At 61.7% G+C, this 56,030-nt stretch carries 56 protein-coding genes and 1 pseudogene (1 of these 57 running past the window's edge); 24 read left to right on the plus strand and 33 right to left on the minus strand.

Going from position 1 to position 56,030, the window contains the following annotated elements; all coding sequences use genetic code 11:
- Positions 1-171 precede the first annotated feature (171 nt).
- From J2045_RS13010 to J2045_RS13025, 4 genes and pseudogenes are all read right to left on the minus strand, one after another.
- Positions 172-411 carry a hypothetical protein gene (locus tag J2045_RS13010; RefSeq protein WP_054158996.1) on the minus strand — a complete coding sequence of 80 codons (240 nt, stop codon included), beginning with the start codon at positions 409-411 and terminating at the stop codon, positions 172-174.
- Positions 412-1,072: 661 nt separating this feature from the next.
- Positions 1,073-1,450: pseudogene (locus J2045_RS13015) on the minus strand (DUF2155 domain-containing protein); the annotation flags it as partial.
- Between the two features lie 164 nt (positions 1,451-1,614).
- A complete protein-coding gene (locus J2045_RS13020) occupies positions 1,615-2,013 on the minus strand; it encodes an NADH:ubiquinone oxidoreductase subunit NDUFA12 (protein ID WP_307373353.1) in 399 nt (132 codons plus the stop codon).
- Positions 2,014-2,121: 108 nt separating this feature from the next.
- Entirely contained in the window at positions 2,122-2,589 is a 468-nt protein-coding gene (locus J2045_RS13025; protein WP_307373356.1) for a GNAT family N-acetyltransferase, read from the minus strand.
- Positions 2,590-2,646: 57 nt separating this feature from the next.
- Here J2045_RS13025 and J2045_RS13030 point away from each other — a divergent pair, with 57 nt between their 5' ends.
- A complete protein-coding gene (locus tag J2045_RS13030; RefSeq protein WP_307373358.1) occupies positions 2,647-3,081 on the plus strand; it encodes a hypothetical protein in 435 nt (144 codons plus the stop codon).
- 27 nt (positions 3,082-3,108) lie between these two features.
- Here J2045_RS13030 and J2045_RS13035 read toward each other — a convergent pair whose 3' ends face one another.
- Complete coding sequence (locus J2045_RS13035; RefSeq protein ID WP_307373362.1) at positions 3,109-3,606, minus strand: GNAT family N-acetyltransferase; 498 nt, start codon at positions 3,604-3,606, stop codon at positions 3,109-3,111.
- A gap of 4 nt (positions 3,607-3,610) precedes the next feature.
- Positions 3,611-5,116 (minus strand): Asp-tRNA(Asn)/Glu-tRNA(Gln) amidotransferase subunit GatB, encoded by a 1,506-nt coding sequence (gene gatB, locus J2045_RS13040; RefSeq protein WP_307373365.1) that lies wholly within the window; start codon positions 5,114-5,116, stop codon positions 3,611-3,613.
- Between the two features lie 220 nt (positions 5,117-5,336).
- Here gatB and J2045_RS13045 point away from each other — a divergent pair, with 220 nt between their 5' ends.
- The 3 genes from J2045_RS13045 to J2045_RS13055 are packed head-to-tail and all read left to right on the plus strand — an operon-like array spanning position 5,337 to position 7,843.
- Positions 5,337-6,083 carry a glycosyltransferase family 2 protein gene (locus J2045_RS13045; protein WP_307373367.1) on the plus strand — a complete coding sequence of 249 codons (747 nt, stop codon included), beginning with the start codon at positions 5,337-5,339 and terminating at the stop codon, positions 6,081-6,083.
- Positions 6,080-6,403 carry a lipid-A-disaccharide synthase N-terminal domain-containing protein gene (locus J2045_RS13050; protein ID WP_307373369.1) on the plus strand — a complete coding sequence of 108 codons (324 nt, stop codon included), beginning with the start codon at positions 6,080-6,082 and terminating at the stop codon, positions 6,401-6,403. Before J2045_RS13045 ends, J2045_RS13050 begins: the two co-directional genes overlap by 4 nt.
- A gap of 12 nt (positions 6,404-6,415) precedes the next feature.
- Positions 6,416-7,843, plus strand: a complete 1,428-nt coding sequence (locus tag J2045_RS13055; RefSeq protein ID WP_370873127.1) for an ArnT family glycosyltransferase — start codon at positions 6,416-6,418, stop codon at positions 7,841-7,843.
- A 3-nt stretch (positions 7,844-7,846) separates the two neighbouring features.
- Here the strand turns inward: J2045_RS13055 and J2045_RS13060 are convergent, their stop codons facing one another.
- Complete coding sequence (locus tag J2045_RS13060; RefSeq protein ID WP_307373373.1) at positions 7,847-8,353, minus strand: GNAT family N-acetyltransferase; 507 nt, start codon at positions 8,351-8,353, stop codon at positions 7,847-7,849.
- Positions 8,354-8,625: 272 nt separating this feature from the next.
- On the opposite strand from J2045_RS13060, the gene J2045_RS13065 reads away from it, so the two are divergent.
- The 3 genes from J2045_RS13065 to J2045_RS13075 are packed head-to-tail and all read left to right on the plus strand — an operon-like array spanning position 8,626 to position 9,452.
- Positions 8,626-8,883 carry a YjhX family toxin gene (locus J2045_RS13065; RefSeq protein ID WP_166602161.1) on the plus strand — a complete coding sequence of 86 codons (258 nt, stop codon included), beginning with the start codon at positions 8,626-8,628 and terminating at the stop codon, positions 8,881-8,883.
- Positions 8,884-8,935: 52 nt separating this feature from the next.
- A complete protein-coding gene (locus J2045_RS13070; protein ID WP_307373374.1) occupies positions 8,936-9,220 on the plus strand; it encodes a BrnT family toxin in 285 nt (94 codons plus the stop codon).
- Positions 9,195-9,452 (plus strand): BrnA antitoxin family protein, encoded by a 258-nt coding sequence (locus J2045_RS13075; RefSeq protein WP_307373377.1) that lies wholly within the window; start codon positions 9,195-9,197, stop codon positions 9,450-9,452. Before J2045_RS13070 ends, J2045_RS13075 begins: the two co-directional genes overlap by 26 nt.
- Here the strand turns inward: J2045_RS13075 and J2045_RS13080 are convergent.
- From J2045_RS13080 to J2045_RS13095, 4 genes are all read right to left on the minus strand, one after another.
- Positions 9,449-9,904: a GNAT family N-acetyltransferase gene (locus J2045_RS13080; protein ID WP_307373381.1), complete on the minus strand. Its 456-nt coding sequence runs from the start codon at positions 9,902-9,904 to the stop codon at positions 9,449-9,451. The genes J2045_RS13075 and J2045_RS13080 overlap by 4 nt on opposite strands.
- A 20-nt stretch (positions 9,905-9,924) precedes the next feature.
- The gene (gatA, locus tag J2045_RS13085) at positions 9,925-11,406 is read right to left on the minus strand and encodes an Asp-tRNA(Asn)/Glu-tRNA(Gln) amidotransferase subunit GatA (RefSeq protein WP_307373383.1); all 1,482 of its coding nucleotides are present in this window, start codon (positions 11,404-11,406) and stop codon (positions 9,925-9,927) included.
- A 77-nt stretch (positions 11,407-11,483) separates the two neighbouring features.
- Positions 11,484-11,771, minus strand: a complete 288-nt coding sequence (gatC, locus tag J2045_RS13090) for an Asp-tRNA(Asn)/Glu-tRNA(Gln) amidotransferase subunit GatC (protein ID WP_307373385.1) — start codon at positions 11,769-11,771, stop codon at positions 11,484-11,486.
- A gap of 66 nt (positions 11,772-11,837) precedes the next feature.
- Positions 11,838-12,542 carry a metal-dependent hydrolase gene (locus J2045_RS13095; protein WP_307373388.1) on the minus strand — a complete coding sequence of 235 codons (705 nt, stop codon included), beginning with the start codon at positions 12,540-12,542 and terminating at the stop codon, positions 11,838-11,840.
- A 147-nt stretch (positions 12,543-12,689) separates the two neighbouring features.
- Between J2045_RS13095 and J2045_RS13100 the strand changes: the two genes are divergently transcribed.
- Both J2045_RS13100 and ruvX read left to right on the plus strand, forming a co-directional pair.
- Positions 12,690-12,986 carry an alkylphosphonate utilization protein gene (locus J2045_RS13100; RefSeq protein ID WP_307373390.1) on the plus strand — a complete coding sequence of 99 codons (297 nt, stop codon included), beginning with the start codon at positions 12,690-12,692 and terminating at the stop codon, positions 12,984-12,986.
- 17 nt (positions 12,987-13,003) lie between these two features.
- Positions 13,004-13,501, plus strand: a complete 498-nt coding sequence (gene ruvX, locus J2045_RS13105) for a Holliday junction resolvase RuvX (protein WP_307373393.1) — start codon at positions 13,004-13,006, stop codon at positions 13,499-13,501.
- Here ruvX and J2045_RS13110 read toward each other — a convergent pair.
- Positions 13,435-13,770, minus strand: coding sequence for a DUF6105 family protein (locus J2045_RS13110; protein ID WP_307373395.1), 336 nt, complete (start codon positions 13,768-13,770; stop codon positions 13,435-13,437). The genes ruvX and J2045_RS13110 overlap by 67 nt on opposite strands.
- Positions 13,767-13,952 carry a hypothetical protein gene (locus tag J2045_RS13115; RefSeq protein ID WP_307373398.1) on the minus strand — a complete coding sequence of 62 codons (186 nt, stop codon included), beginning with the start codon at positions 13,950-13,952 and terminating at the stop codon, positions 13,767-13,769. Before J2045_RS13115 ends, J2045_RS13110 begins: the two co-directional genes overlap by 4 nt.
- Before the next feature lie 203 nt (positions 13,953-14,155).
- Here J2045_RS13115 and J2045_RS13120 point away from each other — a divergent pair, with 203 nt between their 5' ends.
- Positions 14,156-15,091, plus strand: a complete 936-nt coding sequence (locus J2045_RS13120; RefSeq protein WP_307373400.1) for an AEC family transporter — start codon at positions 14,156-14,158, stop codon at positions 15,089-15,091.
- Here the strand turns inward: J2045_RS13120 and J2045_RS13125 are convergent.
- A complete protein-coding gene (locus J2045_RS13125; protein ID WP_307373403.1) occupies positions 15,073-16,716 on the minus strand; it encodes an acyl-CoA dehydrogenase family protein in 1,644 nt (547 codons plus the stop codon). The genes J2045_RS13120 and J2045_RS13125 overlap by 19 nt on opposite strands.
- Before the next feature lie 220 nt (positions 16,717-16,936).
- Here J2045_RS13125 and J2045_RS13130 point away from each other — a divergent pair, with 220 nt between their 5' ends.
- The 4 genes from J2045_RS13130 to dprA are packed head-to-tail and all read left to right on the plus strand — an operon-like array spanning position 16,937 to position 20,977.
- The gene (locus tag J2045_RS13130; RefSeq protein WP_102019704.1) at positions 16,937-17,893 is read left to right on the plus strand and encodes an aspartate carbamoyltransferase catalytic subunit; all 957 of its coding nucleotides are present in this window, start codon (positions 16,937-16,939) and stop codon (positions 17,891-17,893) included.
- Entirely contained in the window at positions 17,890-19,182 is a 1,293-nt protein-coding gene (locus J2045_RS13135) for a dihydroorotase (RefSeq protein WP_307373406.1), read from the plus strand. Before J2045_RS13130 ends, J2045_RS13135 begins: the two co-directional genes overlap by 4 nt.
- 10 nt (positions 19,183-19,192) lie before the next feature.
- Complete coding sequence (plsY, locus tag J2045_RS13140) at positions 19,193-19,810, plus strand: glycerol-3-phosphate 1-O-acyltransferase PlsY (protein ID WP_307373408.1); 618 nt, start codon at positions 19,193-19,195, stop codon at positions 19,808-19,810.
- Between the two features lie 9 nt (positions 19,811-19,819).
- Entirely contained in the window at positions 19,820-20,977 is a 1,158-nt protein-coding gene (gene dprA, locus J2045_RS13145; RefSeq protein WP_307373410.1) for a DNA-processing protein DprA, read from the plus strand.
- On the opposite strand, the gene J2045_RS13150 is transcribed toward dprA, so the two are convergent.
- On the minus strand, positions 20,930-21,163 hold the full coding sequence (locus J2045_RS13150) for a hypothetical protein (protein ID WP_307373414.1): 234 nt from the start codon (positions 21,161-21,163) through the stop codon (positions 20,930-20,932). The two genes, dprA and J2045_RS13150, sit on opposite strands and share 48 nt — an antisense overlap.
- Before the next feature lie 246 nt (positions 21,164-21,409).
- Between J2045_RS13150 and topA the strand changes: the two genes are divergently transcribed.
- From topA to rpmG, 5 genes are all read left to right on the plus strand, one after another.
- Entirely contained in the window at positions 21,410-24,112 is a 2,703-nt protein-coding gene (gene topA / locus J2045_RS13155) for a type I DNA topoisomerase (RefSeq protein ID WP_307373417.1), read from the plus strand.
- 137 nt (positions 24,113-24,249) lie between these two features.
- Entirely contained in the window at positions 24,250-26,469 is a 2,220-nt protein-coding gene (gene rnr, locus J2045_RS13160; RefSeq protein WP_370873128.1) for a ribonuclease R, read from the plus strand.
- A gap of 22 nt (positions 26,470-26,491) precedes the next feature.
- Positions 26,492-26,941 carry a DUF983 domain-containing protein gene (locus tag J2045_RS13165; RefSeq protein ID WP_166602144.1) on the plus strand — a complete coding sequence of 150 codons (450 nt, stop codon included), beginning with the start codon at positions 26,492-26,494 and terminating at the stop codon, positions 26,939-26,941.
- Between the two features lie 238 nt (positions 26,942-27,179).
- Entirely contained in the window at positions 27,180-28,364 is a 1,185-nt protein-coding gene (locus tag J2045_RS13170) for an MFS transporter (RefSeq protein ID WP_166602143.1), read from the plus strand.
- Positions 28,365-28,454: 90 nt separating this feature from the next.
- Positions 28,455-28,622 carry a 50S ribosomal protein L33 gene (rpmG, locus tag J2045_RS13175; protein ID WP_003547442.1) on the plus strand — a complete coding sequence of 56 codons (168 nt, stop codon included), beginning with the start codon at positions 28,455-28,457 and terminating at the stop codon, positions 28,620-28,622.
- A gap of 763 nt (positions 28,623-29,385) precedes the next feature.
- On the opposite strand, the gene J2045_RS13180 is transcribed toward rpmG, so the two are convergent.
- Positions 29,386-30,759: a PleD family two-component system response regulator gene (locus tag J2045_RS13180; protein WP_307373423.1), complete on the minus strand. Its 1,374-nt coding sequence runs from the start codon at positions 30,757-30,759 to the stop codon at positions 29,386-29,388.
- Between the two features lie 12 nt (positions 30,760-30,771).
- Positions 30,772-31,143, minus strand: a complete 372-nt coding sequence (locus J2045_RS13185) for a response regulator (protein ID WP_307373426.1) — start codon at positions 31,141-31,143, stop codon at positions 30,772-30,774.
- A 139-nt stretch (positions 31,144-31,282) separates the two neighbouring features.
- Between J2045_RS13185 and J2045_RS13190 the strand changes: the two genes are divergently transcribed.
- From J2045_RS13190 to J2045_RS13210, 5 genes are all read left to right on the plus strand, one after another.
- Entirely contained in the window at positions 31,283-31,576 is a 294-nt protein-coding gene (locus J2045_RS13190; protein ID WP_307373428.1) for a DUF3572 domain-containing protein, read from the plus strand.
- Entirely contained in the window at positions 31,576-32,211 is a 636-nt protein-coding gene (locus J2045_RS13195; RefSeq protein ID WP_307373430.1) for a hypothetical protein, read from the plus strand. The genes J2045_RS13190 and J2045_RS13195 overlap by 1 nt, the downstream gene beginning before the upstream one ends.
- Positions 32,212-32,301: 90 nt before the next feature.
- On the plus strand, positions 32,302-33,585 hold the full coding sequence (locus J2045_RS13200) for a DNA polymerase IV (protein ID WP_307373433.1): 1,284 nt from the start codon (positions 32,302-32,304) through the stop codon (positions 33,583-33,585).
- A gap of 8 nt (positions 33,586-33,593) precedes the next feature.
- Positions 33,594-34,391 carry a YoaK family protein gene (locus tag J2045_RS13205; protein ID WP_307373435.1) on the plus strand — a complete coding sequence of 266 codons (798 nt, stop codon included), beginning with the start codon at positions 33,594-33,596 and terminating at the stop codon, positions 34,389-34,391.
- Positions 34,392-34,530: 139 nt separating this feature from the next.
- Positions 34,531-35,763 (plus strand): L,D-transpeptidase family protein, encoded by a 1,233-nt coding sequence (locus tag J2045_RS13210; protein ID WP_307373437.1) that lies wholly within the window; start codon positions 34,531-34,533, stop codon positions 35,761-35,763.
- 3 nt (positions 35,764-35,766) lie between these two features.
- On the opposite strand, the gene dnaE is transcribed toward J2045_RS13210, so the two are convergent.
- The 16 genes from dnaE to nuoG all read right to left on the minus strand — a co-directional run.
- The gene (gene dnaE, locus J2045_RS13215; protein WP_307373440.1) at positions 35,767-39,267 is read right to left on the minus strand and encodes a DNA polymerase III subunit alpha; all 3,501 of its coding nucleotides are present in this window, start codon (positions 39,265-39,267) and stop codon (positions 35,767-35,769) included.
- Positions 39,268-39,609: 342 nt separating this feature from the next.
- Positions 39,610-40,299 (minus strand): ABC transporter ATP-binding protein, encoded by a 690-nt coding sequence (locus tag J2045_RS13220; RefSeq protein ID WP_102019688.1) that lies wholly within the window; start codon positions 40,297-40,299, stop codon positions 39,610-39,612.
- Between the two features lie 14 nt (positions 40,300-40,313).
- Entirely contained in the window at positions 40,314-41,621 is a 1,308-nt protein-coding gene (locus tag J2045_RS13225; protein WP_307373442.1) for a lipoprotein-releasing ABC transporter permease subunit, read from the minus strand.
- A 67-nt stretch (positions 41,622-41,688) separates the two neighbouring features.
- Positions 41,689-43,011 (minus strand): proline--tRNA ligase, encoded by a 1,323-nt coding sequence (gene proS / locus J2045_RS13230; RefSeq protein WP_307373443.1) that lies wholly within the window; start codon positions 43,009-43,011, stop codon positions 41,689-41,691.
- A gap of 508 nt (positions 43,012-43,519) precedes the next feature.
- On the minus strand, positions 43,520-43,792 hold the full coding sequence (locus tag J2045_RS13235) for a DUF1467 family protein (protein WP_307373445.1): 273 nt from the start codon (positions 43,790-43,792) through the stop codon (positions 43,520-43,522).
- 157 nt (positions 43,793-43,949) lie between these two features.
- Positions 43,950-44,354 carry a methylmalonyl-CoA epimerase gene (gene mce / locus J2045_RS13240; protein WP_307373448.1) on the minus strand — a complete coding sequence of 135 codons (405 nt, stop codon included), beginning with the start codon at positions 44,352-44,354 and terminating at the stop codon, positions 43,950-43,952.
- Between the two features lie 55 nt (positions 44,355-44,409).
- Complete coding sequence (locus tag J2045_RS13245) at positions 44,410-46,077, minus strand: ribonuclease J (protein WP_307373450.1); 1,668 nt, start codon at positions 46,075-46,077, stop codon at positions 44,410-44,412.
- Positions 46,078-46,095: 18 nt separating this feature from the next.
- The gene (locus J2045_RS13250) at positions 46,096-46,863 is read right to left on the minus strand and encodes a biotin--[acetyl-CoA-carboxylase] ligase (protein WP_307373454.1); all 768 of its coding nucleotides are present in this window, start codon (positions 46,861-46,863) and stop codon (positions 46,096-46,098) included.
- A complete protein-coding gene (nuoN, locus tag J2045_RS13255; RefSeq protein ID WP_307373456.1) occupies positions 46,860-48,305 on the minus strand; it encodes an NADH-quinone oxidoreductase subunit NuoN in 1,446 nt (481 codons plus the stop codon). Before nuoN ends, J2045_RS13250 begins: the two co-directional genes overlap by 4 nt.
- Positions 48,306-48,323: 18 nt before the next feature.
- Positions 48,324-49,835 (minus strand): NADH-quinone oxidoreductase subunit M, encoded by a 1,512-nt coding sequence (locus J2045_RS13260; RefSeq protein ID WP_307373458.1) that lies wholly within the window; start codon positions 49,833-49,835, stop codon positions 48,324-48,326.
- Positions 49,835-51,829 carry an NADH-quinone oxidoreductase subunit L gene (gene nuoL / locus J2045_RS13265; RefSeq protein WP_307373459.1) on the minus strand — a complete coding sequence of 665 codons (1,995 nt, stop codon included), beginning with the start codon at positions 51,827-51,829 and terminating at the stop codon, positions 49,835-49,837. Before nuoL ends, J2045_RS13260 begins: the two co-directional genes overlap by 1 nt.
- A gap of 7 nt (positions 51,830-51,836) precedes the next feature.
- A complete protein-coding gene (gene nuoK / locus J2045_RS13270; protein WP_307373461.1) occupies positions 51,837-52,145 on the minus strand; it encodes an NADH-quinone oxidoreductase subunit NuoK in 309 nt (102 codons plus the stop codon).
- Between the two features lie 28 nt (positions 52,146-52,173).
- A complete protein-coding gene (locus tag J2045_RS13275) occupies positions 52,174-52,788 on the minus strand; it encodes an NADH-quinone oxidoreductase subunit J (RefSeq protein WP_307373464.1) in 615 nt (204 codons plus the stop codon).
- Between the two features lie 149 nt (positions 52,789-52,937).
- Positions 52,938-53,429 (minus strand): NADH-quinone oxidoreductase subunit NuoI, encoded by a 492-nt coding sequence (gene nuoI / locus J2045_RS13280; protein ID WP_307373468.1) that lies wholly within the window; start codon positions 53,427-53,429, stop codon positions 52,938-52,940.
- Positions 53,430-53,468: 39 nt separating this feature from the next.
- Positions 53,469-54,512, minus strand: coding sequence for an NADH-quinone oxidoreductase subunit NuoH (gene nuoH / locus J2045_RS13285; RefSeq protein ID WP_102019675.1), 1,044 nt, complete (start codon positions 54,510-54,512; stop codon positions 53,469-53,471).
- 12 nt (positions 54,513-54,524) lie between these two features.
- Positions 54,525-56,030, minus strand: partial view of an NADH-quinone oxidoreductase subunit NuoG gene (gene nuoG / locus J2045_RS13290; protein WP_307373471.1) — the 3' portion only. Its footprint extends 576 nt past the window's final position; 1,506 of the gene's 2,082 nt are visible here — the last part of the coding sequence; the start codon falls outside the window, past its right edge — the gene reads right to left on this strand; the stop codon is at positions 54,525-54,527.

The following is a 56,030-nucleotide window of genomic DNA, read 5'->3' on the forward strand; positions in this document are numbered from 1 at the left end:
CTCCCACGGGCTTAGTGTCCCAAAGAGGCTTCGGTCTCCCATCCGCCACCGCAAAAGGCATTACAGCCTCCAATGCGGATTTTGGGAAGTTACAAAGAGGGACCCCGCCTCGTGCGCCGCTCAAAATCCATATGCAATTGCCCTGACATGGGGGGGAGAGCGGACTGCGGCTCAGGCCGCGTTCAGATCCGCCGTCTCGCCGAAGCCGATGATCAGTTTGGGGCTCGACATGTCGCCGCTTTCCTCGTCGACCTGGACGGAATAGGCGGCGACGCCGATGTGGCGGGCGGACATGGCGGTGGCGATCTTTTCGGCGGCGGCGGCACTCGAGGCCTGGCGCATTTCACCGGGGACGACATTGCCACGGTTCTTCTTGAAGGGGAGGACGATGAATTTTTCGGAGAGAGACATGCTGAGAACTCCTGTTCGTTCTCTTAATGTTCTCAAATGGTCGGGATGTCAATGAAAAGGTCGTGCCGGGGGTCCCCCCCCCTCTGCCTTGCCAGGCATCTCCCCCACAAGGGGGGAGACTGGCTGTGCCGCCGGCCTGTAGCTCACCCTTGAGAGCAGCATGCCAAGCGGCATACGCGGCGCTCCACTCTCCCCCCTTGTGGGGGAGATGTCACGAAGTGACAGAGGGGGGTGTCCATCTGCGTTGGCATGTCCGTATCAACTGGATCGGGCTGCGACAGGCGCAGCACTTTTGGCCTTAAGCATTTGTTTTGCCGCATTGTCCGACGCCGAAGCGATCACGCTTCGGCTGGAAATGCTCTTAGAACAGACCGACGCTGCCGGGTGGCGTCACCGGCGGGGGCGGCGGGGCCGGGTTGCCCTGCAGCAGAGGATCGCCGGAGGGCGGGAGATCGGAGGCAGCGCCGCCGATCACTTCGGTCGGAACCTCGACGGGCGCATCCAGCGGCGGAAGGGCTGTCTGGTTGGGATCAATCGCCTCAGCGGTGCCCTGGGTGGGATCGATGACCGCTGCACCCGGCTCCAGCGAGGCTGCGGCAGGCGCGGGCGCCGGGGCGGCGGTGGCAGCCGCGTCGGCGGGTTTTTCAGGCTCGGGCGCGGGCTTGGCGACCGCTTCGACGCCGGGCGGCGGCGGAACTTCTGATTTGACCTTGCAGCCGGTCAGCCAGACGTCATAGATCGGGTGCTCGACGGCGTTCAACGCCGGGCTGTCGGCGAACATCCATCCGGAGAAGATGCGGCGGATCTTGCGGTCGAGGGTGATCTCGTCGACCTCGATGAAGGCGTCGATCTTCTGGGCTTCGGTCTCATCGCGCGAGTAGCAGACCTTGGGCGTCACCTGCAGGGCGCCGAACTGGACCGTTTCGTTGACATAGACGTCAAAGGTGGTGATGCGTCCGGTGATCTTGTCGATGCCGGCGAATTCGGCGACCGGATTTTCGAGGCGGGCGGCATCGGCCCTGCCGGCAAGGCCAAGCATTGCCGCAGCGGCAAGCCCGACAACCGGAATGGCCCATGCCCATGCACTCAACTTCATCGTCCCGCTCGCTTTCATCGATCCTCTTGCCCATATCGACCGGATGCCAGATACAAGAAGGGCCTCACGATAGAGGCCCTAATGCCGGATTATGGCCAAAACGGGTATCAGCTGCCCGGCGTCCAGGCATCGTAGTCGCCGGTGACGCGCGGACGCTCGCCTGTCGTCGAAATCGAACCCTGCGGGCGATAGGCGGCAGCCGTGCCAGTCTGGTTCGGGCGATGCCCCTTTTCCCATTCGCGCGGCTTGTAGTCTTCCTTCGACGGCGGCGTGTCGGTGCGGTAATGCATCCAGCCGTGCCAGCCGGAGGCGATCTTCGAGGCGTCGGCGTACCCGTTATAGATCACCCAGCGCTTCGGCTGGCCCCAGCTCGTCATCGGGCCTTCGTAATAGACATTGCCGAACTCGTCTTCGCCGACGCGCTTGCCGTGCCGCCAGGTGAAGAAACGCGTGCCCATGGTCTGGCCGTTCCACCAGGTGAAGATCTGCAAAAGGAGCTGCTTCATCGTGTATCCTTGGGCAATTACCGCAGGCCGCAGGACGGCCTTGTCGAACCTGTCTCGCTTATGCCGCCTCACTCTCGCCTTGTCCAGTGATTCCCCGTCGCACCCCCGTCATTTCAGCTTGATCTTGAAGCCGATATGGGAAGGCGTGAAGCCGAGCCGTTCATAGAATCGGTGGGCGTCCTTGCGCGCGGCATTGGAGGTCAGCTGGACGAGGCGCATGCCGGTTTCGCGGGCGCGCTCCATGGCAAAGCCGATCATGGCCGCGCCGATGCCCCTGCCCCGCATGTCGGCCCGGGTCTGAACGGCCTCAATGATCAGGTTTGCGCTGCCGCGAGCCGTGAGGGTCGTCGTGATCATGGTCTGGAAGGTGCCGACGACCTCACCATCAAGCTCGGCCACATAAAGCGTCTCGTTCGGCGAGGCCGAGATCTGGGCAAAGGCAGAGCGGTATTCGGGCAGCGCTTGCGGATCGGTGGTATCGCCATGGCCGCCCAGCGGGTCGTCGGCGAAGAGCGCGATGATCGCTTCCAGATCATCTTCGGTGGCTTCCCGGATGGTCGCTTTTTCCTGTTGCATGCATCACCTGTCCCTGCGTTAGTCTGGCCTTCCATAACGACCCCGGGGGACTACTTGATGACAGCCGTGCTGCGACGTGTGACAATTCTGTGCGTAACTCTTTTCGCCCTCGGCGTTCAGGCCCAGGAGGGAGGGCGCAAGGCGATTGCCTATGTGCAGGCGCCGGAAATGAGCTCGGGGCTTTGCGTCGAGAAGGATACGGCGAGCGCGATCGACTGTGCGATGAAGCAGTGCATCGAGGGCGGCGGGACGGCGGAGGCCTGCGAGGTGAATGCCACCTGTTCACCGGGCAACTGGAGCGTCGACATCTTCATGATGGCCGATGGCGGACCGCACTGGCACCAGTTCTCCTGCGGCTGGCAGAGCCGCGACCTGGCCTTGAAGGCCGCAGAACTTGCCTGCAGCAATGCCAAAGAGGATGGCCTTATCGAATGCACTCCCGTGCAGCTAATCGACGAGGACGGCAAGGTCACCGAGCCGCCCTTCAACTGAGCGAAAGGCACGGAACAAAAAAGCCGCTCACTTGAGCGGCTTTTCCATGATCAGTGCTTCGATCCCGCTGTCGGGACCACCGCAATTCTTCGTCCGGTCGACTTCGACGAAATCATGCGCCTCGTAGAAGGCGATGGCGCCGGCATTCTGCGGCTCGACTTCCAACCGAAGGATCTCGGCATCGGGAAAGCAGGTCTCGATCTCGGCAAAGAGATCGCGGCCGATGCCCTGGCGCTGGTGGTCGGGATGGACATAGAGCTGGTGCAGGATCGCGGTCTTGGTCAGCTTTTCCGACATGGCCGCAAAGGCCATGCCGCCGATCCGCTTGCCGTCGTCGGCGACGAGGTATTCGCCGCCCTTGACCTGGATGCGTCGCTTGATCTCGGCTGGCGAATGCCAGGCCGAAACCAGCTCGGCAACCTTGGCCGGCCCGTAGAACCGGTCATAGGTCGCGTGGAAACTCTGCGTCAGCAGGGCGCGGAGCGGTTCGACATCCCGGTCGGTGGCCGTGCGGACGAAGAACACCGCCTTATTCCTCGGGCAGACCGAGCTTGGCCTTGACCAGCGCCTGGACCGCCTGCGGGTTGGCCTTGCCGCCGGTTGCCTTCATCACCTGGCCGACGAACCAGCCGGCAAGCGTCGGCTTGGCCAGCACCTTGGCCACCTGGTCGGGGTTTGCGGCGATGATCTCGTCGACGGCCTTTTCGATGGCGCCGGTGTCGGTCACTTGGCGCATGCCGCGGCTCTCGACGATCTCTGCCGGGTCACCGCCTTCGTTCCAGACGATCTCGAAGAGGTCCTTGGCGATCTTGCCGGAGATGGTCTCGGCCTTGATCAGGTCGATGATGCCGCCGAGCTGGGCGGGAGAAACGGGCGTCTCCTCAATGCTCTTGCCAGCCTTGTTCAGGGCGCCCAGGAGGTCGTTGATGACCCAGTTGGCAGCCGTCTTGCCGTCGCGGCCCTCAGCCACGGCTTCGAAATAGTCGGCAATCGCCTTTTCCGAGACGAGCACGGAAGCGTCGTAGACGGAGAGGCCGAGTTCCGACACAAACCGCGCCTTCTTGTCGTCGGGCAGCTCCGGCAGATCCTTCTTCAGCGCCTCGATAAAGGCATCGTCGAATTCGAGCGGCAGAAGGTCCGGATCGGGGAAATAGCGATAGTCATGCGCATCTTCCTTGGAGCGCATGGAGCGCGTCTCGCCCTTGCCTGGATCGAAGAGGCGGGTTTCCTGGTCGATCGAGCCGCCATCCTCGAGGATCGCGATCTGGCGACGGGCTTCGTATTCGATGGCCTGGCCGATGAAGCGGATCGAGTTGACGTTCTTGATTTCGCAGCGCGTGCCGAATTCGCCGCCCGGCTTGCGCACGGAGACGTTGACGTCGGCGCGCATCGAGCCCTCGTCCATGTTGCCGTCGCAGGTGCCGAGATAACGGACGATCGAGCGCAGCTTGGTCATATAGGCCTTGGCTTCGTCCGACGAGCGCATGTCGGGCTTCGACACGATTTCCATCAGGGCGACGCCGGAGCGGTTCAGGTCGACATAGGACATGGTCGGATGCTGGTCGTGCATCGACTTGCCGGCATCCTGTTCCAGGTGCAGGCGTTCGATGCCGATTTCGATGTCCTCGAAATTGCCCTGACGGTCGGGGCCGAGCGAGATGATGATCTTGCCCTCGCCGACGATCGGATCCTTGAACTGCGAGATCTGGTAGCCCTGCGGCAGGTCCGGATAGAAATAGTTCTTGCGGTCGAAGATCGAGCGCTTGTTGATCTGCGCCTTCAGGCCAAGACCGGTGCGCACGGCCTGGGCCACGCATTCCTCGTTGATGACGGGCAACATGCCGGGCATGGCGGCATCGACGAGCGAGACATTGGAATTGGGTGCATTGCCGAAGACGGTGGAGGCTCCGGAGAACAGCTTGGACTTCGACAGAACCTGCGCATGGACTTCCATGCCGATGACGATTTCCCAATCGCCGGTGGCGCCGGGGATGAAGCGTTTCGGATCGGGTGTGCGGGTGTCTACCAGGGTCATCGGATGCTCTTCCGTGGGCAATGTTTTTCGTCCTTCCGGTTAGAGCAATTGCCTTTGAGGTGCAAGACTTGCCGGAACCTCCGCGCGCCCCGCAGACCGTTCATGCACCTGTCACACTGCGGCTGTAGGCGATCCTTGCAACCTCTCCTCACGATGCATGGCCGATGGTTCCCCTTGCACAGACGACGGAGCGGAACTGAGGGCCTGCCGGGGGTTTCGCATGCAATCGACTGCACAGCCGCAATTCTCGATCGTCGTTCCGATGAAGAACGAAGCGGAAAATGTCGCGCTCCTCGTGGCGGAAATCGCCACAGCCTGCGAGGGATACCACTTCGAAGCGATCTTCGTCGATGACGGTTCGAGCGATCAGACGCTTTCCCGACTGCAAGACGCGTCCCGGATGATGCCCTGGGTGCGCGTCCTTCACCACACCGCCTCGGGCGGGCAGTCGGCGGCGATTCATTCGGGTGTCATTGCCGCGCGTGCGCCCGTCATCTGCACTCTGGACGGCGACGGCCAAAATCCGCCTGCGGAGATCCCGAGGCTCGCAGCCCCGTTGCTTTCGGAGAACACTTCCCCCTCGCTCGGCCTCGTCGCCGGCCAAAGGGTCAGGCGACGGGACACATTTTCGAAACGGATGGCGTCGACAACGGCCAATGCCATCCGCCGTAGCCTGTTGAAGGACGGCACTCGCGACACCGGTTGCGGGCTCAAGGCCTTTCGGCGCGACGCCTTTCTCGGCCTGCCGTTCTTCAACCACATGCATCGCTACCTGCCGGCGTTGTTTGCCGCCCATGGCTGGGAGGTGACCCATGTCGGGGTCGAGCACCGGCAACGGCACGCCGGCTCGTCCAATTACAACAACCTGCAGCGCGGGCTGGTCGGCATGCACGACCTGATCGGTGTCGCATGGCTGATCCGGCGCCGCAAGCGCGTGAAACCGCAGGAAATTGGGACAAGCCCATGAATGACCTCCTCGCCTATTTCAAGATCGAGTCGATGACCGACCTTCTCTGGCTCGGCCTCGGCCTCGTCGCGCAGCTGATGTTCTCCCTGCGCTTCATCATCCAGTGGTTCGTGTCCGAGAAAGAGAAGCGGTCGGTCATTCCCACGGCGTTCTGGTGGTTTTCATTGGTCGGCGGCACCCTGCTGCTGACCTATGGCATCCATCGCGGCGAACCCGTGATCATTCTCGGCCAGGCGCTGGGCATCGTGGTCTATGCCCGCAACCTGATGCTGCTGCATCAGGGCCGCCGCACCGATCTGCCTGTCCAGGCGGAAGGCTGACGGCCGATGAGCCTGTCCAGGGAGCAGAGCCTCGCCATCATCGTCGGCATCACGCTCTATCGCCTGGTGATGCTGCATTTCGACCAGACAGATCTCTTCGTCGACGAGGCGCAGTATTGGCACTGGTCGCAGAATCTCGATTTCGGCTACTATTCCAAACCGCCGATGATCGCCTGGGTCATCCATCTGGGCACCCTGATCGGCGGCTCCTCCGATATCTTCTGGATTCGGGTGGCGAGCCCCCTGCTGCACATGGCAACCGCGCTGATCCTGATACCAGCCACTGCGCGGCTCACCGGTTCCCGCGAGGCTGCCCATTGGGTCGGCGCAAGCTATGCGACGCTGCCGGCGGTGGCTCTGTCGTCCGTCTTCATGTCGACCGATACCGTCCTCTTCCCCTTCCTGGCTCTGACGCTGCTCGCCTATTCGCACCTGATCGAGCGCAAATCGTTCGGCTTCGCGGTGCTGATGGGGTTTGCAGTCGGATGCGGCACGCTGTCGAAATATGCGATGCTCTATTTCGTCGGGACAGCGACACTTTCGGCGATCTTTGTTCCCCGGGCGCGGCTTGCGATCCGAGACGCCGTCATTGCGGCCGTCACGGCACTCATCGTGATAGCCCCGAACATCTGGTGGAACGCGACGCATGGGGCGGCCACCCTCAAACACACGTCCGAGAACGCCAATTGGGATGGATTGAAGCTCAATATCGGCAAGGCGCTCGAATTCTTCGCAAGCCAATTCGCCGTTGTCGGGCCGGTGCTGTTCGCCGCGATGATCCTGGTCTTTGTCAGGCTCCTTCAACGGCGAGCATCTGTGACGGAACGGCACCTGTTCCTGCTTTCCTGGCCCATCGTGCTGGCGATCGTATTCCAGGCCCTGATGTCACGCGCCTATGCCAACTGGGCTGCGACGGCCTATGCGGCGGGCATCATGCTCGCCGTCGTCCATCTGCTGGCCCACTCGCCGCGCGCGCTGAAGGCTTCCCTGATCATCAATGGTGCGGCTTCGCTGGTGTTTGCCGTGCTCACGGTCTTTCCGCAGCAGATCCTGTTGCCGAATGGCAAGCCCGTTCTGGCGCGCTATCTCGGGCGCGCGCATCTCAGCCGGGAGATCGCCGCGACCGCTGCGTCCGCAGGCATGACGGTGATCGTCGCGGAAAACCGCGATATCCTTGCGGATCTCTTCCACACGCTGCGCGACGACGGCGTCACCATCCTCGCCAGAACACAGGGCGGTTCACCACGGAATTACTACGAGCAGACGTTTCCCCTGACGGCAGCCCTTGCCGACCAGCGGGTGCTCTACGTCACGAGCCGCGAGCCCGCCTGTCCGGATAGCGACGTTGCGCTCGTGGCGGATCTCTCCCCCCTTGAGGGATATCTCGCCGGTCGCCCGCTCATGGCCTATGCGGTCCAAGGTCGCTGTCTGCTTCCTTGAATGTCAGTGGGGACTGTAGGTGTCGTCTTCCTGCTGTATGAGGATCTTGTGCATGCCGACCGTCTCCACGTCGAGGTCGATTTTCGGATTGTAGACGATAGACAGCCATTGAATGGAAAACCCGCGCGCCCGGAAGAAGTCGACGGCCTGCTGGTTGCGCGCATGGGTCTCCAGGCGCGCCTCCTCAAAGCCGGCCTTGCGGATATCCTCTTCAAGCGAGGCAAGAAGCAGGGTTCCGTAACCCTTCCGCTCATGATCGGGATCGATCCAGAAATCGGTGATCGTTTCGTCGAAGTCTTCTCGCGCCGCCCAGCCAACGGGCACACCCGACTTCTCGATGACGAGGATATGAAGCCAACCGGAGCGGGTGAAATTGGCAAAGGCCGAGCGGGCATTGATGACCATGGCATCCGTCTCGCCGACATGGGTCATGGCCTTGCGCCATGCACGCATGCCGATCTCCGTCAGGAGTTCGGCGTCTTCCTGTAGCGCCTTGCGGATCGTGACCATCCTCACCTCTTCGTTGCAGACAGTAAAACACCGGCGATGATTCTTGACCAGAGCGCACCGATGAGGGTGCGTGGACGCCGCTTCGGCAAAATGCTAGAATTGTCCTCTCGATAGGAGTTTTGATGTTCGGTTTGTCCGAGACCCGGTAAAGGCCCTGCCCGCGATCCCGTGAGGATCAACCGGCCAGGGCCAGAAAACGAAGCCCCGACGCCCAGCGGCGCCGGAACCGTTTTCATGCGCGCTTTCCAGCGCGCTTCTCCGGACATCATATCATGGATATTTCACGCATCGATCAGCGTATCCTTCATCTCATGGCGCAAGGCGGCTGGATCGAAATCCACCGCGACGACAGGCGCAAGATCGAAAAGGCCTTGTGCTTCTCCCGTGACGGCTGGCTCTATCCCGGCTTCGACCTCGATCTCTTCCGGCGGCTGAAACGCCTGAAGGCGATCAGTTCGAGACAGGGCAAGCCTTATCGGATTACCGAACGAGGCTTGAGGCTTGTGAGGGCTGAGCTGGACAATAGGTGAGCGCTGCCTGCCGAACACTTGCCTGACACTACGCATGTAGTTACATTCGATCATGGGCTACGTGTGGGACGCCGGAAAGAATGTCGCCAACAGGGTCAAGCATGGCATCTCATTCGCGGAAGCCTGCCTGATCTTTGACGGCGACGTTCTAACCGGAATCGACACCCGCCGCGATTATGGCGAGACCCGCCAGATCAGCATTGGCGCGATCCAAGGGCTTGTCGTGATCACGGTCGTCCATACAGGCCGAGACGGCGCCATTCGGATCATCTCAGCGCGCTTGGCCAACCGGAAAGAAAGGCAGAAGTACCATGACCATCTCAACCGCGCGTCTTAAGGAACTGCAGTCGCGGTCCGATGCGGACATCGACTACAGCGACATCCCGGAGCTCGATGATGCGTTCTTCGAAACGGCAGCGCTTGTTGCACCATCGGCCAAGACGCAGATCACGGTTCGACTCGACAGCGATGTGCTGGAGTGGTTTCGGCAGCAGGGCAAAGGCTATCAGACGCGGATGAACGCCGTGCTGAAAGCCTACATGGAGAGCCAGCGCCGCCGCTCGCGCTAGAACACCTGCTGCATCTTCACCTTTTCCACCATCATGCCCATGGATGGGGAATGCTGCATGCCGCGCCAGACGATGGAAAAGCCCAGATCCTGGTAGAGCCGGATAGCGCCTTCGTTTGCGGCATGCGTGTCGATCCGTGCCCGCTTCAGACCCTCGACGCGCATGTCGCGCAGTGTCGCAGAGATCAGGGCCGAGCCAATGCCGAGCCCCTGATGGATCGGGCTTACCCAGAGATCGGAGATATAGTCGCGCTCGCCTTCGCGGGCGGTCCAGCCGACGATCTCTTCGCCCAGTTCTCCCAGCTTGATCAGCCTGAAATTCTCTTTGGCGAAGCGGTGGAAGCTCGCGCGGATGCGGGCCACCATGTCCGCTCCAAAAGCGTTCAAGACGGGGTTTGCCGCCCAGGCCGCAAAACCGACACGGCCGACGCTGTCAGCATCGGCCGCGGTCATGTCACGAATGCGGAAGTCGCTTACCACCACCTGGCCGGCGTGAACTTGCCGGCTGCCTGTTCGATGACATGGGCGGTCTTGAAGAGGGTTTCCTCCTCGAAAGGCTTGCCGATGACCTGAAGGCCGAGCGGCAGCCCCTTGCTGTCGAGGCCGGCGGGAACGGAGATACCCGGAAGGCCCGCCATGTTCAGCGTGATGGTGAAGACGTCCTGCAGGTACATCTTGACCGGATCAGCCGCGAGCTCCTTGTCGCCGATGGCGAAGGCGGAGGATGGCGTGATCGGGGCGAGGATCGCATCGACACCCGCCTCGAAGGCAAGTTCGAAGTCGCGCTTGATCAGCGTGCGGACCTTCTGGGCCTTCAGGTAATAGGCGTCATAATAGCCGGCTGACAGAACGTAGGTGCCGACCATGATGCGGCGCTGGACTTCCTTGCCGAAGCCGGCAGCACGGGTCTTCTCGTACATGTCGGCAATGTCCTTGCCGTCGACGCGCAGGCCGTAGCGGACGCCGTCGTAGCGTGCGAGGTTCGACGAGGCTTCTGCAGGTGCGACGATGTAATAGGCCGGAAGAGCGTATTTCGTGTGCGGCAGGGAAATGTCGACAATCTCGGCACCGGCTTCCTTCAGCCAGGCGATGCCCTGCTGCCAGAGAGCCAGGACTTCTTCCGACATGCCGTCGACGCGATATTCGCGTGGGATGCCGATCTTCATGCCCTTCACGGAGCCGCCGATGGCCTTTTCGTAGTCAGGAACCGGCAGGTCGACGGAGGTCGTGTCCTTCGCATCGGTGCTCGCCATAGACTTCAGCAGGATCGCGGCGTCGCGCACGTCACGGGCGATCGGACCGGCCTGGTCGAGCGACGAGGCGAAGGCGACGATGCCCCAGCGCGAGCAGCGGCCATAGGTCGGCTTGATACCGACGGTGCCGGTGAAAGCGGCCGGCTGACGGATCGAGCCGCCGGTGTCGGTTGCGGTGGCACCCGCGCAGAGATGGGCGGCGACGGCAGCTGCCGAACCACCGGACGAGCCGCCCGGAACCAGCTTGTCGTCGGAGCCCGTCGCTTTCCACGGGTTCACGGCCGGGCCGTAATAGGAGCTCTCGTTGGACGAGCCCATGGCGAATTCGTCCATGTTGAGCTTGCCGAGCATGACGGCGCCGGCGTCCCACAGATTGGTGGTGACGGTCGATTCATATTCCGGCTTGAAGCCATCGAGGATGTGGCTGCAGGCCTGGGTGTGCACGCCCTTGGTGGCGAAGAGATCCTTGACGCCGAGCGGAATGCCTTCCAGCACGCCAGCCTTGCCGTCGGCGATCCGCGCGTCGGACGCCTTTGCCATGTCGCGGGCGATGTCGGGCGTCACAGCAACATAAGCGTTCAGCGCGCCATTCGCCTGATCGATCGCGGAGAGATAGGCATCCGTCAGTTCGACGGCCTTGATCTCCTTTGCGGCGAGTTTCGCGCGGGCTTCGGCGATGGTGAGGCTGGTCAGTTCGCTCATGGTCGTTTCACTTCAGACTGTCTTCGCCCATAGGGGCGGGAAATTCGGGAGGCTGGCTCAGGGGGCTGCGGTCGGTCTTATTCGACGACCTTTGGCACCTGGAAGAAATTGCGGTCGGTTGCCGGCGCATTGGCGACAATGGCATCGGCCTTGTTGCCGTCGGTGACGACGTCTGCGCGCTTCTTCATCGCCATGGGCGTGACCGAGGTCATCGGCTCGACGCCCGTGACGTCCACTTCGTCCAGCTGCTCGACGAAGCCCAGAATGCCGTTCAGCTCTCCGGTCATGCGCGCGGCATCCTCCTCACTCACAGCGAGGCGGGCAAGGCGGGCGACGCGCTTGACGGTGGCGAGGTCAACAGACATGGCATTCTCCGGATAAGCTGTTTTCTTCGCTATAATGGCCGTCAAGCGCTGAGGCAACGGGGTTTGTCAGACCTCGACGGCGGAGCCTGCCTGCGGGGCGACTACGCGGGTGCGGGTTCCGTCCATGCCGGCGACGAATTTTTCCGGCGTCTGGTCGATGATCGGGAAGGATCCGTAGTGGCAGGGGATCGCCGTCTTGAAGTCGAAGAAGCGCTGGCAGGCCAGTGCCGCGACCGCACCGCCCATGGTGAACCGGTCACCGATGGGAACGAGACCGACATCCGGCTGATGAAGTTCGTTGATCAGTTTCATGTCGGAGAAGATGTCGGTGTCGCCCATATGCAGGACCGAGGCTTCGTCCTCGAAATGCATCATCAGGCCGTTCGCATTGCCGAGCGCGTGGGAAACGCCGTCTTCGGTCACTTGCGCGGAGGAATGCAGTGCGTTGGTGAAGGTGACCGTGAAGCCTTCGAAATGGATCGTTCCGCCGGTATTGCCCATTTCCAGCTTGTCGACGCCCTTGGTGCCGAGCCAGGCGGCAAGATCGGCATTGGCCAGAACCGTGGCGCCCGTTTCCTTGGCGAGCTGGACCGCGTCGCCGACATGGTCGCCATGACCGTGGGTCAGGAGGATATGGGTGATCCCCTTGGTCATGTCCTTCCGGTCGAGACCGGCAAAGCCCGGATTGTGGGTCAGGAAGGGGTCGATGAGGATCGAGGCCTTGGCCGAGTCGAGGCGGAAGGCGGCGTGGCCGAGCCAGGTGATTTTCATGATGTCAGTCTCCGGTCTTGAAATGTCGGTCGGAATATATGGCAAGCCGGGCCTTCGGCAACGGGGGCGTCGAGTTGCCTCGCCGGTCCGGACGGTTTAAGCGACGAGCATGACAGCCGTAGCGCTGAGTGCAAGAAAGGAACGACCATGGCCGATGACGACTACGTGTATGATGAGGCAACCGGCGAATGGCGTCCCGCCTTCGAACTTGCAGCAGCGGCTGCGGCCAAGCCCACGGCCCGCGACGCGTCCGGAACCGAGCTCGCTGATGGCGATTCGGTGGTCCTGATCAAGGACCTCAAGGTCAAAGGTGCCGGCCAGACGCTGAAGCAAGGCACAGTCATCCGCTCGATCCGGCTGACGGATGATCCCGACGAAATCGACTGCCGCTTCGACGGGATCAAGGGCCTGGTGCTCAGAACAGAATTCGTGCGCAAGCGCTGAGCAAAGGACAGGCGAGCATGGCAACGCTGACGATCGAGGAATTGGCAGCACAGTTGAAACCCGGTGAGGCAATTGCCGGGCTCGACCTCGGCACGAAGACGATCGGGCTATCGGCTTCCGATCTCGGCCGGCGGTTTGCCACCCCTCGCCCGGTCATAAAGCGCGTGAAGTTCACGCAGGATGCCGAGGTGCTTCTTTCCTTTGCTGCGAAAGAAAAGATCGTCGCCTTCGTGATCGGGCTGCCAGTCAACATGGACGGCTCGTCCGGGCCGCGCGTGCAGGCGACGAGGGCCTTCGTGCGCTCGATGTCGGAAAAAACGGACATCCCGTTCGTCTATTGGGACGAGCGGCTTTCGACGGTGGCTGCCGAACGGGCGCTGCTGGAGATGGATGTGTCACGGGCCAAGCGCAGCGAGCGGATTGATTCGGCCGCTGCGAGCTTCATTCTTCAGGGCGCGCTGGACAGGCTTTCGGGGCTTGCCCGCACTTCGGACAGTGCTGCCGAATTTTCCTGACGGGCAATCCACCAGGCCTTGATCTGCTTGCGGCGGCGGAAGCCAATGATCGCAAACAGGATCAGGCTATCGACGATGATCGCGCGCAGCACCAGCGGCGGGATGGTTTCGGGCGCGATGCCGAGCACATTGCCATAGACCTGGAAGACCAAGTCGTGAGCGTCGCGCGTCAGCATGAAGATGCCGAAGCTCATGTCGTAGTAGGACAGACCGTACCAGGCGCCCAAGATCGTGATGGGCAAAGCCCACAAGAGCAGAAGTGTCTTCATGCCGTTTCCGCCTTTTGATCGAACGACAAATCATTTGCCGCCGGCCAGTTTTCCACCAGCCATTTCAGTGATGCCATCGCCGTCAACATGGTCGCAGGGATGGCGATATCGAGCGCCAACCCCGAGAAAAACACCATCATCATGATGGTCGCTACCGACCGTGCAAAAACAGCGTCCGTCACCACTCTGCCCTTTAACGTCTGTCCCGTGCAAAAGGTGACCTGTTCGACACGAACACGCAACGTAAACCCTTTGTTAAGGTTAACGGCACCTGTGGATGAGCAGTTTCAGCCACTTGGCTGAAAATGTCGCCGGGACACGAATTTCGATTGAATGCGCGGTTTTACGGGTCTACCCCTCCCCTGCCCGCCACACTGGACCCGCCATGCTGATCATCTTCGAAAGCATCCTGCCGATCTTCCTGCTCGTGATTCTCGGCGTGGCGCTCAAACGCACCTCTCTCATCAACGAGAGTTTCTGGGGTGGCCTTGAGCAATTCGGCTATTTTATCCTCTTCCCGGCGCTGCTGTTCCAGACGCTTGCTACCACCGACTTTTCGTCCCTGGACAGTGGCAGCGTCGGCCTGGTGTCCCTGCTGGCAGTCGGGGTCATGACCGCACTGGTTATTGTTATCTGGCCGCTGCTCAGGGCGCGCGGCATGGGCGGGTCGTCCTACACCTCCGTCTTCCAGACCTCGACGCGCTGGAATGGCTTCATGGCGCTCGCCATTGCGGAGAAGTTGACGGGACAAACGGGCCTGTCCGTCATCGCCATCATCATGGCTTCGATCATCGTGCCGCTGAACCTCATCAATGTCGGGGTGATGGTCTGGTTCTCCGGCGAGAGTCGGGGCCTGAAGACCTTCGTCCTCAGGATCGTCACCAACCCGATCATCATCGGCGCCTTGCTGGGTGTATTCGTGAATTTTGCGGGGATTTCGATCTATGCACCCGTCATGACGGCGGTCGACCTGATTGCCAGCGCTTCTCTCGGTCTAGGTCTCGTGACGGTCGGCGCCGGGCTGAGGGTCGCGGATGCCCTGAAACCTCAGCCGAGCGTGTTGATGACGGTCGTGCTCAAGCTGATCGTCTTTCCGGTGGTCGCGGTGGCGATCGCCCTTGCCTTCGGGCTCTCAGGCGAGATCGTCGTAATGATTGCGCTGGGGGCTGCCGTCCCCACGGCGATGAACGGCTATGTGCTCGCCAAGCAGATGGGCGGCGATGCCGATCTCTATGCGGCAGCGGCCACCGTTCAGACGGTCGCTGCCTTCTTCACGATTCCCGTCGTGCTCTATCTCGCCGCTCAGCTGGCGGGCGGATAGAGAAGGTCGAGCACGTAGCGGGAATCGAAGCGCGCATCGAGCACGCCATAGGTATGGCGCCAGCCACCGGCCAGCCGTGATTCGAGGAAGGCATCGGCGATCTTGCCGGCGCCCAGTCGGTAAAGCTCTGCGGCACCGGCCGCGAGCGCCAGTTGCTCGATCAGCAGACGGCCGGCGGCCTCGTCACGTTCGGCAAGCGCCGTTGCGGCGCGCAGGACTTCCACGGTTTTCTTGCCGGAGGGACCGAGATCGCGCTCAAGGCCGGCGAAGAGCGTTTCGAAGAGATCCTTGCCGCGGCTGAGTACGCGCAGGACATCCAGCGCCATGACATTGCCGGAGCCTTCCCAGATCGCGTTGACCGGGGCTTCGCGATAATGCCGGGCAATCGGGCGTTCCTCGACATAACCACTGCCGCCGATGCATTCCATTGCTTCATAGATGAGGCCGGGTGCGATCTTGCAGATCCAGTATTTGGCGACCGGCGTCATGACGCGGGCATAGGCTGCATCGACAGGGTTTTCACGTGCCTTGTCGAAGCTGTCGGCCAAGCGGAAGGCAAGTGCGGTTGCTGCGGCAACATCGAGCGCCATGTCGGCCAGGACGCGGGTCATCATCGGCTGGTCGATGAGGTTCTTGCCGAACACCATGCGGCCGCGGACGTGGTGTATGGCCTCGGCCATGGAGGCGCGCATCATGCCGGCAGAGGAGAGCGCGCAGTCGAGGCGCGTCAACGTCACCATGTCGAGGATGGTGCGGACGCCGTCGCCCGGTGTGCCGAGGAGGAAGCCGAAGGTTTCGGAGAACTCCACTTCGGAAGAGGCGTTTGAGCGGTTGCCGAGCTTGTCCTTGAGGCGCTGGAATTCCAGCCCGTTGGCGGAACCATCTTCCAGAAGGCGCGGCACGAGGAAGCAGCCCATGCCATCCTTTGTCTGGGCGAGCATGACAAAGGCGTCGCTCATCGGGGCGGACATGAACCACTTGTGGCCGGAGAGGCGATAGATCCCCTCGCCCACCCGCTCGCCAGTCGTGGTGTTGGCGCGGACATCCGTGCCACCCTGCTTCTCGGTCATGCCCATGCCGATGTTGACGGCACTCTTCTGCATCGGCGGCTTGTTGCTGCTGTCGTATTTGCGCGACAGGATGCGGGGCGTCCATTCCTTCTGGACAGCCGGCGACGCAACAAGCGCTGCGACCGAGGCACTGGTCATGGTGAGCGGGCAGAGATGTCCCGATTCGAGCTGGGCGGTGAGGAAAAAACGGACGGCGCGGGCCTTGTGTTCGTGGCCACGGGCTTCCGGTGCATTTTCCCAGACGGAGGAATGCAGGCCTGACGCCATCGAGCGGCGCATCAGGGCATGCCAGGCGGGGTGGAATTCGACGACGTCGAGACGTTCGCCGCGCACGCCATGGGTTCTGAGCTGCGGCGGGCTGGCATTCGCCATGCGCGCCAGTTCCTGCGCTTCCGGCGAGGTCACATATTTGCCGATGACGTCGTATTCCTCGCGCAGCGGGCGCGCCAGCGAGGATGTCAGGTCGACGAGCAGCGGATCGGACCGGTAGGCATTGATGCCGGACCAAGGCTTGGGCTGGTTCAGCGCTGCGAGTTTTTCTTCCGTCCGGTTCATCAATCCTGCCGATCTCATGAGAAGGCGCGCGCTGGGCCCGCCAACGCTTCGCCTTCATAATTCCACTGCGGTCGGAGCATCCAGGGCGCATCAAGGCGCCGGTGTTCCCTACCTTCTGTTCGCTCTATTACATGGGGACCGTGCGTCAATCCACCTAGCATGTGCTTGCCCGGCCCGATCCCACACTTTATAGACCGCGTGACATCTCAGGAGGACGTCCATGGTCTTCTTTCCCCATCGCCATCTCATCGGCATCAAGGGCCTTACCGAGCAGGACATCACGTTCCTTCTCGACAAGGCAGACGAAGCCGTCAAAATCAGCCGCCAGCGCGAGAAGAAGACTTCGACGCTGAGGGGCCTCACCCAGATCAACCTCTTCTTCGAAGCCTCGACGCGGACGCAAGCCTCGTTCGAGCTCGCAGGCAAACGCCTTGGCGCCGACGTGATGAACATGTCGGTCGGCAACTCGTCTGTCAAAAAGGGCGAAACGCTGATCGACACGGCCATGACGCTGAACGCCATGCGGCCAGACGTGCTTGTGGTGCGCCACTCCTCGGCGGGGGCTGCAGCGCTGCTCGCCCAGAAGGTCGCCTGCTCGGTGGTCAATGCCGGTGACGGACAGCACGAGCATCCGACCCAGGCACTGCTCGACGCGCTCACCATCCGCCGTGCCAAGGGCAAGCTGTCCCGCATCATCGTGGCGATCTGCGGTGACGTGCTGCATTCGCGCGTGGCACGGTCCAACATCCTGCTGCTCAACGCCATGGGCGCCCGCGTCCGCGTCGTCGCACCTGCGACGCTGCTGCCCGCCGGGATCGCCGACATGGGCTGCGAGGTCTTCCATGACATGAAGGAAGGCCTGAAGGATGCTGACGTCGTCATGATGCTGCGCCTGCAGCGCGAGCGCATGTCCGGCTCCTTCGTGCCGTCGGTGCGCGAATATTTCCACTTCTACGGCCTCGATGCTGAAAAGCTGAAGGTCGCCAAAGAGGATGCGCTCGTGATGCATCCGGGACCGATGAACCGGGGCGTCGAGATCGCTTCGGAAGTCGCCGACGGTCCGCAGAGCGTCATCGAGAGCCAGGTCGAGATGGGGGTCGCGGTTCGCATGGCCGTCATGGAAACGCTTCTCGTGTCGCAGAACCAGGGTCCGCGTTCGGAGGGAATGGGCGCATGAGAAAGCCGCTTGTCCTGAAGAATGTCCGGATCGTCGATCCCTCGCGCACGCTCGATGAAGTCGGCACCATCATCGTCGGCGATGACGGCCTGATTGTCGCCGCAGGTGCCGATGCGCAGAACCAGGGCGCGCCCGAGGGCGCCGAAATCCGCGATGCCCGAGGCCTCACCGCCGTTCCGGGTCTCGTCGATGCCCGCGTCTTCGTCGGCGAACCGGGTTCCGAACATCGCGAGACGATCGCATCGGCAAGCCGTGCGGCAGCGGCCGGCGGCATCACATCGTTCATCATGATGCCGGAGACAGATCCCGTTATCGACGACATCGCGCTTGTCGAATTTGTGAAGAAGACCGCCCGTGATACGGCCAGCGTCAATGTCTATCCGGCAGCGGCTCTGACCAAGGGCATGACCAGCGCCGAGATGACCGAGATGGGTCTGTTGCAGCAGGCCGGTGCGGTTGCCTTCACCAATGGCCGCTACGGGCTGAACGACACGCAGGTTTTGCGCCGTGCGATGACTTACGCGCGCGAATTCGATGCTGTCATCGCGCTCGAAACGCGGGAAAAGTATCTCGCCGCCAATGGCGTGATGAACGAAGGGCTGCTGGCAAGCTGGCTCGGGCTCGGCGGAATCCCGCGCGAAACCGAGATCATTCCGCTGGAGCGTGACCTCAGGATCGCGGCGCTGACGCGGGCCAAGTATCACGCCTCGCAGATCTCGGTGCCGGAATCGGTCGAGGCGATCGAGGTGGCACGCAAGCGTGGCGCCAAGGTCACCTGCGGCATCTCGATCAATCACCTGAGCCTGAACGAAAACGACATCGGCGAATACCGGACCTTCTTCAAGCTCTATCCGCCGCTGCGCTCGGAAGACGATCGCATGGCAATGGTCGATGCGCTGGCCAAGGGGCAGATCGACATTATCGTCTCCTCGCATGATCCGCAGGATGTCGACACCAAGCGGCTGCCCTTCGGCGAGGCGGCCGATGGGGCAATCGGGCTCGAGACCATGCTGTCGGCAGCGCTTCGCCTGCATCACGCAGGTCATGTGCCGCTGATACGGCTGATCGATGCCATGTCGACGCGGCCGGCCGAAATCTTCGGCTTGCCAGGTGGCACTCTGAAGCCGGGCGCCCCGGGAGACATCGCGCTCATCGATCTCGATGAACCGTGGCTGGTCTCGCGCGACAGCCTGCTTGCGCGCTCCAAGAACACGCCATTCGAAGATGCCCGCTTCTCGGGCCGGGCCGTTGCGACCTATGTCGCCGGCCAATGTGTCCATACGCTCTGAGGGGATAGAGATGTCCGATATCAACTTCGTCTTGTTCGACTGGCAGATGATCGCGATCGTGAGCCTGTTCGGCTATCTGCTCGGCTCGATCCCCTTCGGCCTGGTTCTGACCAAGATGGCCGGCCTCGGGGACCTGCGCTCGATCGGTTCGGGCAATATCGGCGCGACCAACGTGCTGCGCACTGGCAACAAGAAGCTGGCGGCGGCGACGCTTCTGCTTGACGCGCTGAAGGCGACGGCAGCAGCCGTTATCGCGGATCGGGTTTTCGGCGGCGATGCCGCGCTGGTCGGCGGCTTCGCCGCCTTTATCGGCCATCTCTTCCCGGTCTGGCTTGGCTTCAAGGGCGGCAAGGGCGTCGCGACCTACATCGGCATGCTGCTGGGTGTCGAGCCGATTATGGTGCTGGTCTTCGCAATTGTCTGGCTCTCCTTCGCCTTCCTCTCTCGCTACTCTTCGTTGTCCGCGCTCATCGCCACACTTGTCATTCCGGTTGCATTGTGGATACTCGGGCTTGAAGAGGCCGCGATCGTGACGGCCGTCATGACGGTTATCACCTACTGGCGCCACAAACAGAATATCGAGCGGCTGATCGCGGGAACCGAGAGCAAGATCGGCAAAAAGGGCTAGAGGAGAGCCATGGGTCCAGGCAGCGCAAGACGTAAAGGGATTGCGCTGACGGACCGCCAGAGGATCGCCTGGCTGAGGCTGATCCGCAGCGACAATGTCGGCCCGGCCACCTTCCGGGACCTGATAAATCATTTCGGCTCGGCCGAGGCTGCGCTGGAGGCACTTCCGGAGCTCTCCCGCAGAGGTGGCTCCACCCGCAGCATCCGCATTGCGACCGTTGTCGAGGCCGAGCGCGAGATCGAGACAGCGCATCGCTTCGGCGCACGCTTCATCGGCATCGGCGAGCCCGACTATCCGCCGGCCCTGCGGCAGATCGATGCAGCACCGCCGCTCATCTCTGCCAAGGGCGACCTGTCGACAGCCACCCTTCCCTGTGTCGGCATAGTCGGCTCTCGCAATGCCTCGATCAGTGGCACGAAGTTCGCCGCGATGATGGCGCGCGAAATCGGGCAGGCCGGCTATGCGATTGTCTCGGGACTGGCACGCGGCATCGATGCGGCCGCCCATCGTGCGAGCCTTGAGACGGGCACGATCGCGGCGATGGCCGGCGGCCTCGACCAGCCCTATCCACCCGAGAATTTCGACCTGCTCGACCAGATCTGCGGCGGACATGGCCTTGCCATCTCGGAAATGCCGTTCGGCTGGGAGCCTCGCGCCCGGGACTTCCCACGGCGCAACCGCCTGATCGCAGGCATTTCACTCGGCGTGGTGGTCATCGAGGCTGCAGCTCGCTCCGGATCGCTGATCACCGCTCGGCTGGCAGGCGAGTTCGGACGGCTGGTCTTTGCCGTACCCGGCTCACCGCTGGACCCGCGCTGCGAGGGCACGAATGGACTGCTGAAGGACGGGGCGACGGTGACGACCAAGCCGCAGGACGTGCTGCAGGCTTTGGCGCCGATCTCGGAAGTCGATCTCTTCACGCAAACGGAAGCGGACGAACCCGATTACGAGCATCCGGAGGGGCGGCCCCTCTCTCCACCGCCAAAAGACGACGAACGGCTGACGATCATACAGGCGCTCGGGCCGACGCCCGTGGAAATCGACGATATCATCCGACATACCGGTCTCTCACCTTCGACGGTCTACCTCGTTCTCCTCGAACTCGATATCGCCGGACGGTTAGAGCGGCATGCGGGGGGATTTGTGTCCCTCAGCATGATGGATTGACAGGGCACGTCGCCCCGCGAGGACATCACCGGCCTCGACATAGGCCATCTCAATCAGATAGCACAGCATCTCCGCCCCCTCGCCTTCGGCGACGGCCCGCAACTCGGCCAGCATCTGCCGAATATAGGCGACGTTCTCCATGGTGCGGTTAGCGCGATCACTCAATTCGACTGTCTCACGTGCCATGGTTCCCGCTCACAACTGATGGAGTGACCACAACCGCAGCTCTCCATTTCGACTGGAAACACAATAAATCATTTATCTTAGATTGCAATCTACCGAATATCTTCTTTTGGTTGCATCGACGTGCAGCCTCGGAAAATGGGCCAAGCCTCTTGACCGCAGGCGTTTCGCCCTCCATGTCGGAAAACCGTGTTCCGAAGACTGTGGTGCGGTGCCGCGGATCGGATGCGTTGAAGGTACATCTGTCCAATGAACGTCGTAGTCGTAGAATCCCCGGCCAAGGCCAAGACGATCAACAAGTATCTGGGTCCCGGATACAAGGTGCTCGCCTCGTTCGGCCATGTGCGCGATCTGCCGGCCAAGGATGGCTCCGTTCTTCCGGACCAGGATTTCGAGATGTTATGGGAGGTCGACGCGGCCTCGCAGAAGCGGATGAAGGACATTGCCGATGCGGTGAAGTCCTCTGACGGCCTGTTCCTCGCGACCGACCCGGATCGCGAAGGGGAAGCCATTTCCTGGCATGTGCTCGATCTCCTGAAGAAAAAGCGCGTGATCGGCGACAAGCCGGTGAAGCGCGTCGTCTTCAACGCGATCACCAAGAAGGCCGTGCTCGATGCCATGGCCAACCCGCGTGATATCGACACACCGCTGGTCGACGCTTATCTGGCGCGCCGTGCGCTCGACTATCTCGTCGGCTTCAATCTCTCGCCGGTTCTCTGGCGCAAGCTTCCCGGCGCTCGCTCGGCCGGTCGTGTTCAGTCGGTGGCGCTGCGCCTCGTCTGCGACCGCGAGACCGAGATCGAACGCTTTGTTGCTGAGGAATACTGGAACATCTCCGCGCTCCTGAAGACGCCGCGTGGTGACGAATTCGAGGCGAAGCTCGTTTCGCACCAGGGCAAGCGCATGCAGCGCAACTCGGTCACCAATGGTGATCAGGCAGCCGGCATCAAGGCCCTGCTCGAGGGTGCGGCCTTTGCTGTCGACAGCGTCGAGGCAAAGCCGGTCAAGCGCAATCCGGGCCCGCCCTTCACCACCTCCACCCTACAGCAGGCAGCATCCTCGAAGCTCGGCTTCTCGGCATCGCGCACCATGCAGGTGGCACAAAAGCTCTATGAGGGTATCGACATTGGCGGCGAGACCGTCGGTCTGATCACCTATATGCGTACCGACGGCGTGCAGATGGCGCCGGAAGCGATCGAGGCTGCGCGTTCGGCTGTTCTCGATCAGTTCGGTCCGCGCTACGTGCCGGAAAAGGCACGCATCTATTCGACCAAGGCGAAGAACGCCCAGGAAGCCCACGAAGCGATCCGTCCGACGGACTTCAACCGTTCGCCGGACAAGGTCCGCCGCTTCCTCGATGGCGACCAGCTGCGTCTCTATGACCTGATCTGGAAGCGCGGTATCGCCAGCCAGATGGCGTCTGCCGAAATCGAGCGTACGACGGTCGAGATCCTGGCTGACAACAAGGGTGACAAGGCAGGCCTGCGTGCCGTCGGCTCCGTTATCCGCTTCGATGGCTTCATTGCCGCCTATACCGATCAGCGCGAAGAGGGCGAACCGGCGGAGGACGGCGATGACGAGGATGGCCGCCTGCCGGAGATCAACGCTCGCGAGGCATTGGCCAAGAACAAGATCAATTCCAGCCAGCATTTCACCGAGCCGCCGCCGCGTTATTCGGAAGCCTCACTGATCAAGAAGATGGAAGAGCTTGGCATCGGTCGTCCCTCGACCTATGCCGCGACGCTGAAGACACTCAGCGACCGCGAATATGTCATCATGGACAAGCGCAAGCTGATCCCGCATTCGAAGGGCAGGCTTGTCACGGCCTTCCTCGAAAACTTCTTCACCAAATATGTCGAATACGACTTCACCGCCGATCTGGAAGAGAAGCTCGACAAGATCTCCGCTGGTGAATTGAACTGGAAGGACGTGTTGCGCGCCTTCTGGCAGGACTTCTTCGCACAGATCGAAGACACCAAGGAACTGCGCGTCACCAACGTGCTCGACGCGCTGAACGAGGCGCTGGCACCGCTTGTCTTCCCGAAGCGCGAAGACGGGTCTGATCCGCGCATCTGCCAGGTCTGCGGAACGGGCAATCTGTCGCTCAAGCTCGGCAAATACGGTGCCTTTGTCGGCTGCTCGAACTATCCGGAATGTAACTTCACGCGGCAGCTCTCCTCCGAAGGTGGTGCCGAAGCCGAGGCCAATGGCAGCAACGAGCCGCGGGCACTGGGCAAGGATCCGGTGACCGAGGAAGAGATCACGCTGCGGTCGGGCCGCTTCGGCCCATACGTCCAGCGCGGCGACGGCAAGGAAGCGAAACGCTCCTCGCTGCCGAAGGGCTGGGCGCCCGCTGACATCGATTTCGAAAAAGCGATTTCGCTGCTGTCGCTGCCGCGCGATGTCGGTGCGCATCCGGAAACCGGCAAGATGATCTCGGCCGGTCTGGGGCGCTACGGGCCTTTCGTCCTGCATGACGGCACCTATGCCAATCTCGAAGGCATCGAGGATGTTCTCTCGATCGGTCTCAACCGCGCCGTCACCGTGCTTGCCGAAAAGAAAGCCAATCCGGGTGGCCGTGGCCGCACGGCAGCGGTGGCTCTCAAGGAACTTGGCGACCATCCCGATGGTGGCGCGATGACCGTTCGTGACGGCCGTTTCGGCCCCTATGTCAATTGGGGTAAGGTCAACGCGACGCTGCCGAAGGGTAAGGATCCGCAGGCGATTACCGTCGAGGAAGCGCTTGCGCTGATCGCCGAGCGCGCGGCCAAGGATGGCGGCGGCAAGGCCAAGGCGAAGAAGGCCCCGGCCAAGGCAGCCAAGGCAAAGTCGGAAGACGGTGATACGGCAAAGCCGAAGAAGGCAGCCGCGAAACCGAAGGCGACTGCTGCCAAGAAGGCTCCGGCCAAGGCCGCTTCGAAGGCCAAGACAACGAAGAAGAGTGCGACTTGAGCAAATTTACGCGCGACACCTCCCGCTCCCCCGGCTCCGGCAACCGCAAGAGCCGGCGTGCGGAAGGCGCGGCCAAGGCCCGGAGTGAAAACCCCACGGCCCTGATCCACGGGGAGGTACCGCCGCGCGAAGTCTTGATGCAGTTCATCACCGACAATCCCGACCGCGCCTCGAAGCGCGAGATCGCCAAGGCCTTTGGCCTCAAGGGCGAGCAGCGGGTGGAGCTGAAGCAGGCGCTGAAGGATCTCGAAAACGACGGGCTCGTGCAGAAGAGCCGCAAGTCGCTGACACGACCGGGTGCCCTGCCCCCGGTCACCGTGCTCGACATCACCACACGCGACAAGGATGGCGAGTTGATCGGTCGCCCTGCCGAATGGCCGGATGAGGCCGGAGCAGCCCCCGCCGTGTTGATCCGCCAGTCGAGTTCCGATCGCTCGAAGGGCAAGACGCCGGTTGGCGGCCTGGGCGACCGGGTGCTGGCCAAAATCTTCGCCAACAAGGATCGCTCCGGCCCCGCCTATACCGCCCGCGTGATCAAGATCCTTGACCGGCATGTCGGCGCAGTCATGGGCGTGGTGCGGATGATGCCTGACGGTGGCGCACGCCTGATGCCGATCGACCGGCGCGGCGAGGAAATGCAGATCGACGCGACCGATATCGGCGAGGCCAAGGATGGTGATCTGGTCGAGGTGGAAGTCGCGCGTGCCAGCCGTTTCGGCCTGACGCGGGCCAAGGTGCTCAACGTTGTCGGATCGGTCGCTTCGGAAAAGGCGATCTCGATGATCGCCATCCACGCGCATGGCATCCCGCATATTTTCCCGCAATCGGTGATCTCAGAGGCAGAGGAAGCCAAGCCCGCGTCCATGTCGCATCGGGAAGACTGGCGGAACCTGCCGCTTATCACCATCGACCCGCATGATGCCAAGGACCATGACGACGCCGTCTATGCCGAACTCGACACCTCGCCCGACAATCCTGACGGCGTGATCGTCACGGTGGCGATCGCCGACGTCTCCTACTACATCCGGCCAAAATCGGCGCTGGATCGCGAGGCGCTGAAGCGCGGCAATTCCGTCTACTTCCCGGACCGGGTCGTGCCTATGCTTCCCGAACGGATCTCGAACGATCTCTGCTCGCTGCGCGAGGGCGTCGACCGGCCGGCGCTTGCCGTGCGCATGGTCTTCTCGCATGAAGGCCGCAAGGCGAGCCACACCTTCCACCGCATCATGATGAAGAGTGCGGCCAAGCTCTCCTACCAGCAGGCTCAGGCGGCGATCGACGGCAAGACCGACGAGAAGACCGGCCCGCTGCTGGAGTCGATCCTGAAGCCGCTGTGGCATGCCTATGCCGTGATGAAGCGCGGTCGTGACCGGCGCCAGCCGCTCGAGCTAGACATGCCCGAGCGCAAGATCATCCTCAAGGAAGACGGCACAGTCGATCGGGTGCATGTTCCCGAACGCCTCGATGCGCACAAGCTGATCGAGGAGATGATGATCCAGGCCAACGTTGCGGCTGCCGAGACGCTGGAGAAAAAGCGCCAGGCGCTGATCTACCGCATCCACGATGCGCCGGCGCTCGCCAAGCAGGAAGTGCTGCGGGAGTTTCTCGCAACGCTTGGCATGTCGCTGGTCAAGGGCGGCAACATGCGGTCCAACTCGTTCAACGGTATTCTGGCCAAGGCGCAGGACACACCGCACCAGACCATCGTCAACGAGATGGTGCTGCGCAGCCAGAGCCAGGCGGTCTACAGTCCCGACAATATCGGCCATTTCGGCCTCAACCTGATGACATACGCGCATTTCACCTCGCCGATCCGCCGATATGCCGACCTCATCGTGCATCGGGCGCTGGTCGGCTCGCTGGGCCTGGGCGAAGGCGGGATCACGCCAGACGAGGAAGCGAGCCTCGAGGACATTTCCGCCGAGATCTCGACCTTTGAGCGCCGGGCGATGGCCGCCGAGCGCGACACCGTCAACCGGCTGATCGCGCATCACCTTGCCGGGCGTATTGGCGATGAGTTCGAGGGGCAGATCCGGGGCGTGACGAAGTCCGGTCTGTTCGTCGCCCTGCCGCAATTTGGCGCAGATGGCTTTATCCCGGTTTCCACACTGGGTCGCGACTACTATATCTACGACGAAGCGCATCAGGCCCTGACGGGCGAGAAGTCCGGGCTCGGCTATCAGCTCGGCGACACCGTCGAGGTCCGATTGGTGGAGGCCGTACCGCTTGCCGGCGCGCTGCGCTTCGAGATGCTGAGCGAAGGGCGGAAAATGCCGGCCGGCACGCGGTCGTTCCACAAGGCAGGGCGACGCGGCCAGAAACAGCCGGGCACACGCCCGCCGCGCTCGCGACGTTGACACTTTCGCCCCGGAGGCAGACATGACCGCCAACCAGACCAATGTGACGATGCAGTTTGGTGCCGACGAGAAGGCCGATCGGCCGCTCGGTCGCTCGATCAAGCGCGGCATGCTGAACCAGTGTCCGGCCTGCGGCTCGGGCAAGCTGTTCCGCAGCTATCTCAAGGTGGTCGACAACTGCGCCGCGTGCGGCGAGGACTACCATCATCATCGTGCGGACGATCTGCCCGCCTATCTCGTCATCCTGATCCTCGGACATGTGCTTGTCGGCGGCTTCATGGCAACCGATCTGGTTTTCGTCCTGCCGGCCTGGGTGCATTTTGCCATATGGGCGCCGATCGGCGTGGTGACCTCGCTGCTGTGCCTGCAACCGATCAAGGGCGGTGTCGTGGGGCTCCAGTGGGCGCTGCGCATGCATGGTTTCGACGGCAGCGAGGATGCACCGCAACCGCTCGGTGACGCACGCGACTAGTCACCGCTCCGTCATGTGCCTGTGGCGGTCTGACGATAGGAATCCGAAAATGGATCCGTCGTGATTCGCGAGAAGAGACGCGGGGCGCTTGACAGGCGTATGATTTCCAGTCTGAACATGCCGCGCCAATCGACGACGCCCGGGAGCCAGTAAGCGCCGATGCCCTCACAGATTTCGACACTCGATCTGTTGCGCAAGCCGCGCATGCAGGACCGCGACATGAACGACCGGGTGTCCGATGTCTGAGGTGAATGGAGGCCTGAATGGCCATCGCGAGGAAATCCACTGGCCCTCGCTGGTTGCCGCCATCGCATCCATTTCCGCGGTCGGCATCGCCATCGGACTGGGACTGCCACTGCTGAGCATCATCCTCGAGAAGCGCGGCATCTCGTCGACCCTCATCGGTCTGAATTCGGCCATGGCCGGCATCGCCGCCATGGCAGCCGCTCCGGTCACGACCAAACTCGCCCACAAGCTGGGCGTGGTGCCGACCATGCTGTGGGCGGTGCTGCTGTCCGCCATCAGTGCCATAGGCTTCTACTATGCCACCGAGTTCTGGATGTGGTTCCCGCTGCGGATCGTGTTCCATGGCGCGACGACCACCTTGTTCATCCTGTCAGAGTTCTGGATCAATGCCGCCGCGCCATCCCGCAAACGCGGTCTGGTGATGGGCATCTACGCGACCATGCTCGCCGTCGGCTTTGCCTGCGGCCCCCTGCTGTTCTCGGTGCTCGGCAGCGACGGTATCCTGCCCTTCGCGGTCGGCGCGGTGGCGATCCTGGCAGCCGCTATCCCGATCTATATCGCGCGCGACGAAAGCCCGGTGCTGGGCGAGAAGTCGGAGATGCATTTCTTCCGCTATATCTTCCTGGTGCCCACAGCCACGGTGGCCGTCTTCGTCTTCGGGGCGGTCGAGGCGGGTGGACTGTCGCTCTTCCCGATCTATGCGACGCGGAGCGGCTTTACGGAGACGCAGGCCGCTCTCCTGCTGACGGTGATGGGGATAGGCAACATGGTGTTCCAGATCCCGCTCGGGCTCCTCTCAGACCGCATGCGTGACCGCCGGCAGCTTCTCTCCGTACTGGCGGTGGTCGGCCTTGCCGGATCCCTTGCCCTACCCTGGCTCTCTGGCCACTGGCAACTCATGGCGGTCGTGCTGCTGTTCTGGGGCGGTTGCGTGTCGGGCCTCTACACGGTCGGCTTGAGCCATCTTGGCTCGCGACTCACCGGCGCGGATCTCGCGGCGGCCAATGCCGCCTTCATCTTCTGCTATGCAGTAGGAACCGTGGCCGGTCCACAGGCAATCGGTGCCGCCATCGATCTCACCGGCAATGACGGTTTTGCCTGGGCAATAGCGGGCTTCTTTGCCCTCTATGTCGTGCTTTCCCTGGGACGCATGCTTTTTAACCCGAAACGCACTTGACTTTTCGGGCGCGATTTGTAGTTTCGCGCCAGATTTGCCGTGGACCTCGTTCGGTTGTCCACGGCTTCGTTTATTAGAGGCAGGACGACCATGGCCAAGGCTACAACCATCAAGATCAAGCTTCTGTCGACGGCCGACACGGGTTTCTTCTACGTGACCACGAAGAACAGCCGTACGATGACGGACAAGATGACGAAGACCAAGTACGACCCGGTTGCTAAGAAGCATGTCGAGTTCAAGGAAACCAAGATCAAGTAAGACTTGATCGAAGGCTTTTCAAAAAGGCGTGTCGCTTCCGGCGACGCGCCTTTTTCATTTTGCAGATTGTCACTGCGGCGTGCAGCCGCTCCCTGCCGCAAAACGAAAAACACCGGCCTCCTCGCGGAAACCGGTGTCTTTACAATAGGGGGCCGGTCGGCATGCAAACACGGCACGAGGAACCGCTTTTGTCGTTGCATACCAACCGACCGACCCCACGACCCAGGAGATGCGGCGGACCTGAGCATCATGGGGTATCTGCGACCTCCTGAAGAGGTCTTGTCCGATGGCGTGAAGTTCTCTCAAATAGAGACAGAAATCAACAGTTTATTAACCGACCAGCGATTCGACATCCGATTATGGTTAAATTAGACCGAGATGAACTTGGTGTTCGGACCCAATAGTCAGTTCTACACACATTGAATCTTGAGGATACCGCTAGTCTATGGCTGTTGTTTTCAAGTTTAATTCCCAGACCACACAGAGCGCCCCGTATCTGGAGCAGGTGTTCCGATCGAAGATGATGCTAATATTCCGTTAAATACAAATCCGGATAAGCACAATTGCGCAACGCGGCATCCAGAATGCGCGGCTTACACACAAAGACTATTCTGCACCCAGCCGATAAGTCGCTTTGTAACTGCCCAAAAAGGCAGCAGGATCTGCAACGCTGCACAGCGTGACGGCATTGAACAAACCTGTGAACATCTTTGCTGACTTCGGTCAGAAACGGCGAGAACATATCGCTCGCAGCCAGCTATGCTCAGGCAGCTGCGGCGACAACTCTGTTGCGGCCCGAATTCTTGGCTTCGTACAGAGCACGATCCGCCTGCTTCAGAAGCTGCTCGGGCGTATCGACGCCCGGCACCAGCGTGGCAATGCCCATGGATGCCGTCAGCATCAGCGGAGTCTCCCCCGAACGCAGCTGGAACGGTCTGGCTTCGATCATGCCGCGCAGCCGCTCGGCGACGGTGGCGGCGACCTCGGCCGGGGTGTCCGGCATTACCACGACGAATTCCTCGCCACCGAAGCGACAAGCGAGATCGGCCCCACGCACGGTGGAACGGATGCGCCCGGCAAACTCCTTCAGCACCTCGTCGCCTGCATCGTGGCCATAGACGTCGTTGACCTGCTTGAAACGGTCGATGTCGGTGATGCAGATCGTCAACGGACGACCGCGCACCTTGGCGCGGGCAAACAGCGTCCGCAGATGGGTGTCCAGGTAGCGGCGATTGTGGAGACCTGTCAGGCCATCCGTGACCGCAAGTTCGATCGTCTGGCGCACGCTGTGGCGCAGGCGGTCATTGTAGCGCTTGCGGCGGACCTGGGTGAGCGCACGCGCCACCAATTCATTGGGATCGAGCGGGCGGACGATATAGTCGTTCACGCCGAGGTCGAGAGCGCGGATGATCATCTGCTCGTCGCCCTGCTCGGTGATCAGGAGGATGGGAATGAACCGGGTCCGCTCAAGTGAGCGGATCTGCGAGCACAAGCGAAGCGGATCGTAGTCATCCAGGTTGCAGTTGACGATAACCAGATCAAAGCCATTCTCGGCGGCTTCGAACACCGCCGCCTGCGGATCCGACATGGCCGAAACTTCGGCGATCGGCTTCAGCGCCTTGATGATCCTCTCCTGGGAGGCGCCGCGGCTGTCGACGAGCAGGACCTGCGCCTGCTCCTCCAGCCGACCGTCCTGAAGCCGCAGCATGTCGTCGATGCCAGCCTGGCGGGTCGAATAGTGACGAATGCGCAGTTCGTCGGTCAGTGTCTTCAGGCGCACAAGGCTCTTGACGCGGGAAATCAGCTGCAGATCGTTGACCGGCTTGGTCAGGAAGTCGTCCGCGCCGGCCTTGAGGCCCCTGACGCGGTCAGACGGCTGGTCGAGGGCCGTCACCATGACCACTGGGATGTCGGCGGTTCGAGGATTGGATTTGAGCCGCTCGCAAACCTCAAAGCCATCCATATCCGGCATCATGATGTCGAGGAGGATCACATCGACCTGTGTCCGGTCGCAGATGTCGAGGGCGTCGCGACCGTTGCTCGCCGTCAGCACGTCGAAATACTCCGCCATCAGCCGCGCCTCGAGCAGCTTCACATTGGCGGGAATATCATCGACGACCAGAATGCGCGCAGTCATGGTACTTAATCCTCACGCGTCTCCGAGATAGGTCTTGATGGTCTCGATGAACTTGGGCACCGAGATCGGCTTGGAGACGTAGGCCTCGCAACCGCCCTGCCGAATGCGCTCTTCATCGCCCTTCATCGCGAAGGCCGTGACCGCGATGACCGGGATCACATGCAGATCCGGATCATCCTTCAACCACTTCGTGACTTCAAGGCCGGAGACTTCCGGAAGCTGGATGTCCATGAGAATCAGATCGGGACGATGGAGCCTGGCGAGATCCATGGCTTCCATGCCGTTGCGGGTCTGCACGGTTTCGTAGCCGGACGCCTCGATCAGATCGCGGAAGAGCTTCATGTTGAGCTCGTTGTCTTCGACAATCATCACCTTTTTCGGCATTCACCCGGTCCCTTGTCCCGCGCCTGAGGGTGTCCTGGGCATGGTCGACCCGGCGCGAGTTGCTTCTTCCGTCATGAGGCATGCTAGTGCAATTTGGTTTCGAAATCGGTAATTTGCCAGAGCAACAGGAAAAGACTTTATGAAAAACAGAGATATACCGGCCGATGCCGAAGCGACTGCGGTCGCCGTACTCGGCTGGCTGGCGAACGAACCGGAAATGCTGTCGCGCTTCCTTGCCCTCTCCGGCGTTCAGCCACAGCAGTTGCGGCAGGCGTTCGGCGATCCGGCCTTTCTGGCTGGCATGCTGGAATTCCTGATGCAGCACGAACCAACACTGATGGCTTTCTGCGCTGCAACCGAAACGAAGCCGGAGACCGTGGTCGAGGCCCACCAGCGCTATGCAGGACCGAGTTTCGATTCGGCAGACTTCTGATGTTGGCCGATCTGGACCACATCCACCTGGGCGATCGACCACTGATCGTCTGCGACGTCGACGACGTTGTGTTGCAATTCGCGACACCTTTCCAGGCCTTTCTGGAGAGCCGCGGCCACAACCTGTTGCCGCGCTCGTTCAAGCTGACCGGAAACATCGTCAATGGCGCAGACCAAAGTGTCATCGAGGCTCCGGCGGTCAAGGCTCTGATCGACGACTTCTTTCTCGACCAGGAGAGCTGGCAGACGCCATTTGCCGATGCGGTGGACAGCCTCCATGCACTCGCACGACACGCCGATCTGGTCTTTCTGACCGCGATGCCACCCCGGCATGCCGAAGTGCGACGCAGGCTTCTCGACCAATTGACGCTGAGCTTTCCGATGCTTGCCACGGAAGAGCCAAAGGGGCCCATGGTGGCCGCGCTGCATGCCGCAAGGCCCCTGCCTGTCGCCTTCGTGGACGACATGGTCCACAATCTCCACTCAGTCGGCGACCATGTCCCGGATTGCCTGCTGGTCTATCTGCCGCCCCCGCTGGAGATCTTCCGCTTCGCCCCCGACCCACGCGAGACCGTTCGCAGGGCCGAGAATTGGCCGGCGGCGTCTGCCCTCCTTCACGATCATTTCGGGAGCTGAAAAAACCCGGCAGAGTGCGGGCTGCGTTCAGGCTCTTGTCTCGCACAGGCGCGCGGCCTATGGTTGACATGTTCAACCTTTGTTCTTGTCATGACGCGCCCCGACCTGACACATTCCGGCTTCTGTCGCGACTGCCTCACCGAGCAGGCGGAGGGCGCGCGTCGATGCCGATCCTGCGGCAGTCCTCGCCTCGTCTATCACGGCGAACTCCATGATCTGTCGATCGCCCATATCGACTGCGACGCCTTTTATGCCTCTGTCGAGAAACGGGACAATCCGGACCTCATCGATAAGCCCGTGATCATCGGTGGCGGCAAGCGTGGCGTGGTGTCGACCGCCTGCTACGTTGCGCGCATCCACGGCGTGCGCTCCGCCATGCCGATGTTCAAGGCGCTGGAAGCCTGCCCGCAGGCGGTGGTGATAAAACCGGACATGGAGAAATACGTGCGGGTGGGGCGACAGATCCGGGCGATGATGGAGGAACTGACGCCGTTGGTGCAGCCAATCTCCATCGACGAGGCGTTTCTCGACCTGAAGGGCACGCAACTCCTGCACCACGATCCACCCGCCCGGGTGCTCGCCCGTTTCGCACGCCGTATCGAGCAGGAGGTCGGCATCACCGTGTCGGTGGGGCTTTCCTACTGCAAGTTCCTCGCCAAGGTGGCGTCCGACCTGCAGAAACCGCGTGGTTTCTCCGTGATCGGGGAAGCCGAGGCGCTCTCCTTCCTCGCCGACAAGCCGGTGACGATGATCTGGGGCGTCGGCAAGGCCTTTGCAGCCACGCTGCAGGCGGACGGCATCCGCACCATCGGCCAGCTACAAACCATGGACGAGACCGACCTGATGCGCCGCTACGGCTCGATGGGGCAGCGGCTCGCGCGGCTTGCGCGCGGCATCGACGACCGGACGGTGCATCCCAACGATCCGGCCAAGAGCGTGTCGGCAGAGACGACCTTTTTCGAGGACATCCACCGGCTTGACGATCTCGTCGTTCATCTGCGCGCCCTTTCCGAAAAGGTTGCCTGGCGGCTGAAGCGTCACGAGATTGCCGGGCAGACTGTCGTCCTGAAACTGAAGACCGCCGACTTCAAGCAGCGCACCCGCAACAGGCGGCTGGATGATCCGACACAGCTGGCCGACCGGATATTCCGGACGGGCATGGCACTGCTGGAGAAGGAGACGGACGGGACGAAGTTTCGCCTGATCGGGATAGGGGTCAGTGACCTCGGGGATCCCGCACGCGCCGATCCACCCGATCTCGTCGACGAACAGGCGACGCGGCGGGCAGCGGCGGAAGCGGCGATGGACAAATTGCGCGACAAGTTCGGGAAGGGTACCGTGCAGACGGGTTACACCTTTCCATCCAAACGATAGGCCCACCTGTGACGCATGCAGCCATCGGCATCGACAAAGACCAGCCTCGGCGTGCGGGCCATCCGACCGGACGGCTGCGGCTGTTTCGGATTGCGGCGGCCCATCGACGCACGGGCCGCAACGACCTGATGCTTGGCGCCATCCTCGCCTTTGTCGCGGGGGCCATGAATGCCGGCGGCTTCCTGGCCATCGGGCACTATACCTCGCATATGACCGGCATCGTCTCCTCGATTGCCGACAACCTGGCACTCGGGCTCTTTGGCCTTGTTGGCTCAGGCATTGCGCTGCTGGTCAGCTTCACGCTTGGGGCTGCCTGTTCGGCCATCCTGATCACCTGGGCACGGCGTCATGCGCGGCGACAGCAATATGCCTATCCGCTGGCGCTCGAATCCGGGTTGCTCATTGCCTTTGCGGGGATAGGCGCCGTCGTTTCCCCTGCTGCCGCCGCTGCGGTTACCGCGGTGCTCCTCTGCTTCGTGATGGGCTTGCAGAACGCGACGATCACCAAGATATCGGGCGCGCGGATCCGAACCACCCACCTTACCGGCATGATCACCGACATGGGGATCGAGCTTGGCAAGCTCGCTTATCGTGCGCTCGCCCGCGTTCTCGACCACCCACCGATCGCGGCCGACGGTCGAAAGCTCTCCATCCTTCTGCCGATCGTCGGCATGTTCTTCCTGGGCGGGCTTGTGGGCGCGCTGGGCTTCAAGCATCTCGGCCATGCGTTCTCGTTGCCGATCGCCGCTCTGCTGCTGGCGGTCGCCTCTCCGCAGCTCCGGCCACGCCCGACTGCCGGCCTCTGATCTCGAAGTTCGATGTGACATCTGTGGACAGTTGATCACAGCGACGTGACAGCACCACGCGCCGCCGTTTCACAAAACTTTTCTTAAACATCGCATCATACACTTCGAGCGTTCAGTTTTGCGTTTCAAGTGGTCGACCATGTTCCAGCGTTTCGTCCTTGCCTTCAGCCTTTCCCTCATGACCAGCACGGCGCTTGCCGCAGACGGTCCCCTGCAGATCTATGTGTCCAAGGCGGACCAGACGCTCACCGTCTATGACGGCGATGTGGTGGTGGCGACATCGAAGGTCTCGACCGGCAAGCCGGGCCATACGACGCCATCGGGCATCTTCTCGATCCTGGAAAAGCGCAAGTATCACGAGTCCAATCTCTATTCGAACGCGCCCATGCCCTTCATGCAGCGGTTGACCTGGTCCGGCATCGCTTTGCACGAGGGGAAGGTGCCGAACCATCCGGCCTCGCATGGATGCGTGCGGCTGCCGAACGGCTTTGCCAAGACACTCTTCCAGATGACCGAGCGTGGGGCGCATGTGATCATCACCGATGATCCGTTGGCGCCGCGGCCGATGACCCATGCCAACCTCTTCACGCCGAGGCTACCGGTGGACGACGGAGGGCTGCTGTCGGATGTCGAATTGCGTCCCGGACGCGTAGAAGCGGCGCTCAAGCCGGTGGAAGTGGCGATGAATTCCGTGCCGCCGCGTAGCGGGGCCGAGGCGAAGCTGGTGATCGAGGAACCACCGCCGCTCCGCATCCTCATCACCCGCCGTACCCAGCGCGACGTGGCAATGGATGTCCAGCGGCTGCTGAACCAGCTCGGTTTCGACGCCGGCGTTCCGGACGGCTTGCTTGGCACGCGCACGATTGCAGCGATCAAGGACTTCAAGGAAAAACATGCCGTCGCCAAGGATGGCGAGATCCTGTCGAAGCCCTTCCTTGCCGCGCTCTATACCGAGGCCGGCGAAGACCATCCGCCGATGGGTCAGTTGATGATCCGGCAAAAGTTCCAGCCGCTCTTTTCTGCGGCCATCGACATCAAGGAGCCGGGAAAGGCGCTCGGCACGCATTTCCTCGAGGCAACAGCCGTCGACCGCTTCAAGCGCAAGGCCGACTGGCGCGGCGTGACGCTGGACGACCACCTGGCCGCCTCCACCCAAAAGCGGCTAGGCATCACCGAACCTGCAGACGACCCCGCAATCTTCACGGCCGAAGCGGCACTCTCGCGGATCGTCATTCCGGACGAATTGCGCGCCCGCATCGAGACCATGCTGAGCGAAGGCTCGTCGATCACGATCCAGGACACGGGCCTTGGACCGGAGACCGGCGATGGTACGGATTTCATCACGGTTACCCGGAGCAAGCCGCGGGTCTGAGCCTTACACAAGCTCCACATCGAGCACGCCGGGCGTCGAGCGCATGGCGGCGGCGATTTCTGGTGAGATGCGGAAGCGCTCGGTCAGTTCGACCTCGATCTCGCGCTGCCCTTCGTCCTTGATGACAATGAAGGAGACGAGGCCGTCGCCTCTCGCATTCAGACGCGCTGCAACGGCGCGCAAGGGGCCGGAATCGCGGACATAGACGCGCATCGCCTTCTGCATGCGGATCGACTGCTCCTCCAGCGACTGAGCCGTCTGGACCCGCAGGCCGATGCCCTCGGGCCTCTCCTCGGCCTGGACAGTGAGCACCAGCGACTTTCCGGGCTCGAGCAGGTCACGGTACTGGTTCAGGCCTTCCGAGAAGAGTACGGCTTCGTACTGGCCGGAGGCATCCGAGAAGGTGATGATGCCCATCTTGTTGCCGGTGCGGGTCTTGCGCTCCTGGCGGGAGATGACGGTGCCGGCGAGACGGCCGGCGGATGCGCCCTGCTTCACCGCGACCGAGAAATCCGCGAAATTCTGGACACGCAGCTTGTCGAGCAAATCCCGGTAAGCATCGAGCGGATGGGCGGACAGGTAAAAGCCGAGCACCTGGAATTCGCGCATCAGCTTTTCGGAGGAGAGCCAGGGCGTGTAGGGTGCAAAGGCGATCCGCTCGGGCCCACTTGCGCCGCCGGAGCCGAACATGTCGGACTGGCCGCTGACGGCATTTTCCTGGGCGCGCTGGGCATAACCCATGATGCGGTCGATGCTCCCGACGAGTTCGGCGCGGTCGCGACCGAAGCAATCGAAGGCGCCGGCGGCGATCAGACTTTCGAAGACGCGGCGGTTGATCTGTTTGGGGTCGATCCTGAGGCAGAAATCCTCGATGCTCTCGAAGGGCGTCTCCCCGCGCACCTCGACGATGTGATCGACCGCACCTTCACCGACCCCCTTGAGGGCGGCGAGTGCGTAGTAGATGCGGTTCGGCCCGGTCTGGAAGTGCCGGTAGGAGGTCTGAACCGAGGGGGGCACGACTTCGATGCCAAGGCGGCCGGCGTCCTGGCGGAAGTCGACCAGCTTTTCGGTGTTCGACATGTCGAGCGTCATCGATGCGGCAAGAAACTCGACCGGATAATGCGCCTTCATATAGGCCGTCTGGTAGGAGACGATGGCGTAGGCTGCAGCGTGTGACTTGTTGAAGCCGTAGTTCGCAAACTTGGCCAGCAGTTCGAAGATGTTGTTGGCCTGCGGCTTGGAGACGCCATTCTTCATCGCGCCGTCAACGAAACGGGCCGACTGCTGGTCCATCTCCGCCTTGATCTTCTTACCCATGGCGCGGCGGAGAAGGTCGGCCTCGCCGAGCGAATAACCCGACAGGACCTGCGCGATCTGCATGACCTGTTCCTGATAGACGATAACGCCCTGGGTTTCCTTGAGCAGGTAGTCGATCTTTGGATGGATCGAGGCGACTTCTTCTTCGCCGTGCTTGCGGGCGTTATAGACCGGGATGTTTTCCATCGGGCCCGGGCGATAAAGCGCCACCAGCGCGATGATGTCCTCGATGCAGTCGGGGCGCATGCCAATGAGGGCCTTGCGCATGCCGGCACTTTCCACCTGGAAGACGCCGACGGTTTCACCGCGTGACAGCATCTCGTAGGTCAAGGTGTCATCGAGCGGGATGGCCGCCAGATCGACCTTGATGCCGCGCTGCTCCTCAACGAAGTCGACGGCCGTCTTCAGCACCGTCAGCGTCTTCAGGCCGAGGAAGTCGAACTTCACGAGACCGGCCTGCTCGACCCATTTCATGTTGAACTGGGTGACCGGCATGTCGGAACGCGGATCGCGATACATCGGCACCAGCTTCGAGAGCGGGCGGTCGCCAATGACGATACCGGCGGCGTGGGTCGAGGCGTGGCGATAAAGGCCCTCGATCTTCTGGGCGATCTCGAGCAGACGCGCAACGACCGGTTCTTCGGCGGCCGCCTCCTGGAGCTTGGGTTCCTCCTCGATCGCCTTGGAGAGAGGCGTCGGGTTGGCCGGGTTGTTCGGCACGAGCTTGCAGATCTTGTCGACCTGGCCATAGGACATTTCGAGCACGCGGCCGACGTCGCGGAGCGCTGCACGGGCCTGCAGCGATCCGAAGGTGATGATCTGCCCCACCTGCTCGCGACCATATTTCTTCTGGACGTAGCGGATGACCTCTTCGCGACGTTCCTGGCAGAAGTCGATATCGAAGTCGGGCATAGAGACGCGTTCCGGATTGAGGAAGCGTTCGAAGAGGAGCGAGAAACGCAGCGGGTCGACGTCAGTGATGGTCAGCGCATAAGCGACCAGCGAGCCGGCACCCGAACCACGGCCAGGGCCGACCGGAATATCATGCTGCTTCGCCCATTTGATGAAGTCCGCAACGATCAGGAAGTAGCCAGGAAATTTCATGCGCTCGATGACCGAGAGCTCGAACTCCAGGCGTTCGCGATATTCTCTCTCTTCGTAGCCGGGCGCCATGCCGAGGGCTGCAAGACGGTGGTCGAGCCCCTCCTCCGCCTGACGACGCAGTTCGAGCGCCTCTTCGCGTTCGGCTTCTTCCGGATCGTCGCTGCCGCCGGTGAAGCGCGGCAGGATGGGCTTGCGGGTATCCAGCACGAAGGAGCAGCGACGGGCGATCTCGACCGAATTCTCCAGCGCCTCCGGCAGATCGGCGAAGAGCTTCATCATATCCGCCCGGCTCTTCAGGTAGTGATCTGGTGTCAGGCGGAAGCGGTCGTCGTTCGAGACGATGGCGTTGTGGGCTACGGCCATCAGGGCATCATGGGCGTCATAGTCGTCACGCGACGGGAAAAAGGCCTCGTTGGTTGCGACCAGCGGCAGGTCATGTTCATAGGCGAGCTGGACCATGCGGCGCTCATGCGTACGGTCGTAGTCACCGTGGCGCTGCAACTCGACATAGAGGCGATCGCCGAACAGGCGCTTCAGCGACAGAAGACGGCTTTCGGCCTGGGCCTTGTGGCCATCCTTCAGGATACGATCAATTGGACCGCCGCCCGCGCCCGTGAGCACGATCAGGCCTTCGGTCCCGCTCTCTTCGAGCCAGGAGAGCTTTACATGGGTCGGTTGCCCCGCATCGCCGCCGAGATAGGCACGGCTGACGAGATCGACGAGCCGCTCATAGCCATCGGCATCCGATGCCAGGACGACGACGGCCGGCAGATCCGGCATATGGCCATTGCCGCCGCGCTTCTCGCCGGTTGAATCCTCCATGTCGATCGACAGCTGGCAACCGATGATCGGCTGGATGCCATCGCCGAGTGCCTTCTGGGAGAACTCAAGCGCGACGAAGAGATTGTTGGTGTCCGTGATCGCAATCGCCGGCTGGTCGTCGGCGACTGCCTTGCCGAGGATCTTCTTGAGCGGCAGAGCGCCCTCAAGCAGCGAATAGGCGGAATGCACCCGCAAGTGCACGAAACCCGGGCCATCACCCAGTCCACCGGACGCCTGCCTGTCGACGTTGTCCTCGCCCATACCGCTTCATTCCTCATTACCTGAATCGATCGGGATTTTCGGTCTTTGCGGCTGTGAAGTCCAGAAGGAAGTCGGGCGGCAAGAGCTTGGTCACCAGCTTTGCCGCCGCAGAATGTCAGAGCGCCATCATCAGCAAAGCCATGCTGGATACGAATACCGCCATCGAGGCAAATGCAGCAACGTCACGAAGAATTTCGGTCATTTCTGTCTCCTTGTCCCTTTATGTTTTTAGTTTGTTCTTCTCTTGTTCCAATGTCAACCTAAAAAAACCGCAGCCTCGGTGGAACAAAATCCACCGAGGCGCAGCGGCATCAGGAAAGGGAAAAGAAAAGGGGACTGAGATCAGACGTCGAGTTCGACGACCTTGCCGTCGACCAGTGTCACGCAGCGATCCATCCGACGGGCGATGTCATGATTGTGGGTCGCGATCATGGCCGACAGGCCCGACTGTCGCACCAGCGCCTCAAGCGCCGAGAAGACGTAGCTTGCCGTTTCCGGATCAAGATTTCCGGTTGGCTCGTCGGCGAGCAGGACGAGCGGGGCATTGGCAACGGCGCGGGCGATTGCCACACGCTGCTGCTCACCGCCAGAAAGCTCAGCCGGACGATGTTCGGCGCGATGGCCGACACGCATGTAGTCGAGAAGCTGCTTGGCCCGTTCCGCGGCTTCGCCCTTGGAGAGGCCAGCAATCAGCTGCGGCATCATGACGTTCTCCAGCGCCGAGAATTCCGGCAGGAGGTGGTGAAACTGGTAGACAAAGCCGACCGACTTGCGGCGGATCGCGGTGCGCTCTTCGTCACCGAGCTCCTGGCAGGCGACGCCGCCAAGTGTGACCTCACCGCCATCCGGATGCTCAAGCAGGCCGGCGACATGCAGCAGCGTCGACTTGCCGGTGCCGGAGGGGGCGACCAGTGCGACGGTCTCGCCGGTGCGAAGCGTGAAGTCGGCGCCCTTGAGGATCGACAGCACTGTCTCACCCTGACCGTAATGACGATCGATGCCGGCGAGCGAGAGAACCACGTCTTTTGCCATTGAATTCGGCATCCTCATTCGTAACGCAGGGCCTGGACGGGATCCAGACGCGAGGCCCGCCAGGCCGGGAAGATGGTGGCCATGAAGGACAGGCTGAGCGCCATGATGACCACGGACACGGTTTCACTGGCGTTCATGTCGGCCGGCAGCTGGCTCAGGAAATAGAGTTCGGGATCGAAGAGCACGGTGCCCGAGACCCAGGAGAAGAACTGGCGGATGCTCTCGATGTTGAGACAGACAACGACGCCCATCACGACGCCGGCAAGCGTGCCGGCCGTGCCGATGGCTGCCCCGGTCATGAAGAATATCCGCATGATCGCGCCTGAGGTCGCCCCCATGGTGCGCAGGATGGCGATATCGCTCGACTTGTCCTTCACCAGCATGATCAGGCCCGAGATGATGTTGAGGGCTGCCACAAGCACGATCAGCGTCAGGATCATGAACATGACATTGCGCTCGACCTGGAGGGCGGAGAAGAAGGTCTGGTTGCGCTGGCGCCAGTCGGTCAGGAAGATCTGGCGACCGGCGGCTTCCTCGATCAGCGGGCGCAGCTCGTCGACGGCATCAGGATCAGAGATGAATAGCTCGATCGACTGAACGATGCCTTCGACGTTGAAATAGAGCTGCGCTTCCTCAAGCGGCATATAGATGATCGACGCATCATATTCGGACATGCCGATCTCGAAGATGGCCGAGACCGGATATGATTTGACGCGCGGATTGACGCCGAGCGGCGTGACGTCGCCTTCCGGCGAGACGAGCGTGATGGTGTCCCCCGCGGCCAGACCGAGCTGGGCTGCCATCCGCGATCCGATCAGAACACCCTGCCCCGTCGCGAAGCCGACCATGTCGCCCGAACGGATGTTGGACGAGACCACCGACAGCTTGGTCAGATCATCAGGACGGATGCCGCGGACGAGAGCGCCGGTGCCAGCCCCTTCGCGACCGGACGCAAGCGTCTGCCCCTCGACCAGCGGAAGCGCCATGGTGACGCCAGGGACGGCGGCGAAGCGCTCGGCGAGACCGGCATAGTCGCTCAGCGGCTGGTCGACCGCCTGGACGATCATGTGTCCATTGATGCCGAGAATGCGCGACACGAGTTCGGTGCGGAAACCGTTCATCACCGCCATGACGATGATCAGCGTCGCCACACCGAGCATGATGCCGATGAAGGAGAAGCCGGCGATCACGGAAATGAAGGCTTCCTTGCGGCGGGCGCGCAGATAGCGCCAGGCCACCATGCGCTCAAAGCCGGAAAAGGCGCGCGCCGAACCGGCCTTGCCCGTTTCCACCGTCTCGTTGCCAGCGGCCGTCGTCGCCATGGTCTCTCCTTGCCTCGGGATCGCGGCGTCGCTCACCCAGTCTCGGTTCGGCTTGAAGCAGAGAGCCTCAGGCCGTCAGCTTGTTTATCGCGGCCTCGATGGTGAGGGTCTCGCGAGCACCGGTCTTGCGATCCTTCAGCTCGACTTCACCAGCGGCGACGGCCCGGGGGCCGGCGATCACCTGAACGGGAACACCGATCAGGTCGGCGGTCGCGAACTTCGTGCCAGCGCGATCGTCGGTGTCGTCGTAGAGCACATCCTTGCCGGCGTTCTGTAGGGCGGTGTAGAGGCGGTCGCAGGTCGTGTCGCAGCCTTCGTCGCCGGGCTTCATGTTGATGACAACAGCATCGAAGGGCGCGACCGAAGCCGGCCACATGATTCCGTTTTCGTCATGCGAGGCTTCGATGATGGCGGGAACAAGGCGTGTCGGGCCGATCCCGTAGGAGCCCATGTGGACAAGGTGTTCCTTGCCGTCGGGACCTTGAACCTTGGCGCCCATCGGCTCGGAGTATTTGGTGCCGAAATAGAAGATGTGACCGACCTCGATACCGCGCGCCGAGAGGCGATCATTCTCGCCGATTACGTCGAAGGCTGCTTCGTCATGCATTTCCGACGTGGCGGCATAGACCGAGGTCCACTTGTCGAAGATCGACTGCAGGCCATCGACGCTGTCAAAATCGGTGTCAGCAGCCGGAATATCGAAGTCGACGAAGCTCTTGTGGCAATAGACCTCGGACTCGCCGGTGTCGGCGAGGATGATGAATTCGTGGCTGTGGTTGCCACCGATCGGGCCTGTGTCGGCGCGCATCGGGATGGCGCGCAGGCCAAGGCGATCGAAGGTGCGGAGATAGGCGACGAACATCTTGTTGTAGGAGTGGATCGCATCGGCCTGGGTCAGGTCGAAGGAATAGGCGTCCTTCATCAGGAATTCGCGCGAGCGCATGGTGCCGAAGCGCGGACGGATCTCGTCGCGGAACTTCAGCTGGATGTGGTAGAGGTTCAGAGGCAGGCTCTTGTAGGACTTGACCGACGAGCGGAAGATGTCGGTGATCATCTCCTCGTTTGTCGGGCCGTAGAGCATGGGGCGGTCCTGCCGGTCGCGGATGCGCAGCATTTCCTTGCCGTAATCCTCGTAGCGACCGCTTTCCTGCCAGAGCTCGGCCGATTGCAGGGTCGGCATGGAGAGCTCGATGGCGCCGGCGCGGTTCTGCTCTTCGCGGATGATGGCGTTCACCTTGTCGAGCACGCGCTTGCCGAGCGGCAGCCAGGAATAGATGCCCTGGCTCTGCTGGCGGATCATGCCCGTCCGCAACATCAGGCGATGGGAAACGATTTCCGCTTCCTTGGGATTTTCCTTCAGGATGGGCATGAAGTAGCGCGACAGACGCATAACGAATTCCAGACAGTTGACGATGCCGCCCGTCCAGGCGGAATCAGCGATTGATACGGGGTGTCAGGCAGCGTTCATAGCTGGTTGACGATAAGAAGAAAACCCGCAAGCGCCGTTCGATGCGCTCGCCCACAGCCAGGCCGCGTTCCGCGTCCACCTGTGTCGCAGAAGGGTGCAGGCCGGGACAAAAGCACGGTGAAACAGGTCATTGCGTGACCCTCATGCGACAAACTCGTGACGCTAATTTTTTTTGGATGAGTGTAACAATTCTGCAAGATTCAGGGGTGACAAGGGTCATTGTTTGGGCTAGGTTCAGCCCATAAAAGAGGCAGGGAGTTCAAATCTTTGCCACACTCGCGGTCAAGTCTTGGGAGGATCAGATCTAGGCGCGCTTGTCGCAGCCCCTTAATTGGTGAAGGATCACGCGAAGCTTCGAACAAGGTCTTTTGACCTTGTTTTTTTTTGCCTTGTAGCCAGCCGGATCAATCCGGAGCGGTGGATGGCCCCCTCACCGCTCAATACCAGGCATGATGACCGGAAGATCCTTGAAGCCGATACCGAAATAGTTCCCAGCGACATACCAGGCACCATAGATCAGCGCCGAGACAAGCGTGGTGAGCAGGAAGATGCGCGCGGCACGGAAACGGGTCGGCGCGCTCGCCACGGTTCCGGGAACCACATTCTGATCCTCGTCCTGGGTACGAAGGCCGATCGGCAGAACCGCGAAAAGCGTCAGCCACCAGATCACGAAATAGACTGCCAGTCCCGACAGGATCGCCATGATTACTTGCTCCAGACCTTGGCCGCCATGCATTGCAGCGGCCGTGCGACGAGTCACCGTATAATGTCCCGAACCGCCTCGCACAAAGGCAAAAGCGTCGCAGGCGACATGCCCCTGTGATCAACAAGAGTTCATTGACGGGTGATCGACGCGCGGCTCAAACCTGTTCGAGCTCAATCAGGGTGCCGAAGAAGTCTTTGGGATGGAGAAACAGGACCGGCTTGCCATGGGCACCGATCTTCGGTTCACCGGTGCCGAGCACACGGGCACCGGTGGCAGACAACTGGTCGCGGGCGGCCAGGATGTCGGCCACCTCGTAGCAGATGTGATGCATGCCGCCGGATGGGTTCTTTTCCAGAAACGCCGCAATCGGGGAGGTTTCGCCAAGCGGCTCCAGCAGCTCGACCTTGGTGTTTTCCAATTCGACGAAAACGACCGTCACACCATGCTCCGGCAAGGCCTGCGCCTGCGAAACTTTGGCGCCGAGCGTATCACGATAGCTTGCCGTCGCGACGTTCAGGTCCGGGACAGCGATTGCGATGTGGTTGACGCGGCCGAGCATGGTTTCCTCCTGGCATTGCGGGCAAAGATTAGGTCATCCCTGCCCGCCTCGTCCCTCAGACTTTGGTCAGGAAGACTGTGACGATCGGCTTCTTGCCCCAGACCTCGTTGGCCGTGGAGCGAACCGCACGGCGAATGGCTTCGCGAACAGTGTCCAGATCCTTGCGGCGGCTCCGCGGAATGCTTTCGACGGCGCCGAGGACGGCATCGTAAAGCGTGTCCTCCATCAACTCGCCCTCGTGATCCACTTCTGGAAGGCCGTAGGGTACGACGTCGGGATCACCGAGGAAGTCGAAGCGGCTATCGAGAAGAACGCTGACGGCAACGTGGCCGACATAGGAGAGCTTCTTGCGATCGGCGATACCCATTTCCTCAAGATCGCCAACGAGCTTGCCATCCTTATAGACGCGGCCAAAGGGCGCCTGGTCGATGACTTCCGCGGGCCCCGGCGCAATGCGCAGCATGTCGCCGTTGCGGACATGGGGAACGGTCGGGATGCCGGCCTGCAGTGCGAGATCCTTCTGGGCGACCAGATGGGCGGCTTCCCCATGGACGGGAACCAGCATCTGCGGGCGCACCCACTCGTACATCTTCAGGAGTTCGTTGCGGCGCGGGTGACCCGACACGTGAACAAGGGCTTCACTGTCCGTGATGATGTGAACGCCCTGCTCGATCAGGCCATTCTTGATCTCGAGGATCGCCTTCTCGTTGCCGGGAATGGCGCGCGAGGAGAAGACCACGGTGTCGCCTGAAGTCAGCGCCACGTTGCGCATCTCGTCACGCGAAAGCTTGGCCAGCGCCGCACGCGGCTCGCCCTGGCTACCGGTCAGGATGACGACGATCTTGTCGCGCGGGATGAAACCGTATTCGTCCTCGGCGATGAAGGGGCGAATGCCCTCCATGATGCCGATATCCTGGGCGACATTCGTGACGCGCTTCAGCGAGCTGCCGAGCAGCAGGACTTCACGGCCTGCGGCTTCTGCTGCGAGCGCGATCGAGCGGATACGACCGACATTCGAGGAGAAGGTGGTGATGGCGACGCGGCCTTCGGCTGCCTCGATGATCTTCTGCAAGCCGGCGGAGACCTCTTCCTCGGAGGGAGAGACACCATCACGCATGGCATTGGTGGAATCGCACAGCAGTGCGAGCACGCCCTCGTCGCCGACCGCGCGGAAGCGGCCTTCGTCGGTCAGCGGTCCAAGCGAGGGGTTATGGTCGATCTTCCAGTCGCCCGTGTGCACGACATTGCCGAGCGGCGTACGGATGACGAGGGACATCGGCTCGGGGATCGAGTGGTTGACGCCGATCGCCTCGATCTCGAAGGGACCGACATTGATGCGGTCGCCCTGCTTGAAGGGCGTGATCGGGATCTCGGCGCGCGAGCCTTCATAGTCGCGCTTGGCTTCCAGCATGCCGGCGGTAAAACCCGAGGCGTAGACGGGGACGTTCAGGCCTGGCCAGAGATCGTTCAGGGCGCCATAGTGGTCTTCATGGGCATGGGTGATGATGATGCCCTTGAGGTTCTTCTTCTGCTTCTTGATGAAGCGGATATCGGGCAGGACGAGATCGACGCCCGGCAGGTCCGGACCGGCGAAAGTAACGCCGCAGTCGACCATGATCCATTGGCGATTGGACGGCGGGCCATAGCCGTACAATGCGAGGTTCATGCCGATTTCACCCACGCCGCCCAGCGGCAGGAAAACCAGTTCGTCGTTCTTGGCCATTCTTACTTCCGATCCAGTCTACCCGAAAAACACATCTCCGGCGGCAACCGACATCATTCCGTCGGGGCCCCGGTCGAGCAACAAAATTCCCTTATCATCGATTCCGGAAAAGATACCGGAAATCGAGCGATCCGGCAGGTTCACCGTGATTTTCTCGCCGATCCCGCAGGCGACGCGCCGCCAGCGCCGGACGATCTCGGCAATGCCCCTGCCCTCGTCCCAGACGGACAGAACCTCGGCCATCTCCGCGAAGAGGTGGGCGAAAAGCTCCTGAGGGGAAATCGAGGCGCCCTGATCGGCGAGCGAGGTCACCGGGTAAAGCGCCAGATCCGGGCGGGCCTTGATATTGATTCCGATGCCGATGGCCAACGCCATGCGACCATCGGCCAGACGCTCCGCCTCGATCAGGATGCCAGAGGTTTTCTTGCGTCCGATCAGGACATCATTCGGCCATTTGATCTCCACCGGTTCTCCGCCGGCAGGAATGACCGTCTGAATGGCGGCGTGTACCGCGACTGCCACGGCCAGCGGCAGAGAGGCCAGAGTCTCGGTCGGTGCGGGATCAATCAGAAGCAGGGTCGAATAAAGATTGCCTCGCTCCGAGACCCATTGGCGACCGCGTCGGCCGCGACCACCGGTCTGGCGTTCTGCCGTTACCCATAAAAAACCGGAATCGCCCGCGCGAGCGCGGGCGAAGGCTTCCGTGTTGGTAGACGAAACATCGTCCAGGGCCTCGTGCCGGAAATCATCAAGCGAAATCCGGCGCGGTCTTCCGAAGCTGGTCAATTAAACAACGTCTTTGCAGCTGCTTCTGCGGCCGTGCCGAGCGGTCCGCCGAAGAGGACGTAACCGACAACGAAGAGACCGGAGAGACCGAAGACGAGGCGCAGCTCAATCGAGGTGCGGGCGAACTCGCCCTTGGCTTCGTCGAACCACATCACCTTGATGATGCGCAGGTAGTAGTAGGCGCCGATGACCGAGGCGAGGACACCGATGATGGCGAGCGCATAGAGCTTGGCTTCGATCGCGGCGACGAAGACGAAGTACTTGGCGAAGAAACCTGCCAGCGGCGGGATGCCGGCGAGCGAGAACATCAGGGCGGTCAGCACGAACGCCATGAAGGGGCGCGTGGTCGAGAGGCCGGCGAGATCGTCGATGTTCTCGACATTGCCGCCTTCCTTCTGGCGCATCGCCATGATGCAGGCGAAGGTGCCGAGCGTCATCACCAGATAGATCATCATGTAGAGCAGGACGCCGGCGACGCCGGTGTCATTGCCGGCGGCGAGGCCGACCAGCGCATAGCCCATGTGACCGATGGAGGAATAGGCCATCAGTCGCTTGATGTTCTTCTGACCGATCGCGGCGACCGAACCGAGCACCATGGAGGCGATCGAGATGAAGACGACGATCTGCTGCCATTCCGCGAAGATCGGCAGGAAGGCGTCGATGACGATGCGGACGAAGATGGCCATGGCGCCGATCTTCGGGGCCGCGGCCAGGAAGGCGGTGACCGGGGTCGGCGCGCCTTCGTAGACGTCAGGCGTCCACATGTGGAACGGGACGGCCGAAATCTTGAATGCCAGACCGGCCAGCACGAAGACCAGACCGAAGATCAGGCCGAGCGACGGTTCGCCCTGCGACAGAACGGCAGCAATCTCGTCGAAGCCGGTGTTGCCGGTGAAGCCGTAGACCAGCGACATGCCGTAGAGCAGCATGCCCGAGGACAGCGCACCAAGCACGAAGTACTTGAGACCAGCTTCCGTTGAACGCAGGCTGTCACGGTTGATCGCCGCGACCACATAGAGCGCCAGCGACATCAGTTCGAGGCCGAGATAAAGGGCAATCAGGTCGTTGGCCGAGATCAGCAGCATGACGCCGAGGGTCGCGAGTACCAGCAGGACCGGGAATTCGAACTTGTCGAGATGGTCATAGCGGGCGTGACCGACCGCCATGATCATCGCCGTGACCGAACCGATCAGGGCGAGGACCTTCATGAAGGTGGCGTAGCCGTCGGCGAGGTAGGCGCCGTTGAAGGCCTCTCCTTCCGCGCCGGAGAAGACGAGCCAGGCACCCGAGAAGATCAGCAAAGCGATCGCCAGGCCCGTGACGACACTGTTCGACTTCTCGCCCGAAAACACGCCGATCATGAGCAGCACCATGGCGCCGACCGCCAGGATCAGTTCCGGCGTGACCAGGTGCAGGCTAGCAATGAGAGTTTCAACGGTCATGTCCAAAGGATCCTGTCGTCAGTTCGCAATCAGCGCCAGGGACTGGGCTGCTTGCAAGGCTGCGGAGTAGTTGTTCACCAGATTGTCGACGGAGGCCGCGGTCGCATCAAGGATGGGAGCCGGGTAGACGCCGAAGAAGATGGTGAGGGCGACCAGCGGGTAGAGGACCAGCTTTTCGCGGGTGTTGAGGTCGAGCATGGTCTTCAGGCTCTCCTTCTCAAGCGCACCGAACACGACCCGGCGATAAAGCCAGAGCGCGTAAGCCGCCGAAAGGATGACGCCGGTTGCGGCAAAGAGCGCAACCCAAGTGTTGACGCGGAAGACGCCGATCAGGGTGAGGAATTCACCGACGAAACCGGAGGTGCCGGGCAGACCGACATTGGCCATGGTGAAGACCATGAAGGCGAGCGCATATTTCGGCATGTTATTGACCAGGCCACCATAGGCCGCGATCTCGCGGGTATGGAGGCGATCATAGATCACGCCGACGCAGAGGAAGAGCGCGCCGGAGACGAAGCCGTGGCTGATCATCTGGAAGATCGCACCCTGCACGCCCTGCTGATTGGCGGCGAAGATACCCATGGTCACGTAACCCATATGGGCGACAGACGAATAAGCGATCAGCTTCTTCATGTCTTCCTGCATCATCGCGACCAGCGAGGTGTAGATGATGGCAATGACCGACAGCGTGAAGACGAAGGGCGCGAAGAAGTCCGACGCCAGCGGGAACATCGGCAGCGAGAAGCGCAGGAAGCCGTAGCCGCCAAGCTTCAGGAGGATACCCGCCAGGATGACGGAACCGGCCGTCGGTGCCTGAACGTGGGCGTCCGGCAGCCAGGTGTGGACGGGCCACATCGGCATCTTCACCGCGAACGAGGCGAAGAAGGCAAGCCACAACCAGGTCTGCATCTGCGGCGGGAAGTCGTGCTGCAGAAGCGCTGCAATATCGGTCGTGCCGGCATCCCAGTACATTGCCATGATGGCAAGCAGCATCAGCACGGAGCCAAGCAGCGTATAGAGGAAGAACTTGTAGGATGCGTAGACGCGATCCTTGCCACCCCAGACACCGATGATGATGAACATCGGGATCAGGCCGGCTTCGAAGAAGACGTAGAAGAGCACGATGTCGAGCGACACGAAGACGCCGATCATCAGGGTCTCGAGCACCAGGAAGGCGATCATGTATTCCTTCAGGCGCTTCTCGACCGAGGTCCAGCTCGCGAGAATGCAGAAGGGCATGAGCAGCGTCGTCAGGATGACGAACAGCATCGAGATGCCGTCGACGCCAACATGGTAGGAAATACCCGTGCCGAGCCAGGCATGCTTCTCCACCATCTGGAAGCCGGTGTTCGAATTGTCGAAGTTGATCCAGATGAAGAGCGACACGACGAAGGTGAAGACCGTCGTCAGCAGCGAGACGTTCAGGATGTTGCGGCGGCCGAGAGAGGTGTCACCACGGGTCAGCAGAAGCAGAGCCACGCCGACCAGAGGCAGGAAGGTGACCGTCGAGAGAATGGGCCAATCGGTCATCAGAGGGAGCTCCCGAGCATCATCCAGGTAACGAGGGCCGCAATGCCGATCAGCATCGCGAAGGCATAGTGATAGAGGTAGCCAGACTGCAGGCGGACGACCCTCTGGGTCAGGCCGCCGACGGCCGAGGCAATGCCGTTCGGGCCATAGGCGTCGATGGTGGCAACGTCACCCTTCTTCCAGAGGAAGCGGCCGAGCGCCTTGGAGGACCGAACGAAGAGGAAGTCGTAGAGCTCGTCGAAGTACCACTTGTTGAGCAGGAACTGGTAGAGCATCCACTGCTGTTCAGCGAGCTTCTTCGGCGCCGACGGGTTCTTGATATACATGTACCAGGCGGTGACGAAGCCGAGCGTCATGGCAATGAACGGGCTCCACTTCACCCACTTCGGAACATCGTGGAATTCTTCCAGAACCGCATTGGTCGGCAGCGTAAACAAGGCTCCCTTCCAGAACTCGGCATAGTGATGGCCGAAGAAGTAGTCGTGGAAGATGAAACCGGCAAACAGAGCGCCGAAGCCGAGCAGGTAGAATGGGATCAGCATCACCTGCGGGCTTTCATGCACATGGTGCATGACGTCGGCAGAGGCACGCGGCTTGCCGAAGAAGGTCAGGAAGGCGAGGCGCCACGAATAGAAGCTCGTAAACAGCGCCGCAATCACCAGCAGGGTGAAGGCAAAACCGCCGACGGCCGAATGCGAGGCAAAGGCCGACTCGATGATGTAGTCCTTCGAGAAGAAGCCGGCCGTACCGATCAACGTGCCCGGAATGCCGACACCCGTCAGGGCGATCGTGCCGATCGTCATCGCCCAGAACGTGACGGGGATGTGCTTGCGCAGACCACCCATGTAGCGCATGTCCTGCTCACCATCGACCGCGTGGATGACGGAACCGGCACCCAAGAACAGCAGCGCCTTGAAGAAGGCGTGCGTGAAGAGGTGGAAGACGGCAGCACCATAGGCGCCGACGCCGAGCGCCACAAACATGTAACCGAGCTGCGAGCAGGTCGAATAGGCGATAACGCGCTTGATGTCGTTCTGCACCAGACCGACGGTCGCGGCGAAGAAGGCGGTGATCGCACCGACGATGGTGACGACGGTCAGGGCATCCGGCGACAGTTCGAAGACCGGCGACATGCGAGCGACGAGGAAGACGCCAGCGGTGACCATGGTTGCGGCGTGAATGAGCGCCGAAACCGGGGTCGGGCCTTCCATGGCGTCCGGCAGCCAGGTGTGCAGCAGGAACTGCGCCGACTTACCCATCGCGCCCATGAAGAGCAGAAGGCAGGCGCCGGTAAGCGCATGGCTGCGGTCGAGCTGCATGCCGAAGAGGTTCAGAACAACTTCCGGAGCGGCTGCAGGATCGGTCGGCAAATAGGACTGTGCCGAGGCGAAGATCGTCTCGAGGTTGATCGAGCCGAACATCACGAAGAGTGCGGAGATGCCGAGGATGAAGCCGAAGTCACCGACGCGGTTGACGATGAAGGCCTTCATGGCGGCAGCCGAAGCCGACGGCTTCTTGTACCAGAAGCCGATCAGCAGATAGGACGCCAGGCCCACGCCTTCCCAGCCGAAGAACATCTGCAGCAGGTTGTCCGACGTGATGAGCATGAGCATCGCGAAGGTGAAGAGCGACAGATAGGCAAAGAAGCGCGGCCGATGCGGATCGTGGTGCATGTAGCCGATCGAGTAGAGGTGGACGAGGCACGACACCGAGTTGACGACCACGAACATAACAGCCGTGAGCGTGTCGACGCGGAAGGCCCATTCGACGTCGATGCCGCCGGACTGGATCCAGCGCAGGACCGGAACCTTGATGACCTCGTGGGCCTCATGGCTCATGGCGACGTTGAAGAAGACAATCCAGGACAGGACAGCCACGATGATCATCAGACCGGTGGTGATGAATTCCGATGCCTTGGCGCCGATCTGGCGACCGAACAGGCCGGCAATCAGGAAGCCGATCAGGGGGAGAAAGACGATAGCCTTGTAGATCATGACCCGATCAGCCCTTCATCATGTTGACGTCTTCGACGGCGATGGAGCCGCGATTACGGTAGAAGACCACCAGGATCGCGAGACCGATGGCCGCTTCAGCGGCGGCGACCGTCAGGATGAACAGTGCGAAGACCTGGCCGACGAGATCGCCGAGGAAGGTCGAGAAGGCCACCATGTTGATGTTGACCGCGAGCAGGATCAGTTCGACCGACATCAGGATGACGATGATGTTCTTGCGGTTCAGGAAGATGCCGAAGACCCCGAAGGTGAAGAGGATGGCACTGACCGTGAGGTAGTGGGAAAGACCGATTTCCATTTTTCTGTTCCTTGACCTCGTACTCGGCTCAGACGCCCTGGCCAGGCTTGACCTTGACCACCTTGACGGAAGTCTCGGGCGTGCGGGCGACCTGGGCGGAGATGTCCTGGCGCTTGATATTGGTGCGATGGCGCAGCGTCAGCACGATCGCGCCGATCATGGCGACGAACAAGACAAGGCCCGCGATCTGGAAGAAGAAGACGTAGTCCGTATAGAGCACGTCGCCGAGCGCCTGGGTGTTTTGACGTTCGGTAATCGCCGGGATCGGCTGGGTGATCGCGTTCATCGCTTCCGGGCTGATCGCGCTGCCGCCAATGACGACCACGAGTTCAACCGCGACGATGAGGCCGACCAGCGCGCCGATGGGCGCGTATTTCGCGGCCCCTGCCCGGAGTTCGGTGAAGTCGATGTCGAGCATCATCACGACGAAGAGGAAGAGAACCGCGACCGCGCCGACATAGACCACCAGCAGGATCATCGCCAGGAACTCAGCCCCGATGAGGAGCAGCAGGCCCGAGGCGTTGATGAAGGTCAGAATGAGGAACAGGACCGAATGGACCGGGTTCCGTGCCGATATCACCATGAAGGCCGAAGCCACCGCGACAAAGGCGAAGAGATAGAAAAAGAGAGCCTGAAGACCCATGTTGGTGCCTTTTCATCTTCCCCCGGACGAGGGCCCTGCCCCGCCGCCCGATAAGGCGTGACCGATATCCCCATCGGCACGCCCGTTACAATTTCATATGTGCCCGGCGAGGCCCCGCGCCCCGCCCCAGGCGATCGACCCCGAAGGGATCAGCGGTAGGGAGCATCCATCGCGATATTGCGCGCGATTTCACGTTCCCAGCGGTCGCCGTTGTCGAGCAGGCGTGCCTTGTCGAAGTAAAGTTCCTCGCGGGTCTCGGTGGCGAACTCGAAGTTCGGTCCCTCGACGATCGCGTCGACCGGGCAGGCTTCCTGGCAGAAACCGCAATAGATGCACTTCACCATGTCGATGTCGTAACGCACCGTTCGGCGGGTACCGTCGTTGCGGCGCGGCCCGGCCTCGATGGTGATGGCCTGGGCAGGACAGATCGCCTCGCAAAGCTTGCAGGCGATGCAGCGTTCTTCGCCGTTCGGATAGCGGCGCAGCGCATGCTCGCCCCGGAAGCGCGGCGAAACCGGCCCTTTTTCGAACGGGTAGTTGATCGTCGCCTTCTGCTTGAAGAAGTAGCGCATCGACAGGAAGAATGCGCCGACGAACTCCTTCAAGAAGATCGAATTGATAGCCTGGGTCAGAGCAGCCATCTTGTTCTCCTAATCAGCCAAGTGTCCGGGAGGGCGTCATTACGCCCAACCCATCAGCTTCAGCACGAATGCAGTGATGATGACCATGGCGAGCGAGATCGGAAGGAAGACCTTCCAGCCGAGACGCATCAGCTGGTCATAGCGGTAGCGCGGAACGAATGCCTTCACCATGGCGAACATGAAGAAGACCATGGTCGCCTTCAGCACGAACCAGATGATGCCCGGGACCCAGTTGAGGAACCAGACGTCGACCGGCGGCAACCAGCCTCCGAGGAAGAGGATCGTGGTCAGCGAGCACATCAGAACGATGGCCGCATATTCGCCGAGCATGAACATCATGTACGGGGTCGAGCCGTATTCGACCATGAAGCCGGCCACGAGTTCGGATTCGGCTTCCGGAAGGTCGAAGGGCGGACGGTTGGTTTCTGCCAATGCCGAGATGAAGAAGATCACGAACATCGGGAAGAGCGCCAGCCAGTGCCAGTCGAGGAAGGAGGCCGGGAGACCCATCATCGTGCCGAGGCCGTTGTTCTGGGCAACCACGATGTCGGTCAGGTTGAGCGAACCCACGCAGAGCAGAACGGTGACGATGACGAAGCCCATCGAGACTTCGTAGGACACCATCTGCGCTGCCGAGCGAAGCGCACCGAGGAACGGGTACTTCGAGTTCGACGCCCAGCCACCCATGATGATGCCGTAGACTTCGAGCGAGGAGACCGCGAAGACGAAGAGGATGCCGACATTGATGTTGGCGATCACCCATCCGGCGTTGACCGGAATGACGGCCCAGGTCGCGAGCGCCAAAGTCACAGCAACGAGCGGGGCCAGCAGGAAGACGCCCTTGTTGGCGCCTGCCGGAATGACCGGCTCCTTGAAGACGAACTTCAGAAGGTCGGCGAAAGACTGGAAGAGACCCCAGGGGCCGACAACGTTCGGGCCACGACGCAGCTGAACGGCTGCCCAGATCTTGCGGTCTGCGAGCAGGATATAGGCGATGAAGACCAGAAGGCAGACGAGCAGCAGAAGGGACTGCCCGATCATGATGGCCGCCGGCCACACATAGGTGGAAACGAAATTATCCATGGTCCCCTGCCCTTACTCTGCCGCGGCCTTGAAATTGTTGCGGGCCAATGCCGAGCACTCAGCCATGACGGCCGAAGCGCGTGCGATCGGGTTCGTCAAATAGAAGTCTTTGACCGGCGACGCAAACAGAGACTTGCCCATCTTCCCGGGTTTTTTCGCCAGTGCAGCAATATCGGTCGAAGAGCCGGCTGCGATCTCGTCGATCTCGGCGAAATGCGGGTAGGCTTCATAGAGCTGGCCACGCAGCTGCGACAGCGAATCGAAGGGCAGCTTCTTACCGAGCACATCGGAAAGTGCACGCAGGATCGCCCAGTCTTCGCGGGCCTCGCCCGGCGCGAAGCCGGCACGGTTGCCCATCTGGACGCGGCCTTCAGTGTTGACCCAGGTGCCCGACTTCTCCGTGTAGGTCGCGCCCGGCAGGATGACGTCGGCGTAATGCGCGCCGTTGTCGCCGTGGCTGCCGATATAGACGACGCACTTGGCTGTCTTGGCCGAGAAATCGAGTTCGTCAGCGCCGAGCAGGAAGACTACGTCGAGGGAGGACAGCATCTGACCGGCAGCAACTGCCCCCTCGCCCGGCACGAAGCCGAGGTCGAGAGCGCCGACTCGCGAGGCTGCGGTGTGCAGCACGCAGAAGCCATTCCACTCATCGGTCACGGCACCCACATCGGCTGCCAGCTTGGCGGCGTTCGCGAGAACGGCCTTGCCATCAGGACCTGACAGGGCGCCCTGGCCGATGATTATCATCGGGTTCTTGGCGGCCTTCAGCGCTTCGGCGAAGTTGTTCTTGCCGGAGACGAGTTCGGCCAGCGTTTCGGTGCCAGCACCGAGGTAGTCATAAGGATAGCGAAGGTCGCCGCCTTCACCGATCAGAGCGATCGGCAGGCCGCCACGGCGCCAACGCTTGCGGATGCGGGCGTTGAGAACGGCGGCTTCGTAGCGCGGGCTCGCACCAACGATGAGGATCGCATCGGCGGCTTCGATGCCTTCGATGCCGGCATTGAAGACGTAGGTCGAGCGGCCGAGCGACGGATCGAGTGCCGTCCCATCCTGGCGACAGTCGGTATTCGACGAACCAAGAGCGTTGACGAGCGACTTCAGCGCGAAGATTTCCTCAACGGAAGCGAGGTCACCGGCGACAGCACCGATCTTGTCAGCCGAGGTCGAAGCGACAGCCGACTTGATGGCAGCAAAGGCTTCAGCCCAGCTTGCAGGCTGCAGACGGCCATCCTTCTTTACATAGGGGCGGTCGAGACGCTGGGTCTTTAGGCCATCCCAGATGAAGCGGGTCTTGTCGGAGATCCACTCTTCGTTGATCTGCTCGTTGACGCGCGGCATCACGCGCATGACTTCGCGACCACGCGTATCGACGCGGATCGCTGAACCCAGCGCGTCCATGACGTCGACCGATTCGGTCTTGTTCAGTTCCCACGGACGGGCCGTGAAGGCGAAAGGCTTGGAGGTCAGCGCGCCAACCGGGCAGAGGTCGACGACATTGCCCTGCAGCTCAGACGTCAT

It is taken from the genome of Peteryoungia aggregata LMG 23059, from assembly GCF_030814435.1.
Taxonomy (GTDB): Bacteria; Pseudomonadota; Alphaproteobacteria; order Rhizobiales; family Rhizobiaceae; genus Allorhizobium; species Allorhizobium aggregatum.

Bases quoted from the DNA above. Each gene is read 5' to 3' on its own strand.
- J2045_RS13010 (WP_054158996.1), bottom strand. From the start codon at position 411: ATGTCTCTCTCCGAAAAATTCATCGTCCTCCCCTTCAAGAAGAACCGT.
- J2045_RS13020 (WP_307373353.1), bottom strand. From the start codon at position 2,013: ATGAAGCAGCTCCTTTTGCAGATCTTCACCTGGTGGAACGGCCAGACC.
- J2045_RS13025 (WP_307373356.1), bottom strand. From the start codon at position 2,589: ATGCAACAGGAAAAAGCGACCATCCGGGAAGCCACCGAAGATGATCTG.
- J2045_RS13030 (WP_307373358.1), top strand. From the start codon at position 2,647: ATGACAGCCGTGCTGCGACGTGTGACAATTCTGTGCGTAACTCTTTTC.
- gatB (WP_307373365.1), bottom strand. From the start codon at position 5,116: ATGACCCTGGTAGACACCCGCACACCCGATCCGAAACGCTTCATCCCC.
- J2045_RS13045 (WP_307373367.1), top strand. From the start codon at position 5,337: ATGCAATCGACTGCACAGCCGCAATTCTCGATCGTCGTTCCGATGAAG.
- J2045_RS13050 (WP_307373369.1), top strand. From the start codon at position 6,080: ATGAATGACCTCCTCGCCTATTTCAAGATCGAGTCGATGACCGACCTT.
- J2045_RS13060 (WP_307373373.1), bottom strand. From the start codon at position 8,353: ATGGTCACGATCCGCAAGGCGCTACAGGAAGACGCCGAACTCCTGACG.
- J2045_RS13065 (WP_166602161.1), top strand. From the start codon at position 8,626: ATGGATATTTCACGCATCGATCAGCGTATCCTTCATCTCATGGCGCAA.
- J2045_RS13070 (WP_307373374.1), top strand. From the start codon at position 8,936: ATGGGCTACGTGTGGGACGCCGGAAAGAATGTCGCCAACAGGGTCAAG.
- J2045_RS13075 (WP_307373377.1), top strand. From the start codon at position 9,195: ATGACCATCTCAACCGCGCGTCTTAAGGAACTGCAGTCGCGGTCCGAT.
- J2045_RS13080 (WP_307373381.1), bottom strand. From the start codon at position 9,904: ATGACCGCGGCCGATGCTGACAGCGTCGGCCGTGTCGGTTTTGCGGCC.
- gatA (WP_307373383.1), bottom strand. From the start codon at position 11,406: ATGAGCGAACTGACCAGCCTCACCATCGCCGAAGCCCGCGCGAAACTC.
- gatC (WP_307373385.1), bottom strand. From the start codon at position 11,771: ATGTCTGTTGACCTCGCCACCGTCAAGCGCGTCGCCCGCCTTGCCCGC.
- J2045_RS13095 (WP_307373388.1), bottom strand. From the start codon at position 12,542: ATGAAAATCACCTGGCTCGGCCACGCCGCCTTCCGCCTCGACTCGGCC.
- J2045_RS13100 (WP_307373390.1), top strand. From the start codon at position 12,690: ATGGCCGATGACGACTACGTGTATGATGAGGCAACCGGCGAATGGCGT.
- ruvX (WP_307373393.1), top strand. From the start codon at position 13,004: ATGGCAACGCTGACGATCGAGGAATTGGCAGCACAGTTGAAACCCGGT.
- J2045_RS13110 (WP_307373395.1), bottom strand. From the start codon at position 13,770: ATGAAGACACTTCTGCTCTTGTGGGCTTTGCCCATCACGATCTTGGGC.
- J2045_RS13120 (WP_307373400.1), top strand. From the start codon at position 14,156: ATGCTGATCATCTTCGAAAGCATCCTGCCGATCTTCCTGCTCGTGATT.
- J2045_RS13125 (WP_307373403.1), bottom strand. From the start codon at position 16,716: ATGAACCGGACGGAAGAAAAACTCGCAGCGCTGAACCAGCCCAAGCCT.
- J2045_RS13130 (WP_102019704.1), top strand. From the start codon at position 16,937: ATGGTCTTCTTTCCCCATCGCCATCTCATCGGCATCAAGGGCCTTACC.
- J2045_RS13135 (WP_307373406.1), top strand. From the start codon at position 17,890: ATGAGAAAGCCGCTTGTCCTGAAGAATGTCCGGATCGTCGATCCCTCG.
- plsY (WP_307373408.1), top strand. From the start codon at position 19,193: ATGTCCGATATCAACTTCGTCTTGTTCGACTGGCAGATGATCGCGATC.
- dprA (WP_307373410.1), top strand. From the start codon at position 19,820: ATGGGTCCAGGCAGCGCAAGACGTAAAGGGATTGCGCTGACGGACCGC.
- J2045_RS13150 (WP_307373414.1), bottom strand. From the start codon at position 21,163: ATGGCACGTGAGACAGTCGAATTGAGTGATCGCGCTAACCGCACCATG.
- topA (WP_307373417.1), top strand. From the start codon at position 21,410: ATGAACGTCGTAGTCGTAGAATCCCCGGCCAAGGCCAAGACGATCAAC.
- rnr (WP_370873128.1), top strand. From the start codon at position 24,250: ATGCAGTTCATCACCGACAATCCCGACCGCGCCTCGAAGCGCGAGATC.
- J2045_RS13165 (WP_166602144.1), top strand. From the start codon at position 26,492: ATGACCGCCAACCAGACCAATGTGACGATGCAGTTTGGTGCCGACGAG.
- J2045_RS13170 (WP_166602143.1), top strand. From the start codon at position 27,180: ATGTCTGAGGTGAATGGAGGCCTGAATGGCCATCGCGAGGAAATCCAC.
- rpmG (WP_003547442.1), top strand. From the start codon at position 28,455: ATGGCCAAGGCTACAACCATCAAGATCAAGCTTCTGTCGACGGCCGAC.
- J2045_RS13180 (WP_307373423.1), bottom strand. From the start codon at position 30,759: ATGACTGCGCGCATTCTGGTCGTCGATGATATTCCCGCCAATGTGAAG.
- J2045_RS13185 (WP_307373426.1), bottom strand. From the start codon at position 31,143: ATGCCGAAAAAGGTGATGATTGTCGAAGACAACGAGCTCAACATGAAG.
- J2045_RS13190 (WP_307373428.1), top strand. From the start codon at position 31,283: ATGAAAAACAGAGATATACCGGCCGATGCCGAAGCGACTGCGGTCGCC.
- J2045_RS13195 (WP_307373430.1), top strand. From the start codon at position 31,576: ATGTTGGCCGATCTGGACCACATCCACCTGGGCGATCGACCACTGATC.
- J2045_RS13200 (WP_307373433.1), top strand. From the start codon at position 32,302: ATGACGCGCCCCGACCTGACACATTCCGGCTTCTGTCGCGACTGCCTC.
- J2045_RS13210 (WP_307373437.1), top strand. From the start codon at position 34,531: ATGTTCCAGCGTTTCGTCCTTGCCTTCAGCCTTTCCCTCATGACCAGC.
- dnaE (WP_307373440.1), bottom strand. From the start codon at position 39,267: ATGGGCGAGGACAACGTCGACAGGCAGGCGTCCGGTGGACTGGGTGAT.
- J2045_RS13220 (WP_102019688.1), bottom strand. From the start codon at position 40,299: ATGGCAAAAGACGTGGTTCTCTCGCTCGCCGGCATCGATCGTCATTAC.
- J2045_RS13225 (WP_307373442.1), bottom strand. From the start codon at position 41,621: ATGGCGACGACGGCCGCTGGCAACGAGACGGTGGAAACGGGCAAGGCC.
- proS (WP_307373443.1), bottom strand. From the start codon at position 43,011: ATGCGTCTGTCGCGCTACTTCATGCCCATCCTGAAGGAAAATCCCAAG.
- J2045_RS13235 (WP_307373445.1), bottom strand. From the start codon at position 43,792: ATGGCGATCCTGTCGGGACTGGCAGTCTATTTCGTGATCTGGTGGCTG.
- mce (WP_307373448.1), bottom strand. From the start codon at position 44,354: ATGCTCGGCCGCGTCAACCACATCGCAATCGCTGTCCCGGACCTGAAC.
- J2045_RS13245 (WP_307373450.1), bottom strand. From the start codon at position 46,077: ATGGCCAAGAACGACGAACTGGTTTTCCTGCCGCTGGGCGGCGTGGGT.
- nuoN (WP_307373456.1), bottom strand. From the start codon at position 48,305: ATGACCGTTGAAACTCTCATTGCTAGCCTGCACCTGGTCACGCCGGAA.
- J2045_RS13260 (WP_307373458.1), bottom strand. From the start codon at position 49,835: ATGACCGATTGGCCCATTCTCTCGACGGTCACCTTCCTGCCTCTGGTC.
- nuoL (WP_307373459.1), bottom strand. From the start codon at position 51,829: ATGATCTACAAGGCTATCGTCTTTCTCCCCCTGATCGGCTTCCTGATT.
- nuoK (WP_307373461.1), bottom strand. From the start codon at position 52,145: ATGGAAATCGGTCTTTCCCACTACCTCACGGTCAGTGCCATCCTCTTC.
- J2045_RS13275 (WP_307373464.1), bottom strand. From the start codon at position 52,788: ATGGGTCTTCAGGCTCTCTTTTTCTATCTCTTCGCCTTTGTCGCGGTG.
- nuoI (WP_307373468.1), bottom strand. From the start codon at position 53,429: ATGGCTGCTCTGACCCAGGCTATCAATTCGATCTTCTTGAAGGAGTTC.
- nuoH (WP_102019675.1), bottom strand. From the start codon at position 54,512: ATGGATAATTTCGTTTCCACCTATGTGTGGCCGGCGGCCATCATGATC.